This window comes from Sphingomonas sp. GW821-FHT10F09 (assembly GCF_058809195.1).
Map to the genome: position 1 here is coordinate 1 of NZ_JBXASI010000005.1, position 57,671 is coordinate 57,671.

The 57,671-nt window shown below is 69.7% G+C and carries 46 protein-coding genes (1 of these 46 running past the window's edge); 17 read left to right on the forward strand and 29 right to left on the reverse strand.

The genetic code is table 11. From position 1 onward, the window contains the following. The 4 genes from AC1RTO_RS15025 to AC1RTO_RS15040 form a co-directional block, all read right to left on the reverse strand. On the reverse strand, nt 1-811 hold an 811-nt coding region (locus AC1RTO_RS15025; RefSeq protein ID WP_493161617.1), incomplete at its 3' end, for an AAA family ATPase. Between the two features lie 605 nt (nt 812-1,416). Then, on the reverse strand, nt 1,417-2,145 hold the full coding sequence (locus AC1RTO_RS15030; protein WP_493161618.1) for a thioredoxin domain-containing protein: 729 nt from the start codon (nt 2,143-2,145) through the stop codon (nt 1,417-1,419). 21 nt (nt 2,146-2,166) lie between these two features. Further along, on the reverse strand, nt 2,167-2,844 hold the full coding sequence (locus tag AC1RTO_RS15035) for a DsbA family protein (protein ID WP_493161619.1): 678 nt from the start codon (nt 2,842-2,844) through the stop codon (nt 2,167-2,169). A gap of 2 nt (nt 2,845-2,846) precedes the next feature. Further along, a complete protein-coding gene (locus AC1RTO_RS15040; protein WP_493161620.1) occupies nt 2,847-3,359 on the reverse strand; it encodes a DUF721 domain-containing protein in 513 nt (170 codons plus the stop codon). A gap of 26 nt (nt 3,360-3,385) precedes the next feature. On the opposite strand from AC1RTO_RS15040, the gene AC1RTO_RS15045 reads away from it, so the two are divergent. Genes AC1RTO_RS15045 through nudC form a run of 3 tightly spaced genes read left to right on the forward strand, consistent with a single transcriptional unit; the run spans nt 3,386 to nt 6,668 of the window. Continuing rightward, entirely contained in the window at nt 3,386-4,462 is a 1,077-nt protein-coding gene (locus AC1RTO_RS15045) for an A/G-specific adenine glycosylase (RefSeq protein WP_493161621.1), read from the forward strand. Further along, a complete protein-coding gene (locus tag AC1RTO_RS15050; protein ID WP_493161622.1) occupies nt 4,459-5,799 on the forward strand; it encodes a serine hydrolase domain-containing protein in 1,341 nt (446 codons plus the stop codon). Before AC1RTO_RS15045 ends, AC1RTO_RS15050 begins: the two co-directional genes overlap by 4 nt. Further along, the gene (gene nudC, locus AC1RTO_RS15055; RefSeq protein WP_493161623.1) at nt 5,796-6,668 is read left to right on the forward strand and encodes an NAD(+) diphosphatase; all 873 of its coding nucleotides are present in this window, start codon (nt 5,796-5,798) and stop codon (nt 6,666-6,668) included. Before AC1RTO_RS15050 ends, nudC begins: the two co-directional genes overlap by 4 nt. 22 nt (nt 6,669-6,690) lie before the next feature. Here the strand turns inward: nudC and AC1RTO_RS15060 are convergent, their stop codons facing one another. From AC1RTO_RS15060 to AC1RTO_RS15090, 7 genes are all read right to left on the reverse strand, one after another. Then, the gene (locus AC1RTO_RS15060) at nt 6,691-8,001 is read right to left on the reverse strand and encodes a glycoside hydrolase family 130 protein (RefSeq protein WP_493161624.1); all 1,311 of its coding nucleotides are present in this window, start codon (nt 7,999-8,001) and stop codon (nt 6,691-6,693) included. A 92-nt stretch (nt 8,002-8,093) separates the two neighbouring features. Further along, a complete protein-coding gene (locus tag AC1RTO_RS15065; RefSeq protein WP_493161625.1) occupies nt 8,094-9,344 on the reverse strand; it encodes a DUF885 family protein in 1,251 nt (416 codons plus the stop codon). Beyond that, nucleotides 9,341-13,105: a LamG-like jellyroll fold domain-containing protein gene (locus AC1RTO_RS15070; RefSeq protein ID WP_493161626.1), complete on the reverse strand. Its 3,765-nt coding sequence runs from the start codon at nt 13,103-13,105 to the stop codon at nt 9,341-9,343. Before AC1RTO_RS15070 ends, AC1RTO_RS15065 begins: the two co-directional genes overlap by 4 nt. 105 nt (nt 13,106-13,210) lie before the next feature. Next, entirely contained in the window at nt 13,211-14,524 is a 1,314-nt protein-coding gene (locus AC1RTO_RS15075) for an MFS transporter (RefSeq protein WP_414711346.1), read from the reverse strand. A gap of 43 nt (nt 14,525-14,567) precedes the next feature. Beyond that, nucleotides 14,568-15,371, reverse strand: a complete 804-nt coding sequence (locus AC1RTO_RS15080) for a 2-keto-4-pentenoate hydratase (RefSeq protein ID WP_493161627.1) — start codon at nt 15,369-15,371, stop codon at nt 14,568-14,570. Nucleotides 15,372-15,458: 87 nt separating this feature from the next. Next, nucleotides 15,459-16,895 (reverse strand): mannitol dehydrogenase family protein, encoded by a 1,437-nt coding sequence (locus AC1RTO_RS15085; protein ID WP_493161628.1) that lies wholly within the window; start codon nt 16,893-16,895, stop codon nt 15,459-15,461. Next, nucleotides 16,892-18,358, reverse strand: a complete 1,467-nt coding sequence (locus tag AC1RTO_RS15090; RefSeq protein ID WP_493161629.1) for a UxaA family hydrolase — start codon at nt 18,356-18,358, stop codon at nt 16,892-16,894. Before AC1RTO_RS15090 ends, AC1RTO_RS15085 begins: the two co-directional genes overlap by 4 nt. Before the next feature lie 128 nt (nt 18,359-18,486). Between AC1RTO_RS15090 and AC1RTO_RS15095 the strand changes: the two genes are divergently transcribed. From AC1RTO_RS15095 to AC1RTO_RS15120, 6 genes are all read left to right on the forward strand, one after another. Continuing rightward, nucleotides 18,487-19,518 carry a LacI family DNA-binding transcriptional regulator gene (locus AC1RTO_RS15095; RefSeq protein ID WP_493161630.1) on the forward strand — a complete coding sequence of 344 codons (1,032 nt, stop codon included), beginning with the start codon at nt 18,487-18,489 and terminating at the stop codon, nt 19,516-19,518. Nucleotides 19,519-19,615: 97 nt separating this feature from the next. Continuing rightward, nucleotides 19,616-21,085 carry a glucuronate isomerase gene (uxaC, locus tag AC1RTO_RS15100; protein WP_493161631.1) on the forward strand — a complete coding sequence of 490 codons (1,470 nt, stop codon included), beginning with the start codon at nt 19,616-19,618 and terminating at the stop codon, nt 21,083-21,085. Nucleotides 21,086-21,112: 27 nt separating this feature from the next. Continuing rightward, on the forward strand, nt 21,113-21,952 hold the full coding sequence (gene kduI / locus AC1RTO_RS15105; RefSeq protein ID WP_293872620.1) for a 5-dehydro-4-deoxy-D-glucuronate isomerase: 840 nt from the start codon (nt 21,113-21,115) through the stop codon (nt 21,950-21,952). Nucleotides 21,953-22,129: 177 nt separating this feature from the next. Beyond that, entirely contained in the window at nt 22,130-22,885 is a 756-nt protein-coding gene (kduD, locus tag AC1RTO_RS15110) for a 2-dehydro-3-deoxy-D-gluconate 5-dehydrogenase KduD (protein ID WP_493161632.1), read from the forward strand. Between the two features lie 118 nt (nt 22,886-23,003). Beyond that, the gene (locus AC1RTO_RS15115) at nt 23,004-24,014 is read left to right on the forward strand and encodes a PfkB family carbohydrate kinase (RefSeq protein ID WP_493161633.1); all 1,011 of its coding nucleotides are present in this window, start codon (nt 23,004-23,006) and stop codon (nt 24,012-24,014) included. After that, on the forward strand, nt 24,001-25,569 hold the full coding sequence (locus tag AC1RTO_RS15120; RefSeq protein WP_493161634.1) for a carboxylesterase/lipase family protein: 1,569 nt from the start codon (nt 24,001-24,003) through the stop codon (nt 25,567-25,569). The genes AC1RTO_RS15115 and AC1RTO_RS15120 overlap by 14 nt, the downstream gene beginning before the upstream one ends. Nucleotides 25,570-25,644: 75 nt before the next feature. Here AC1RTO_RS15120 and rarD read toward each other — a convergent pair whose 3' ends face one another. Together rarD and AC1RTO_RS15130 are read right to left on the reverse strand one after the other, a co-directional pair. Then, nucleotides 25,645-26,541, reverse strand: coding sequence for an EamA family transporter RarD (gene rarD, locus AC1RTO_RS15125; protein WP_493161635.1), 897 nt, complete (start codon nt 26,539-26,541; stop codon nt 25,645-25,647). A 59-nt stretch (nt 26,542-26,600) separates the two neighbouring features. Beyond that, nucleotides 26,601-27,026, reverse strand: a complete 426-nt coding sequence (locus AC1RTO_RS15130; protein WP_493161868.1) for a cupin domain-containing protein — start codon at nt 27,024-27,026, stop codon at nt 26,601-26,603. A 110-nt stretch (nt 27,027-27,136) separates the two neighbouring features. Here AC1RTO_RS15130 and AC1RTO_RS15135 point away from each other — a divergent pair, with 110 nt between their 5' ends. Continuing rightward, on the forward strand, nt 27,137-28,093 hold the full coding sequence (locus tag AC1RTO_RS15135) for an alpha/beta hydrolase (protein WP_493161636.1): 957 nt from the start codon (nt 27,137-27,139) through the stop codon (nt 28,091-28,093). Nucleotides 28,094-28,133: 40 nt separating this feature from the next. Beyond that, on the forward strand, nt 28,134-28,364 hold the full coding sequence (locus AC1RTO_RS15140) for a hypothetical protein (RefSeq protein WP_293872626.1): 231 nt from the start codon (nt 28,134-28,136) through the stop codon (nt 28,362-28,364). Between the two features lie 11 nt (nt 28,365-28,375). Here AC1RTO_RS15140 and AC1RTO_RS15145 read toward each other — a convergent pair whose 3' ends face one another. From AC1RTO_RS15145 to AC1RTO_RS15155, 3 genes are all read right to left on the reverse strand, one after another. After that, nucleotides 28,376-29,677 (reverse strand): M20/M25/M40 family metallo-hydrolase, encoded by a 1,302-nt coding sequence (locus AC1RTO_RS15145; RefSeq protein WP_493161637.1) that lies wholly within the window; start codon nt 29,675-29,677, stop codon nt 28,376-28,378. Beyond that, entirely contained in the window at nt 29,677-30,171 is a 495-nt protein-coding gene (locus tag AC1RTO_RS15150) for a hypothetical protein (RefSeq protein ID WP_493161638.1), read from the reverse strand. The genes AC1RTO_RS15145 and AC1RTO_RS15150 overlap by 1 nt, the downstream gene beginning before the upstream one ends. 373 nt (nt 30,172-30,544) lie before the next feature. Continuing rightward, complete coding sequence (locus AC1RTO_RS15155; protein WP_493161639.1) at nt 30,545-30,949, reverse strand: hypothetical protein; 405 nt, start codon at nt 30,947-30,949, stop codon at nt 30,545-30,547. Nucleotides 30,950-31,233: 284 nt separating this feature from the next. On the opposite strand from AC1RTO_RS15155, the gene AC1RTO_RS15160 reads away from it, so the two are divergent. Beyond that, the gene (locus AC1RTO_RS15160; protein ID WP_493161640.1) at nt 31,234-31,755 is read left to right on the forward strand and encodes a gamma carbonic anhydrase family protein; all 522 of its coding nucleotides are present in this window, start codon (nt 31,234-31,236) and stop codon (nt 31,753-31,755) included. Between the two features lies 1 nt (nt 31,756). On the opposite strand, the gene AC1RTO_RS15165 is transcribed toward AC1RTO_RS15160, so the two are convergent. The 5 genes from AC1RTO_RS15165 to hppD all read right to left on the reverse strand — a co-directional run bounded on the left by AC1RTO_RS15165 (nt 31,757) and on the right by hppD (nt 36,264). Next, on the reverse strand, nt 31,757-32,722 hold the full coding sequence (locus AC1RTO_RS15165) for an alpha/beta fold hydrolase (protein ID WP_493161641.1): 966 nt from the start codon (nt 32,720-32,722) through the stop codon (nt 31,757-31,759). 37 nt (nt 32,723-32,759) lie between these two features. Continuing rightward, nucleotides 32,760-33,116, reverse strand: a complete 357-nt coding sequence (locus tag AC1RTO_RS15170; RefSeq protein ID WP_493161642.1) for a Rieske (2Fe-2S) protein — start codon at nt 33,114-33,116, stop codon at nt 32,760-32,762. An 11-nt stretch (nt 33,117-33,127) separates the two neighbouring features. Continuing rightward, nucleotides 33,128-33,757 (reverse strand): maleylacetoacetate isomerase, encoded by a 630-nt coding sequence (maiA, locus tag AC1RTO_RS15175; RefSeq protein ID WP_493161643.1) that lies wholly within the window; start codon nt 33,755-33,757, stop codon nt 33,128-33,130. After that, a complete protein-coding gene (gene hmgA / locus AC1RTO_RS15180; protein ID WP_493161644.1) occupies nt 33,754-35,049 on the reverse strand; it encodes a homogentisate 1,2-dioxygenase in 1,296 nt (431 codons plus the stop codon). The genes maiA and hmgA overlap by 4 nt, the downstream gene beginning before the upstream one ends. 150 nt (nt 35,050-35,199) lie before the next feature. Then, nucleotides 35,200-36,264 carry a 4-hydroxyphenylpyruvate dioxygenase gene (hppD, locus tag AC1RTO_RS15185; protein ID WP_493161645.1) on the reverse strand — a complete coding sequence of 355 codons (1,065 nt, stop codon included), beginning with the start codon at nt 36,262-36,264 and terminating at the stop codon, nt 35,200-35,202. A 79-nt stretch (nt 36,265-36,343) separates the two neighbouring features. On the opposite strand from hppD, the gene AC1RTO_RS15190 reads away from it, so the two are divergent. Continuing rightward, nucleotides 36,344-36,793 carry a MarR family winged helix-turn-helix transcriptional regulator gene (locus tag AC1RTO_RS15190; RefSeq protein WP_493161646.1) on the forward strand — a complete coding sequence of 150 codons (450 nt, stop codon included), beginning with the start codon at nt 36,344-36,346 and terminating at the stop codon, nt 36,791-36,793. A gap of 265 nt (nt 36,794-37,058) precedes the next feature. After that, nucleotides 37,059-39,776, forward strand: coding sequence for a TonB-dependent receptor (locus tag AC1RTO_RS15195; protein ID WP_493161647.1), 2,718 nt, complete (start codon nt 37,059-37,061; stop codon nt 39,774-39,776). Between the two features lie 34 nt (nt 39,777-39,810). On the opposite strand, the gene AC1RTO_RS15200 is transcribed toward AC1RTO_RS15195, so the two are convergent. The 4 genes from AC1RTO_RS15200 to pepN form a co-directional block, all read right to left on the reverse strand. Beyond that, complete coding sequence (locus AC1RTO_RS15200; protein ID WP_493161648.1) at nt 39,811-41,325, reverse strand: lipopolysaccharide biosynthesis protein; 1,515 nt, start codon at nt 41,323-41,325, stop codon at nt 39,811-39,813. Nucleotides 41,326-41,449: 124 nt separating this feature from the next. After that, the gene (gene polA, locus AC1RTO_RS15205; RefSeq protein WP_493161649.1) at nt 41,450-44,206 is read right to left on the reverse strand and encodes a DNA polymerase I; all 2,757 of its coding nucleotides are present in this window, start codon (nt 44,204-44,206) and stop codon (nt 41,450-41,452) included. Between the two features lie 114 nt (nt 44,207-44,320). Next, entirely contained in the window at nt 44,321-45,430 is a 1,110-nt protein-coding gene (locus tag AC1RTO_RS15210; protein WP_493161650.1) for a serine hydrolase, read from the reverse strand. Nucleotides 45,431-45,568: 138 nt separating this feature from the next. Then, complete coding sequence (gene pepN, locus AC1RTO_RS15215) at nt 45,569-48,187, reverse strand: aminopeptidase N (RefSeq protein ID WP_493161651.1); 2,619 nt, start codon at nt 48,185-48,187, stop codon at nt 45,569-45,571. A 125-nt stretch (nt 48,188-48,312) separates the two neighbouring features. Here pepN and AC1RTO_RS15220 point away from each other — a divergent pair, with 125 nt between their 5' ends. Both AC1RTO_RS15220 and AC1RTO_RS15225 read left to right on the forward strand, forming a co-directional pair. Next, a complete protein-coding gene (locus tag AC1RTO_RS15220) occupies nt 48,313-50,046 on the forward strand; it encodes a M28 family metallopeptidase (RefSeq protein ID WP_493161652.1) in 1,734 nt (577 codons plus the stop codon). A gap of 117 nt (nt 50,047-50,163) precedes the next feature. Then, complete coding sequence (locus AC1RTO_RS15225) at nt 50,164-50,982, forward strand: Rossmann-fold NAD(P)-binding domain-containing protein (protein WP_493161653.1); 819 nt, start codon at nt 50,164-50,166, stop codon at nt 50,980-50,982. On the opposite strand, the gene AC1RTO_RS15230 is transcribed toward AC1RTO_RS15225, so the two are convergent. After that, complete coding sequence (locus tag AC1RTO_RS15230; protein ID WP_493161654.1) at nt 50,892-51,806, reverse strand: DMT family transporter; 915 nt, start codon at nt 51,804-51,806, stop codon at nt 50,892-50,894. The two genes, AC1RTO_RS15225 and AC1RTO_RS15230, sit on opposite strands and share 91 nt — an antisense overlap. Next, a complete protein-coding gene (locus AC1RTO_RS15235) occupies nt 51,806-52,807 on the reverse strand; it encodes a threonine aldolase family protein (protein WP_493161655.1) in 1,002 nt (333 codons plus the stop codon). The genes AC1RTO_RS15230 and AC1RTO_RS15235 overlap by 1 nt, the downstream gene beginning before the upstream one ends. 92 nt (nt 52,808-52,899) lie before the next feature. Here AC1RTO_RS15235 and AC1RTO_RS15240 point away from each other — a divergent pair, with 92 nt between their 5' ends. Beyond that, nucleotides 52,900-54,702 (forward strand): DUF885 domain-containing protein, encoded by a 1,803-nt coding sequence (locus tag AC1RTO_RS15240; protein WP_493161656.1) that lies wholly within the window; start codon nt 52,900-52,902, stop codon nt 54,700-54,702. Nucleotides 54,703-54,709: 7 nt separating this feature from the next. Here the strand turns inward: AC1RTO_RS15240 and AC1RTO_RS15245 are convergent, their stop codons facing one another. Next, nucleotides 54,710-55,420, reverse strand: a complete 711-nt coding sequence (locus AC1RTO_RS15245; protein ID WP_493161657.1) for a hypothetical protein — start codon at nt 55,418-55,420, stop codon at nt 54,710-54,712. Nucleotides 55,421-55,493: 73 nt separating this feature from the next. Then, on the reverse strand, nt 55,494-57,671 hold the 3' portion of the coding sequence (locus tag AC1RTO_RS15250; RefSeq protein ID WP_493161658.1) for a transglycosylase domain-containing protein. Its footprint extends 15 nt past the window's final position; 2,178 of the gene's 2,193 nt are visible here — the last part of the coding sequence; the start codon falls outside the window, past its right edge; the stop codon is at nt 55,494-55,496.

A 57,671-nucleotide genomic window follows, 5' to 3' on the forward strand; every position in this document is an offset into this window, starting at 1 on the left:
CGGCGGCGGCGTGCTGCGCGCCGGCGGCGTCCTGTTCGGCGGCGGTGGCGGCGGCGACCCGGGCATCGGCGGCCTGCGCCTCGGTGCGGGCGGCGTCGGCGGCAGCGACCGCGTCGCGCCAGCGGGCGAAGATCATCCGCCCCTCGGCGATGCGGATCTGCTCGGACAGCGCGCGATAGCGGTCGGCGGCGCGCGCCTGCCGGCGCAGCGCGGCGGCGCGGACGTCCTGTTCGGCGATCAGCTCGTCGAGGCGGAGAAGGTTGGCCTCGGTGGCGCGGAGCTTCTGTTCGGCGTCCTTGCGGCGGACGTGAAGGCCGGCGATCCCCGCCGCCTCCTCCAGCATCGCGCGGCGCTCGGCGGGCTTGGCGGCGATGACCGCGCCGATGCGGTTCTGGCTGACCAGCGCCGGGCTGTGCGCGCCGGTGGCGGCATCGGCGAACAGCAGCGCGACGTCCTTCGCGCGGACGTCGCGGCCGTCGATGCGATAGGCGCTGCCGGCGCCGCGTTCGATCCGGCGCACGACCTCGCGCTCGTCGGGATTGGCGGCGTCGCCGGTGTCGAGCAGGATCGACACCTCGGCAAAGGCGCGCGGCGGCCGGGTGGCGGTGCCGGCGAAGATCACGTCCTCCATCCCGGCACCGCGCAGCGACCGTGCGCTGTTCTCGCCCATCGTCCAGCGCAGCGCCTCGAGCAGGTTGGACTTGCCGCAGCCGTTGGGGCCGACGACGCCGGTCAGGCCCGGCTCGATGCGCAGATCGGCGGGGTCGACGAAGCTCTTGAAGCCGGCGATGCGGAGCCGCTTGATCTGCACGGGCGTGGGGTGCCGGGTTCCGGGTGGGGTTTCAAGCTCTGCGCGTGGCGGGAGCAAGGAAGAAGAATGGTTCGCGCGGAGGCGCGGAGAAGAAGGGGGCGCCGGAAGCGCTGTCGCCCGTCTTCCTCCGCGATCTCTGCGCCTCTGCGCGCAAACATGTCACGCGAAGGCGCGAAGCCGCTAAGATGAAGCCGCTTCGCGGAAGAGGGGGAGATGCCACGGGTGGAACACCTCCGCGTCTCCGCGTCTCCGCGTGAACCCCCTTCTTCGCGTCTTCGCGTCTCAGCGCGAAAGCCCCCCTTTCGCGCCCGCCGCCTTGAGCAGCGGCTCCCTCTGCGCGTGGCGGTGGGCGTCAGGAAGCAGGTGGGTTCACGCGGAGACGCGGAGACGCGGAGAAGAAGGGGGCGCCGGAGGCGCTGTCGTCCGTCTTCCTCCGCGATCTCCGCGCCTCTGCGCGCAGACATGTCACGCGAAGGCGCGAAGCCGCTAAGATGAAGCCGCTTCGCGGAAGAGGGGGAGATGCCGCGGGTGGAACACCTCCGCGTCTCCGCGTCTCCGCGTGAACCCCTTCTTCGCGTCTTCGCGTCTCAGCGCGAAAGCCCCTCTTACGCGCCCGCCGCCTTGAGCAGCGGCTCCAGCTGGCCCCAGGTCACCGCTTCGGCCTTCTTGCCGTTGATGAGCAGGGTCGGCGTGCCGGCGACGGTGCCGTCGGCGCTCTTGTCCTGCGTCTGCTTGGTCCAGCGGTCGATCTGGGTCATGTCGGCAAGGCAGGCGCGGGCCTTGGCTTCGGGGATGCCGCGCTGCTTGGCGAAGTCGACGAGGCCCATCTGTTCGGCCATGATGCGGATCGCGTCGACCGGCTTGGCCGACTGCAATTGCGCCTGCACCGGCTGCGGCGTCGCCTGTAGCTTGGTGTTGAAGCCGTCCTGCGCCTGATACATCTGGTCGAGGATCGGGAAGAAGGCGGCGGGATCGGTGCAATTGCCGAGCAGCGCGGGCGGCAGGTCGGGCGCGCCGTGGACGAGGAATTCGCGATATTCGAAGCTCACCTTGCCCGACTTCACATAGGTGTTCATCAGCGGCCCGAAGCTTTCGCGGGCGAGCGCGCCACAGGTCGGGCAGAGGCGCGAGCCATATTCGACCAGCTTGATCGGCGCGTTCGGGTTGCCGACGATCGTCCCCTCGGCGGTGCGCGAGACGGTGTCGGTCCAGTTCTGGCCCGCCGGCGCGGTGACGGCGGCGACGGGCGATGCCGGTGCGGACGGCGTGCCGGTTTCCTTGGAACAGCCGGCGAGCGCCAGCGGCAGGACGAGGAGGGACGCGAGCAACTTCATGATTTTACGCTCCATAAACGATCACTTGACCCCCTTGGCACGCAAGACGGGTTCGAGCTTGTCCCAGCCCAGCGGCGGCTGGAGTTCGCCGTTGAGGTAGAAGGTCGGCGTGCTGCGCACCTCGATCGGCGCGTCGCTGGTCATCGCGGTGATGCGGTCGATCGCGGCCTTGTCGGCGAAACAGGCCTTGATCGCGGCCGGCGTCAGCCCGCGGGTGCGCATCGCTGCGGTCAGCCCGGCCGCATCGGCATAGCGGCGCGCCTGCGCGATCAGCGGCTGCTGGTCGATCGTCGGGTTCGCCTGCTGATAGGCGGCGACTTTGGCCAGCCACGTCTCCTGCGTCGCGAAGATCATCGCATGCGCCGCGCCGAAACCGCGCGGGCCGGCGCAGCGCGCCAGGATCGCGGCACCGAGATCGGCGGGATCGCGGATCAGGTGGCGATATTCGAGGCTGAGCTTGCCCGAACGGATCATCTGCCCCTTGAGCACGGGCGCGCTCGCATTGGCGAAATCGGCGCAATGCGAACAGGTGTAGCTGCCATATTCGACCAGCTTCACCGGCGCGGCGGGGTTGCCGAAGACATACGCACCCTTCGCGGTCGGGCGCGCGACCTGGCTCCAGTCGGTGGCCGGCGCCGCGGCGACCAGCGTCAGGGCGAGGGGGGCAAACGCGAACGCGAGCGGGACGAACGGGCGCATCATCAACCTACCTTGGGGATGCCGCGGGTGGCGTGGACCCCCGCGGCGAGCGATTCGAGCACGGCACGCAATTCGGGATCGCCGATGACCTTCAGGCCCTCGCCGATCTCGGGCGGTGCGGGTTTCAGCGATGGCGGCGCGGTGCGCGGCATCGGCTTGGCGACCTCGCCCTGGCGGATCGTCAGCCGCGCGACCGCGGCATAGCCGAAGAAGCGGTTGACCCGCTCGACGATCTCGGGCGCGATATGCTGTATCATCGGCGCATGCGCGCCGCGCACGACGATGGTGAGCACGCCGTCCGCCTTCTTGCCCGGCGGGAAGCGCAGCGATTCGGGGTTGGAGGCGGCGGCCCAGCGCGCGCCGACGATCTCCGGCCAGCGGGTGACCAGCGCGCTCTGCACGAAGCCGAATCGCTTGAACGCGGCGCCATGGATCGCGGGCAGCAGTTCGCTGACCGCGCGGGCGCGATTCTGGCGGGGGGCTTCGACTGGGGGGGCGCCGGCGCGCTTGCTCATCGCGCGACCCATGCCATAGCCGGGGCGTGGACGCTACACGCTCTTGCCCCCGCCCCGATCCGATCCCGAACCCCGCGGCGATCGCGCCGCTGCTGCTCGCCTGGTACGATTCGCACCGCCGTGCGCTGCCGTGGCGCGCGCTGCCGGGCGAGACGGCGGACCCCTATCGCGTCTGGCTGTCGGAGGTGATGCTGCAGCAGACGACGGTCGCGGCGGTGCGGCCGCGGTTCGAGGCATGGACGGCGCGCTGGCCCGATTTCGCCAGCCTCGCGGCGGCGGACGAGGCGGAGGTGATGGCCGCCTGGGCGGGGCTCGGCTATTATGCGCGGGCGCGCAATCTGGTCGCGGCGGCGAAGGTCGTGGTGGCGGAGCATGGCGGCGCGTTTCCGCAGGACGAGGCGGTGTTGCGGACGCTGCCGGGCCTCGGCGCCTATACCGCGGCGGCGGTGGCGGCGATCGCCTTCGGCCGGCGCGCGGTGGTGGTCGACGCCAACGTCGAACGCGTCGTCGCGCGCCTGTTCGCGATTCGGGAGCCGTTGCCGGGTGCGCGGGCGGCGATCCGCGCGGCGGCGGACCGGGTGACGCCCGACGCCCGCGCGGGCGATTTCGCGCAGGCGATGATGGATCTGGGCTCCGGCATCTGCACGCCTAAGACGCCGACGTGCCTGCTTTGTCCCCTTGACGAGGAATGTCGCGGCGTTCGCGAGGGCGCGCCCGAACGCCTGCCGGTCAAGGCCGCGAAGAAGGCGAAGCCGCAGCGTCACGGCACGATCTTCTGGCTGCAGCGCGGGGAGGAGGTGCTGCTCGTGCGCCGGCCGGACAAGGGCCTGCTCGGCGGGATGCGGGCGCTGCCGACCGGGCCGTGGGGGGATGAGCCGCCCGGGCTGGCGGGTGCGCCGGTCGATGCCGCATGGGAAATGCGCAACGCCACCGTGTCGCACGGATTCACGCATTTCGACATCGAACTGACGCTTGCCGTCGCCAGGGGGCCGGCGCATCACGCGGACGATGGCCTGTGGTGGCCGATCGCGGCGCTGGACCGCGCCGGGCTGCCGACGCTGTTCGCCAAGGCCGCGGCGGCGGTGATGAGGAGGGATGGATGAAGCGACTGTACGCAATCGTCGGGCTGGGCCTTACGGGGCTGATCGCCGCGGCCGCGGTGAACGGGCAGGCGATGCGGTCGCCCTATCCGGGGGCGGGCGATCATGTTGCCGTCGCTCCGCTGCCGACGACGCAGGCGCTGTTCGACGGCTATGTCCGCGACGGCAAGATGCCGGGCATCGTCGCCGCCTTCGGCGTCGGCGATCGCCCGACGATGTTCGTGTCCGCCGGCCGGCTCGCCACCGATCCCGCCGCGGCCCCGGCGACGCCCGACAGCCTGTGGCGCGTCTATTCGATGACCAAGCCCGTCACCGCGATGGCGGCGATGATTTTGATCGAGGAGGGCAAGATCGGCCTCGACGATCCGGTGTCGAATTACATTCCCACCTTCGCCACCATGAAAGTCGCCACCAGCCCCGCCACCAGCCTCGCCAGCGTGCCGGCGAAGACGCCGATCACGATCCGCATGCTGCTCACCCACACGTCGGGCATCACCTACAACATCATCGCCAAGGGCGCGCTGCTGAAGGAATATGAGCGGCTCGGCATCCTGCCGGCGGCGGTCAGTGCGTCGATCGAGCCGATGATGCGGCGCACCCGCCCGGCGACGCTGGCGGAATTCGCCGACCGCGTCGCGCAGGCGCCGCTGATCGCGCAGCCCGGTACGGCATGGAATTATTCGGTCGGCCTCGACGTGATGGGCCGGGTGATCGAGGTGGCGTCTGGCCAGCCGTTCGATACGTTCGTCGACACGCGCATCTTCGCACCGCTGAAGATGACGTCGAGCTACTGGACCGTACCCAAGGCGCAGGCGGGGCGGCTGGCGACCAATTACGCCTGGACCGGCGAGGTGCTGACGCCGCTCGATCCCGCCGCGACCTCGGTCTACCTCCAGCCGCCGAGCTTTCCCTATGGCGGCGCGGGACTGGTGATGTCGGCGCGCGATTACGACCGGTTCCTGCACATGCTCGCCGACGGGGGAGCGCTGGACGGGGTGCGGATCATGAAGCCGGAAACGGTGCGCCTCGCCATGTCGAACCTGCTGCCCGCCGGCGTCACCTTCGGCGGGGTCGGCGGCGCGACCGGCGGTGCCGCCGCCGGCGCGACGCCGATGGGCTACGGCGCGGGCGGATCGGTGTACCTCGCCGACGGACCGGGCGGCAGCCCGTCGAAGGGGACCTATGGCTGGGGCGGTGCGGCCGGCACCGTCGCCTTCGTCGACCCGGTGAAGAAGGTGCGCGGCACGATCATGGTCAATTACTTCCCGGCGGACCGCTGGCCCGTGCGGCAGGAAGCGGTCCGCGCGCTCGTCGCCGATCTGTCGCGGTTCGCACGATGAGCCCCGGGTTCACCGGCGGCCTGCTCGACCGCGCCGACGCGCTGCGTCACGATCCCGCCGGCCTGTCGGCCAAGCTCGACTGGCGGGCGCGACTGCTCAGGCTCGACGGGCTGATGCCGCAGATCGAGGACGGACGGCTGGCGTGGACCAGCCTCGCCGACCTGCCGCAGGAGGCGGAGGTGATCCTGCTCGGGCTCGACGCGCAGGATCGCGCGCATGTCGCTGCGCTGCTGCCCGCCAGCGGCGAGGGGACGACGCCCGCGATGCGCTCGCCGGCGCTGATGACGATGCTGGCGGCACTGGAGCCTGGCGAGGCGGCGACCTATGCTGCGGCGCGCAGCCTGCTCGACTGGCATGCACGGCATCGTTTCTGCGCGCGCTGCGGTTCGACCACGCACCTGTTCCGCGCCGGCTGGGGGCGGCAGTGCGACGCCTGCTACACCGAACATTTCCCGCGCGTCGACCCGGTCGTCATCATGATCGCGGAGCATGACGGGCGGGCCTTGCTGGGGCGCGGCAAGGGCTGGCCCGAGGGGCGCTATTCCGCGCTCGCCGGCTTCGTCGAACCGGGCGAATCGGTCGAGGAGGCGGTGGCGCGTGAGATCCACGAGGAGGCAGGCGTACGGGTGCGCGACGTCCGCTACGTGGCGAGCCAGCCGTGGCCGTTCCCGTCGTCGCTGATGATCGCCTGCACCGGCGTGGCGGAGGACGATGCGATCACGCTCGACACCGCCGAGCTGGAGGATGCGATGTGGGTGCCGCGCGAAATGGTGCGCGCGGTGCTGGCGGGCGAGCCGGGGCCTTTCGTCGCGCCGCCCGTCTATGCGATCGCACATACGCTGCTGACGGTCTGGGCGTCGCAGACGTGATGCGCTCCCGCACGAGCCGGACTTAGCGCATCGCGGCGAGCAGTTCGTCGAGCGGCGCCACCGCGAAGGTCGTCATGTCGTCGGCCAGCGCATAGGGCAGCAGCAGGGTGCGGCCACGGACCAGCCCGCCACAGGTATAGGCGACGTTGGGGACATAGCCGTCCCACGTCTCGCCATTGGGCTGGATCAGCGGCTCGGCGAGCCTCTTCAACACCTTGGTCGGATCGTCGCGGTCGAGCAGGACGGCGCCGATGCAATAGCTGCGGACGATGCCGACGCCATGGGTGATGACCAGCCAGCCCTCGTCGATCTCGATCGGGGAGCCGCAATTGCCGATCTGTACGAATTCCCACGGATATTCGGGCGTCATGATCTTGACCGGGTCGTTCCATTCCAGCGGCGTGTCGCTCTTGCCGAACCACAGGTTCTCGTTGTCGTGACGGAACAGCGCGGCGAACTGGCCGTCGATCTTGCGCGGGAACAGCGCCATGCCCTTGCCGATCGACACCGGACCGCCGACCGGATGCATGTGGAACAGGCGGAAATCGTCGGTCTGCAACACCTCCTGTCGCGCGCTCTCGTTGCCGACGGCGGTATAGGTGCCGATATAGGTCTCGCGACCGTCGTCCTCGCGGAATCGGACGAGGCGCAGGTCCTCGATGCCGCGGCTCTGGCTTTCGATGACCGGGAACAGCACGGTTTCCGACGGTTCGCGCGCGTCGCGACAATTGAGCTGGATGAGCGCCTTGGCCCCGATCTGACGGACGAGTTCGGGATCGGGCTGCTCGATCAACGGCGGCACGCCTTGCTGGCTGGGTTCGTCGATGACGAGATCATCATCGTCCGGGCCCCAGGTGCCGGTGCGGAAGGTGACCGAAGACAGATGCCCTTCGCCGATCCCGCGCAGCGACAGGACGAAGCGGATGCTGCCTTCGGGACAATCGCCCTGATCGGGGTGAGGGACGATGCTGGGATTAAACAGCGCCGCCGCCTCGAACGAATATTCGGCGCTGAAATAGCCGCCGATCAACATCTTGCGCTTTTCGGAGACGGTCGTGTCGAGCTTGAGCTCGGCCGCGACCTCGTCGAAGCGGCGCATCAGCAGCGCCGGCACCTCGCGATGGCGGGCGCCGAGCCCTTCCAAAATGATCTCTACCAAAGCCTCGACCTCGTCGTCCGACATCGCCAGCGTGCGGGCGACGATCCGGTCGCCGCGTGGCTTGCCCTCGACGCGAAACGGGTCGGGATCGCCGGGCAGGAACGGACGGATCACCGTGCGTTTGGGATCGGGATAGAGCGTCGGTTCGAGATGGCGGACGAAGGAAGCGGCCACATTACCCTCCGGGGACGCAGGCCGGAATGCGCGTGCGTGCGGGATCAGACGCGCGAGAGCCCAGGTAGGTCCGTGGCGGTGGCTGTTTCGCGTTAGGAAGTGTTGCCGATCGCGTCGCTGCGCATCCGGCCGTGGCGCAGCAGGCGCTGGTGGACCGCGATCCGGGCCGCGCCGCGCCGGTCGCCGACCGCATCGGCGATGGCGAGCCAGGCCATCGCCTCGCCGACGCGGACCGCAGGTTCGGCGGCGATGCGCGGCAGTTCGGTGGCGAAGGGGGCGAAATAGGCGGACTCGCCCTGCCATGCGACCAGCCGGGCGTACGCGTCGTCGCGCGACCAGCCGTCGAGATGGATCCCGAGATCGACCAGCGCGCGCGCGACGCGGAAGATCAGCCAGTGGAGATGGCCGAGCATCGCATGCGGATCGGCGAAGGCGCCGTCGCGCGCGGCGAGCGCCTCGGCATGGATGCCCCAGCCCTCGACGAAGCTCGCCGCATAGGCGATGCGCAGCGGGTGCGGCGGCACGATCCCCTCCAGCCCGAGCTGGATCATATGGCCGGGCAGCAATTCGTGCGCGACGACGCTCGGCAACGTCCAGGTGGGGCGGCGGCGCAGCTGTTTGAGGTCGACGATATAGACGCCCTGCTGCGTCGGGGTCGGGGCGATGCGATAGCCGTTGCGGCCGGCGGCGATCTCCTCCGCCGACAGCGTGCGGACGACGACGTCGGTGCACCAGCCGGGTACGGGGCCGACCTGCGCCGCCACCCGGGTGCGGGCGTCGGCGAGCGACGCGACCATCGCCGCCACCGCGGCGGCGGGGTCGGTGTAGAGGAAGCGATCGTCCTGCCACAGGCGGGTGTAGCGCGCGCCGATGCTGCCGGTGGTGAGGCCGATGCGCGCGAATGCCGCGGCGGCGCGGGCGTGGAGGCTGGCGAGTTCGCGGGTCAGGCGCGCCCGGGCGGCCTGCGGCGTGACCGGGCCGAGCGGGCGAGCGAGCAGCAGCGCATAATGCGCCGGCGCGATCGGCCCGGCGACGGGGCGGTATCCGCCCTTGCGCCCGCGGGTGCCGGGCAGTGCGGCGAGCTGCGCGTCGATCGCGAGTCCGGCGCGGGCGGTGAGGAGGTCGAGCCGCTGCGCCATCGGCAGCACGCGCGGGTCGAAGCCGGCGAGGCGGGCGAGCGCCTCCGCCGGCGGCAGCTGCGCGGCCGCGTCGAGCGCGTCCGGCAGGGCGGGATCGGGCCGGGCCGTCGTGCCAAGGTCGCGCGTGCAGGCGGCGGTGACGGTCGCCCCCAATCCCGCCAGTAGCGCGCGGCGATGCGGACGGGGGAACGGCGGTGGCGTCACTGTGCCGCCACCGGCACCGCATTGTTGAGCAGCGTCACCTCCGGCGTATCGCCGGTCAGCGTCACGCGCGCGGTCAGTCCGGCAACGCCGCCCGGCGCAGACAAGCGCACCTGCGCGGTCCGCGGCCGGAGGTCGTTCGGAGCCTCCAGCGGCGGGATCGCGGCCGAGGCGACGACGCGGCCGTCCGCCGCGACCAGCGTCGCGGTGCCCGCGCCCGACGGCACCGAACCGAGGCCGTGGACGGTCAGCGTCACCGTCCGGCCCTTTACCGCGACGTCGTCGCTGCCGATGCCGATGTCCGGCCGTGTCTCGACCGGTGTGGTCGGCTGAACCAATGTCGCCTCGATCACCGTCGTCGTGTGCGGCGCGAACGTCACCGTGGTTCCGGCGCTGCGTTCCAGCGGGACCGTCACCGGGGCGCCGGCCGGGACCAGCGTCCTGCCGCCGTCGCTGCTGGTGCTGGTCCGCACCTGCCATTGCCCCGCGGTCACGTTCCACGTCGACATCGTCGCCTGCTCCGCCGCGTCGCCGGTGTTGTAGGCGATCACCCTGAAGGCGTCGCGCGTCGCGCCGGGGACGAGGATCGCGACCCGTTCCGCCGCGCCCGGCGTCGCGAAGCGCCAGCTGACGGTATTGCCCGGCCACGTCTGGTTACGGCGCAGCGCGATGCCGCCGAGCCGTTCGCGTTGCAGGATGTCGGTCGGCTGGTCGACCCGGTCGGACCACCAATGGCCCTCCGTATACATATAGTGATGCTGCGCCTTGTCCTGCCACGCGTCGGCATGCAGGCCGGCGAGGATCGCGGTGTCGCCGGTCGTCGTCCAGGCGGCGTAGCGGGCGAACGGGTCGTTGCTCGCCGCCTTCGCGACCTTGGCGCGCAGGTCGGCGCCGCCGGGCATCAGGTCGAAGGCGTTCTCGTTGAATTCGGCAAGGCCGCTGCCCGACTTGCCGACCCGCGCCATGATCGGACGCAGATAGCGCGCGTCGCCGGTGAACCGCCACGCGGCCCAGGCGCCCTGCAACGGCGTCGAGACGCCGCCGCCGTCGCCGACGCGCGTTGCATCGGTCTGCCAGTTGATCTCGTTCGGATAGCTCCAGCTGCCGTCGGCGCCCTGCTTGCCGTGCGCCATCCAGCCGTCGATCACGCCGGTGACGAGCCCGCGCGCGGCCGGGCTGGCGTTGTACAGGCCGAGCAGCATCGGGCCGTGGAGCACGGTGAAGCTGTACGGTTTCTGCCATGCGAACGCGCCTTCGCGGTACATCTTTCGCCCGCCGTACCAGTTGGTGGCGAAATGCATGTGGCCGGCCGGATTTTTCAGGATGACGCCCTGTAGCGCGCGCGTCGTCTCCATGATCCGCTCGACCGCCTTCGGCTCGCCCCAGTTGAGGTAGAGCCGCTGCGCGTCGGAGTTCAGCCCCTCCTCGTAGGCGTGCAGTTCGTCGGTGGTGATATAGCCGAGGCCGCCCACCCGCATGCCGTTGGCGAAAACCGCGTCGGACACGGCGCGGAGGGAGGCGTTCACCTTGTCGGGTTCGACCCCCATCAGCGCGAGGCCTGGCCATTGCTGAGTGAGGTCGGTGTCGTCGGACAGGCCGCCGCCGAAGTCGCCGTACGGCACCTGGCGATGGTCGATCCACCACGTCACGAAATCGCGGGTGATCCTGAGGTCGTCCAGCTGCCGCGCCGCCCAGGCCGGCACGCCGGCAGCGACCGGCGGCAGCGGGACCGTAGGCATGTTCTCGGGCCGGTAGTTGATGTCCGCCCAATAGGCGCGGCCCTGGACGTGATCGGGATCGACGCGAAGCAGGTCGGAGATGTCGGCGAAGACGCGCCGGTACAGCCCCTCGCGTTTCGAGGCGGTGTGCTCCTCGACGAGGAACCCCCAATTGTCGCGAACCTGGTTGAAGCGGTCGGCGACATGCTCCGCCTTCGCCGCGTCGCGCGGCTTGAACACGAGGCGGATCTTCGCGCCATTGAGGCTTTCCGCATCGAAGTCCGCGGCACCCGATGCGATCGTCAGGAACAGGCCGTCGTGCGACAGGATACGATCGCGCAGGTCGAGCCACAGGGTGCGCGCCTCGCCGGCACGGACCGAGACCGACAGGTCGATCATCGCGCGCGCCGGCCAGATCGGGTCGGCGATACGGATGTTGAGCGGGATGACCGCGCCCGCCTTGCCCTTCAGTGCGGGCAGGTCGATCGCGATGCCGTCCAGCCCGTCGTACGTATTCTGCCAGCCGTAATCCCATGCCCGTGCCAGCGGCCGGTCGGGGTAGGCGTCGCCGAAGCTCGCCGGGATCAGCACATGGACGATCGGCTTGCCGGGCGCGCGCCGGATCGCGGCGGTGCCGCCCGCCGCGCCCGCGCCGACCGCGACGCGCATGCCCGACGACGGCATCGCCAGCACGGTCGCGCGCTCGTCGACGGGGTAGCGGCCGGCGATATAGGCGTTGAGCGGGTCGAGGCTGGCGAGGCGGGGCGAGGCGGCGGCGTCGATCGTGTAGCTCAGCTTGTAACTGCCCGCCGGTTCGGGCGAGGCGCCGACGTCATAGGCCCACAGCTCCTGGATCGGCTGTTCCTGCATGACGTTGACGAAGCTCAGCACGCCGCCGATGCGGGGGGCGAGCGCATCGACGCTGCGCACCACGCCCTTCGCACGGGTGGCGACCGCGGCGTCGTTCCACCGCAGCGTGCCATAGGCCGCGCCGCGGATCTCGACGCGGTTGACGCGCTGGCCGGCGGGGATGGTCAGGTCGTAGCGCTTGCCGCCCTCGACATAGACGTTCCAGTCGGGCAGCTGGAAATAATCGTCGCGGCCGGGTAGCTTCGACCGGTTGTAGACACCGGGCCAGGTCGTCTCGGCGATGCCGTCGACGCCCTTGTACATCCATTGCTTGAGGTCTTTCGCATCGGCGAATTCGATGCGGCGGACGCTGGTGACGGGGTCGGTCAGCACCGGCGGCGCGGTCTTGTCCCAGCCGTAGCGGTGCAGCCACGCGCTGCGCTGCGCGGCGGCGGTATCGGCCGGGGCGAGCGTGGGTTCGCGCTTGGCCGCGAGCGTGGCGACATCGGCGGTGGCGAGCATCCGGTCGTAGACGCGGATCTCGTCCAGATCGCTGCCGCGCATGAAATTGTAGCGGCTCTGCACCTGATGCGGGCTGATGACGCGCCCCGCCATGCCGAACTGGTCGAGCCCGGAATCGAGATCGGCGGTCTGCGCCAGCCGCGCGACCTCCCTGCCGTCGACGAACAGCCGGACGCCGACCGTCTCGTCCCAGGCGAATGCGATATGCTCCCATTGCTCCGGACCGGGCGGGGTCGGCATCCGCCACGACACGCGCAGCCGCGACAGGTTGGCGTCGGTGACGAAGGCGTCGAAGCCGTGGCCGTTCCAGTCGATGCGCAGGAACGCCATGTCCCAGCTGCTGTGGTCGGCGAAACCGGCGCGGAAGATCACGAACGGCGCGTCGGTGACGGCGTCGCGCGCGCGCCAGAAGAAGGCGAGCGTGCCGCGCTGCGCCAGCATGTTGCCCGGCGCAGCCCACGCCACATAGCCCTCGTCCGCCCAGCGCGCCGCGCCGCCGATCGCGCCGTCCGGCGTGACGGTGACGGCGCTGCGGAAGTTGGGGACGGGATCGCCGCCCGCTTTGTCCGCGGTCAGGTCCTTGTCGGCGGAAACGCGGAAGAGCAGGCCGTCCTGCGCGGTCGCGGGGGTGGCGAGCAGCGCCGTTGCGATGGCGAGCAGCGAGGTGGGTTTCATGCGGCCTCTCCAGGGCTTGGCTGTTCTCACCCTTCGCCGGCTTTGCCGTCTCTCCCTCTCCCGCCGGGAGAGGGAAGGGTGAGGACGGCGGTCCGTCTTATGCGATCAGGCGGCATCCACCCGTGCCAGCCGCGGGCTGAGCAGGTGGATGACGATCACCGCGATCAGATAGGTCGATCCGGCGACCGCGAAGATCGGCGTGTAGCTGTGCGTGGTTTCGAGGATGTAGCCGGTGAACTTCGACATCAGCATGCCGCCGATCGCGCCGACGGTGCCGCCGATGCCGATCACCGACCCCACCGCCCCGCGCGGGAACATGTCCGACGGCAGCGTGTAGAGATTGGCCGAGAAGGCCTGATGCGCGGCGGTGGCGAGGCCGACGATCGCGACCGCGGTCCACACGCTGCTGGCATATTGCGCGAAGAAGATCGGCATCACGAGGATCGCGCAGACCAGCATCGTGATCTTGCGCGCGGCATTGGCGGTGAACCCGCGCTTCATCAGCCGCGACGACGACCAGCCGCCCGCGACCGAGCCGATGTCGGAGATCAGGTAGATCGCGACCAGCGGCGGGCCGAAGCTCTTGAGATCGAGATTGTAGGTCTTGGCGAGGAAATCGGGCGTCCAGAACAGGAACAGCCACCAGACCGGATCGATCAGGAACTTGCCGAGCGCGAACGCCCAGGTTTCCTTGTAGCGGATCAGCCGGCCCCAGGAGATCGGCTCGACCGGATCGGCGGGGTCGCTCTCGATATAGGCGAGCTCGTCGGCGCTGACCTTGGTGCTCTCGCGCGGGCGGCGATACAGCGCGATCCACGCGACCAGCCAGCCGAGGCTGGCGATGCCGGTGATGATGAACGCCATCCGCCAGCCGAGGCCGAGATCGATGACGATCCACGGCACCACCAGCGGCGTGACGATCGCGCCGATATTGGCGCCGGCGTTGAACACGCCCGTCGCCAGCGCGCGCTCCTTGGCGGGGAACCACTCGGTCACCGCCTTGATCCCGGCGGGGAAGTTGCCGCTCTCGCCGATGCCGAGCACGACGCGGGCGAGGCTGAACTGGAAGGCGGTGTTGACGAAGCCGCACAGGATGTGGCCCGCGGTCCAGATGACGAAGGCGACCGAATAGCCGATGCGCGCGCCGACCACGTCGACGATCTTGCCGAAGCTGAGGTAGCCCACCGCATAGGCGGCCTGGAACCAGAAGATCACGTCGGCATAGGTGGTTTCCGACCAGCCCAGCTCGGCGGAGATCGTCGGCTTGAGCACGCCGATCATCTGCCGGTCGACATAGTTGATCGCGGTCGCGGCGAACAGCAGCGCGCAGATCACCCAGCGATAGCGACCCACCGTCGTCGCAGCGGCAGCGACCTGCGCTTCCCGCTGGTCCCTGAGGGTCCGTTCGTTCGTCCCCATCGTCTCTCTCTGGGCCATCATCTCTCTCCGGGAAGTCAGCCTCTTAGCGGGCGTTGATCGTGCAGCCGACGGTGTAGCGGCCATCGAAGGTGGCGGTGACGCTATCACCGACGGCGACGGGGTGCACCCCGGTTACCGCGCCGCTGGAAATCCACTGTCCTGGTTTCAGCGCGATGGCGCGTGCCGCCATATGTTCGAACAGGAAGCGGGCGGCGCCGATCGGGCCATCCAGCATCGTCGCGGCGGTCGCCGCACCGATCCGGGTGCCGTTGATGTCGAGCGTGATCGGCCATTGATTGAGATCGGTATCGCGCCAGTCGGGGATCGCATCGCCGATCACCAGCCCGTTGTTGTTGCCGAAATCGGAGATGGTCACTGTCGGCCCGTGCGTGTTGATGCCGGGGAAGGGCGAACTCGCGATCTCGATCCCGACATGGACGGCGTCGATCAGTGCGCGCGCCTCGTCCATCGTATAGCTGGTCTTGGCGGGATCGGGCGCGGTGCCGATGCGGATCAGGAATTCCGCCTCCGCCGCGCCGAAGCCGTCGGCGAAGATCGGCATCGGCAGGTCGCCGTCGGTCGCCTCGAACACGGTGTCGGCGAAGATCGGGCCGCTCAGCCGGTCGATGCCGTCGATCGCGGGATTGATGCGGCCGACCTTCCAGCCGACGACCTCGCCCGTCGCCAGCGCGAGCGCGGCATCCTGCACGCGATAGGCGGTGGCGAGATCGGCGGGAATGGCGCCGGGATAGTCGAGCAGGGCATGGCCGTCGCGGCGCGCGGCGACGAAGGCATGAGCGATGGCGTGGACGGATCCGGTATCGATCTGTGTATCGGTCTGTTGCATCGGATCGGGCTGACGCCCCCCTCTCTCTTCTTTGTGATCGTTCCCCGAAGGGGTATGGGAAACCGGTGTCAATGACAAGCGCCGGGATCAGCCGAACCGCGCGTCCCAGCGCTTTTCATGTGCGGCGACGGCCGCCCGTTCGATGGCGGCGAGCAGGGGCGCGTCGCCGGCGACCTGCGGCGGCAGGCCGAGGCCGTCCTTGGCGAGGCGGCGGACCAGCGACACCGGATCGGCGCCATGCGCAGCGGCGGCGAGGCGGTCGCCGGCGGGATCGACGATCGCATGCCCCTGCCGCGTCCGCGCGATCAGGAAGGCGACCCAGCCGCCCAGCGCGGCGACGACATGCGCCGGCATCCGCCCGGCCGCGCGATTGGCGGCGAGCGTGTCGCCGAGCCGGTAGGGCAGCTTCTGCGATCCGTCCTGCGCGATCTGGTCGAGCCGGTGGACGATCGCCGGGTTGCGGAAGCGGGCGAGCACCTGTTCGCGATACGTGTCGAGGTCGAGCCCCGGTACGGCGGGCAGCATCGGCATGATATCCTGCCGGATCATCGCATCGACGAAGCCGGCGAGTTCGGCGTCGCCCATCGCCTCCGCGACGCTGGCATGGCCGCGCAGCAGGCCGAGATAGGCGAGCGTCGAATGCGCACCGTTGAGGATGCGCAGCTTCGCCTTCTCATAGCCGGCGACGTCGCTGGTGACGGTCGCGCCGGCGGCGGCGAGATCGGGGCCGAGCGGGATGCCGACGTCCTGGATCACCCATTGGGTGAAGCGTTCGCGCTGGACGGCGGCGCGATCCTCCAGCCCGAGCGTGTCCGCAACCGCGGCGTAGAGCGCATCGTCGGAGGCCGGCGTGATCGAATCGACCATCGTCGAGGGCACCCGCACCTCGCCCGCGATCCAGTCGGCGAGGCCGGCGTCGCGCGCGCCGGCGAAGTCGATCAGCGCGGCGTGCAGCTTGGCGCCGTTGCTCGCCAAATTGTCGCAAGGCATCGGCACGAACGGCGCGATGCCCGCGTCGCGGCGCGCGGCGAGGCCGGCGACGATCCAGCCGATCACGCTCGCCGGCACCGGCGCGCTGGTAAGGTCGCGGACGATATCGGGGTGGTTGCGGTCGAGCGTGCCGTCGCTGCTCAGGCAATAACCCTTTTCGGTCACCGTCGTCGTCACCAGCCCGACCGCGGGGTCGGCGAGCAGCGCGTGCGTCTCCGCCGCCGCATCGGGCGCGAGGAAGCGCCGGTGTGCGCCGATCACGCGCATCGCCGATTCGGCATCGCGGATCGCCAGCGTGTAGAGGCCGTCCTGCTTCTCCAGCGACTCGACCGTGCCGCGGCTGCGCATCGACACCGCAGCGATTCCCCAGCGCGGATCGTGCTGCAGGACGGTGTCGACATAGGCCGCCTGATGCGCGCGGTGGAAGGCGCCGGGGCCGAAGTGGACGATACCGACCTGCGGTTCGGGCCGCCCGCGCGGACTGGCGATGGACGCGGGCAGGCGATCGAGCGTCGCACGGGTCAGTCGGGTCACAGCGTCACACCTCGTTTCCAGATCGCGATCTCGCGCTCGTCGTTGTTTTCCGCCGCGGTCGGCGCCCCCGATGCGATCGCGCAGATGCGGTCGATCAGCAGCGTCTCGGTAGCGGCGAACCCCCGGTCGAGCACCGCGCCCGCATCGAAATCGATCCAGCCCGGCTTGCGCGCGGCGAGATCGGAGTTGGAGGCGATCTTGACCGTCGGCACCGGAAAGCCGAGCGGGGTGCCGCGCCCGGTGGTGAACAGGATCGCGGTTGCGCCCGCCGCCGCCAGCGCGGTGGAGGATACCGCGTCGTTGCCCGGCGCCTCCAGCAGGGTCAGGCCGTCGGCGCGGATACGTTCGCCATAGCCGATGACGTCGGTGACGATCGCGCGCCCGGCCTTCTGCACCGCGCCGAGCGACTTTTCCTCGAGCGTGGTGATGCCGCCGGCGACGTTGCCGGGGGAGGGATTCTCGCTGATCGGTTCGCCGTGATCGATGAAATACTGGCGGAAGCCGTTGATGACGCCGACCATCCGGTCAAACACCTGCGGGGTGGCGGCGCGGTCCATCAGCATCTGTTCGGCGCCGAACATCTCGGGGATCTCGGTGAAGACGACGCGCCCGCCCGCCTCGGCGACGCGGTCGCTGATCCGGCCGACGAGGGGGTTGGCGGTGAGGCCCGACAGCCCGTCCGACCCGCCGCATTTGACGCCTAGCACCAGCCGGTCGAGCCCGACCGTCTGCCGCGGCGTCGCCGCCTGCGCGGCCAGCTCGGCAACCAGAGCGCAGCCTTCCTCGACCTCGTCGGTGCTGAACTGTGCGGTGAGGTAACGGATCGCGGCGTGCCGTTCGGGCGGGATCGCGGCGAGCAACTCCTTGACCTGATTCTCCTCGCACCCCAGCCCGACGAGCAGCACGCCGCCGGCATTGGGATGGCAGGCGAGACTGGCGAGGATCGCGCGGACGCCGTCGAGATCCTGCCCGAGCTGCGAACAGCCGTGCGGATGGGTGAAGGCGTGGACGCCGTCGATCTGCCCGGCGAGCGCGGCCCCCGCCTGTTTGGCGATCCGTTCGGCGGTGCGCGCGACGCAGCCGACGGTGGGGAGGATCCAGATCTCGTTGCGCGTGCCGACGCGGCCGTCGGCGCGGACATAGCCCTCGAAGGTCGCGGTCGTGCGCGCGTCGGCGACCGGCGGCACCTTGGGATCGTAGGTATAGCTGCCGGTGCCGGACAGGCCGGTCGCAAGATTGTCGCTGTGGACGTGCTCGCCGGGTGCGATCGCGCGGCGGGCGCGGCCGATCGGAAAGCCGAACTTGATGACCGGGCCATCGGGATCGATCGGGGTCAGCGCGACCTTGTGGCCGCGCGGAACGTCCGCGGTCAGGACGACGTCGGCGACGGTGTCGCCGGCATGCCCGTCTTCGAGCAGCGTCGCAACGCTGTCGCCGGAAGCGATCGTGAGCGCCTTGGTCATGTATCCTCTCTCGTCCCGCAATCTGGGAACCGGTGTCAAAGTCATGGCCTACGGACGGCGCAAGCGCAAGGTCGACGCGCCGGGCGGCGCACTGGCGGATCGGGAAACCCGCGTCTATCGTGCGCGCCATGCGCAAGACCGGACAGCCGACGATCAACGATGTGGCCCGGATCGCGGGCGTGTCCAAGAAGACGGTGAGCCGGGTCATCAACCGGTCGCCGCTGCTCAACGACGACACCCGCAAGCGCGTCGAGGATGTGATCGGCGACCTCGGCTATATTCCCAATCCGCAGGCGCGCGCGCTGGCGCTGCGCCGCAACTTCCTGATCGGACTCGTCCACGACAATCCCAATGCGCAGACGGTGATGAACGTCCAGCAGGGCATGCTGGAGGCGCTGCACGACACCGAATTCGAGATGGTGGTGCGGCCGGTCGATCGCGGATCGGCGACGATGCTGGAGGATCTGCGCCACTTCCTCGAACGCCAGCGCCTGTTCGGGGTGCTGCTGATGCCGCCGATCAGCGAGAACGACAGCGTCGCCAAACTCTGCGTCGATATCGGCTGCCGCTACGTCCGCATGGGATCGGCGGCGCTTGACGGGCCGGCGCACATGGTCGCCTCCAACGATCGCGAGGCGGTGCATGCCGCGACCGACTATCTGATCGCGCAGGGGCACAAGCGGATCGGCTTCGTCGGCGGGCCGCACGGCTTTCGTTCGGCACGCGAACGGCGCGCGGGGTTCGAGGAGGCGCTGGCCGCCGCCGGCATCGCCCTACCGCGCAGCATGATCGCCGACGGCAATTACACATTCGAATCCGGGCTGGTCGCCGCCGAGCGGTTGCTCGACGTGATCCCGCGGCCGACCGCGATCTTCTCAAGCAACGACGAGATGGCGGCGGGCGTCATCCATGCCGCCCGCCAGCGCAATCTGGACATCCCGCGCGATCTGTCGATCATCGGCTTCGACGACACGCCGATCGCCGCGCACGTCTGGCCGCCGCTGACGACGGTGCGCTGGCCGATCGCGTCGATGGCGCGCTCCGCCGCGCTCAAGCTGATCGCGGGCGAGCAGGAGGGCGAGGCGGACGTCGAGGAGCCATCGCTGTTCCTGTCGACGCTGATCCGCAGGGGCTCGGTCGCCTCGCCGCCGGGCGGGTGAACCAGTCCCGGCGCGGACGCGGAATGACGGTTGCACGCATACCTGACACCGGTTACCAGATCGGTGATCGCGAGAAACGACGGAGAGGACCAAGGCTGTGACGCGGCGTCTAGAACTGCACCCCGACCGGCTGTTGCCCGCCGACCCGACCACGCGTGCGATCGCGCGGACGCTGTATGCCACGGTCGCCGACGCGGCGATCGTCAGCCCGCACGGCCATACCGATCCGGTCTGGTTCGCGGAGAACGCCAACTGGACCGACGCGACGACGCTGCTGCTCGCGCCCGACCATTATCTCTACCGCATGCTCTACAGCCAGGGCGTCGACCTCGACTCGCTCGCGATTCCGCGGCGCGACGGCGTGCCGGCGACCGATACGCGCGCGGCATGGCGCGTGCTGGCGGAGCATTACCATCTGTTCCGCGGCACCCCGTCGCGGATGTGGCTCGACCATGTGTTCAGCGAGGTGTTCGGCCTCGACGTCGCGTTCGAACCCGCCACCGCCGATCTGTATTTCGATGCGATCGGCGAAAAGCTGGCGACCGAGGCGTTCCGCCCGCGCGCGCTGTTCGACCGGTTCCGCATCGATTTCCTCGCCACCACCGAGGGCGCGCACGACAGCCTCGACGCGCACCGGCGTATCCGAACAAGCGGCTGGAACGGGCGCGTCGTCACCACCTATCGCCCCGACGGCGTCATCGACGTCGAGCATGAGCAGTTCGCCGGGGCGATGCGGCGCTTCGCCGAACTGACCGGCGAGGACGTCTACAGCTGGCAGGGCTATCTCACCGCGCATCGCAAGCGTCGCGCCGATTTCCGCGCCGCGGGCGCGACCGCGACCGATCACGGCCACCCGACCGCGGCGACCGCGAACCTCTCCACGCCCGAATGCGAGGCGCTGTTCGCGCGCATCACCGGTGGCGACTGGACGTCAGCCGATGCCGAGCTGTTCCGTGCGCAGATGCTGACCGAAATGGCGGGGATGAGCGTGGAGGATGGGATGGTAATGCAAATCCACCCCGGCAGCGTGCGCAATCACAATGCCGGCCTGTTCGCCAGCCACGGGCGCGACAAGGGCGCGGACATTCCGGGGCGGACGGATTACGTCCACGGCCTGAAACCCCTGCTCGACCGGTTCGGCACCTCGACCGATCTGTCGATCATCCTCTTCACGCTCGACGAGAGCGTCTACGCCCGCGAACTGGCGCCGCTGGCGGGCCATTATCCGTGCCTGAAGCTGGGGCCGAGCTGGTGGTTCCACGATAGCCCGGAGGGCATGCGGCGGTTCCGCGAGATGACCACCGAGACCGCCGGGTTCTACAATACCGTCGGCTTCAACGACGATACCCGCGCCTTCCTCTCGATCCCGGCGCGGCACGACGTCGCGCGGCGGATCGACTGCGGCTTCCTCGCCCGCCTCGTCGCCGAGCACCGGCTGGAGGATTGGGAAGCGGCGGAACTGGCACAGGAATTGACCAGCGGGCTCGTCCGCCGTGCCTATCGCATCGACGACGGTGCTGATAAAGGCGTGGGAAGCCGTTCCAATATTTGCAACATAGCCGCCTGACGGCAGCATCCAACGTCCGGAGTTCCCATGTTCGACCGCACCTATTACGCCACGCATCCCGACATGATGGAGTGCGTCTCCAACGACGAACTGCGCGATCGCTACCTGATCCAGAACCTGTTCCGCGCCGGTGAATGCGTGCTCAACTACACGCATGCCGACCGCTTCGTGATCGGCGGCGTCCATGTCGAAAGCGGTTCGGTCGCGCTGCCCGCACAGGAAGAGCCGGCGTCGGCCAAGGGCCACCCGTTCCTCGAGCGTCGCGAGCTGGCGATCGTCAACGTCAGCAACGTCGAGGGCACCGTGACCGTCGATGGCGAGACGTTCAGCCTCGGCAACAAGGACTGCCTGTACGTGACGATGGGCGCGACGGACGTCCAGTTTTCGGGCGACGGCGCGCGTTTCTATCTGGCGTCCTGCCCGGCGCACAAGGCGTTCCAGACGCGCAAGCTGTCGATCGCCGACGCCAATGCGCTGGAGCGCGGCAGCCTCGAGGAATCGAACGAGCGCACGATCTTCCAGCTCGTCATCCCCGGCGTCTGCGACAGCGCGCAGCTGGTGATGGGCCTGACCGTGCTCAAGCCCGGTTCGGTGTGGAACACGATGCCGCCGCACATCCACGAGCGGCGCAGCGAAATCTATTTCTACTTCGAGCTGGACGGCCCGAACGACCGCGTCATGCACTTCATGGGTGAGGGCGAGGCGATGCGGCACATCGTCGTCGCCAACGAGGAATCGGTGATCTCGCCGCCCTGGTCGATCCACATGGGTTCGGGCACCAAGGCCTATGCCTTCATCTGGGCGATGGCGGGCGAGAACCAGGATTATACCGACATGAACGTGCTGGATATCTGCCAGCTGGCGTAACGTCGCTTAACTCCCCTCCCCGTCGGGTCCCATCGCAGTCGCAATGGATGGGCGTCCTGATGGGAGGGGCGGGGGTGGGTCGTATCCGGGTGGTACGGCGACCCCAAATGCGCGCTCAACCGTAGCGCGGGCATGCCACCACCCCCAGCCCCTCCCTGGCAGGGAGGGGAGGAGAAGATGATGAATCCCTTCGATCTGTCCGGCAAGGTCGCCATCGTCACCGGTGCCAACACCGGCATCGGGCAGGCGATCGCCGTCGCGCTCGCCGCCGCCGGGGCCGATGTCGCCTGCGTCGGCCGTACCCCGGCCGAGGACACCGTCGCGCGAATCCGCGAACTCGGCCGCAAGGCGGAGATCGTCTCCGCCGATCTGTCGTCGATCGAACCGGTCGGCCGGGTCGTCGACGAGACGGTGGCGAAGCTCGGCGGGCTCGACATCCTCGTCAACAATGCCGGCATCATCCGCCGCGCCGATGCGGTGGACTTCACCGAGGAGGATTGGGACGCGGTCGTCGATACCAACCTGAAGTCGGTGTTCTTCCTCTGCCAGGCGGCCGGGCGGCACATGATCGCCAACGGTGGCGGCAAGATCATCAACATCGCCTCGATGCTGACGTTCCAGGGCGGTATCCGCGTGCCGAGCTATACCGCATCGAAGAGCGGCATCGGCGGCCTGACCAAGCTGCTCGCCAACGAATGGGCGGCCAAGGGCATCAACGTCAACGCGATCGCGCCGGGCTATATCGCGACCAACAACACCGCGGCGCTGCAGGCGGACGAGGCGCGCAACAAGGCGATCCTCGACCGTATCCCCGCAGGCAAATGGGGCGATGCCGACGACCTCGGCGGTGCGGCGGTGTTCCTGGCGAGCCGCGCGGCGGATTACGTGCAGGGGCATATCCTCGCGGTCGATGGCGGCTGGCTGGCGCGGTGACAGAATAAGGGGCTGACCTCACCCTTCGTCGCCTTCGGCGTCTTTTCCCTCTCCCGCCGGGAGAGGAAGGGGGCGCGAGGCGTCGGAAGGGCGAGGGTGGCGCAGACAGGAGAGACACGTGGCCAAGTTGCTGGCGTTCGGCGAGATCATGTTGCGGTTGTCGCCGCCGGGGCGCGAGCTGCTGCTCCAGACGCCCAAATTCGACGTATGGGTCGCGGGTGCCGAGGCGAACGTCGCCACCGCGCTCGCCAAGCTCGGCCATGACGTCGGCTTCGCCAGCATGGTGCCGGACAACGACCTCGGCCGCTCCGCCATCTCGACGTTGCGGGGCCATGGCGTCGATACCGCCGCGATCCAGCTGGGCGGCGACCGGATGGGATTGTATTTCGTCACCTCCGGCGCCGGTATGCGCGCGACCGAGGTGATCTACGACCGCGCCTATTCGTCCTTTGCCGAAGCGCCGGTCGCCGCTTGGGACTGGGACGCGCTGTTCGATGGTGTCGACTGGTTCCATCTGTCGGGAATCACCCCGGCGCTGGGGCCGGTGCCGGCGGAGAGCGCGATCGCCGCGGTCAGGGCCGCCGCGGCGCGCGGCATCCCGATCTCGTTCGACGGCAATTACCGCGCGAAATTGTGGGAACGCTGGGACAGCGATCCGCGCGGGCTGCTGATGCAACTGGTCGAACATGCCGACCTGATGTTCGGCAACCATCGCGATATCGCCTTGCTGCTCGATCGCGATTTCGGCGGTCATGACGGCGAGGATCGCCGCCGCGACGCCGCCGAAGCCGCCTTCGATGCCTTCCCGAAGCTCAAGACGATCGCCTCGACCGCGCGCCATGTCGAGAATGTCGACCTGCACCGCGTCTCCGCGCGGATCGACACGCGCGACGGCCATGCCCAGACCGAGGAGGTGGTGCTCGCCGGTATCGTCGACCGGATCGGCGGCGGCGACGCCTTCGCCAGCGGCGTGCTCCACGCGTTGCGCACCGGCGGCGATATCGGCGCGGCGGCGGCGACGGGCCTGGCGCTGACCGCGCTCAAGCATTCGCTGCCCGGTGATGCCTCGCTGTTCCGGCAGGCGGATATCGACGCCTATCTCGCCGGCGGGCTGGATGTCCGCCGCTAGCGGGGACGGCGGCGGCCTGACCCGCCGCGCCGCGATCGGTGCGGGGGCGGCGACGCTGCTGACGGCCGGCGTGCGGGGGCAGGGACCGGCAGCGGTGCGCGCGCCGGCGGGCGATTTCGTCGGCACCAGCGAGGGCGGCGTCCATGCCTTCCGCGGCATCCGCTACGGCCGCGCCGAGCGGTTCCGCGCGCCGACCCCCGTCGCGCAGCCGGGGCAGAGCGTGCGCGCGCAGGCATTCGGCCCGGTCTGTCCGCAGAAGGGGCCGTACGGACCGCAATCCGAGGATTGCCTGTTCCTCAACGTCTGGACCGCCGCACCGCGCCGGGGCGCGAACAAGCCGGTGATGCTGTACATCCACGGCGGCGCCTATGCGACCGGCAGCGTCACCGATCCGCTGAACGACGGACAGGCGCTGGCGGCGCGCGGCGACGTGGTGGTGGTGACGGTCAACCATCGGCTCAACGCACTCGGCTACCTCTATCTCGCGCGGCTCGACCCGCGCTTTCCCGACAGCGGCAATGCCGGGCAGCTCGACCTGATCCTCGCGCTCGCCTGGGTGCGCGACAATATCGCGGCGTTCGGTGGCGATCCGGACCGGGTCATGGTGTTCGGCCAGTCCGGCGGCGGCGCCAAGATCGCGACGATGATGGGGATGGCGGCGGCGAAGGGCCTGTTCCACCGCGCCGCGACGATGAGCGGGCAACAGGTGACGGCGTCCGGCCCGCTCAACGCGACCGCGCGGGCCAGGGCGTATCTGGCGCCGCTCGGCGCCGGCCCCGGCCTCGATGACGTCGCGACGCTGCCGGTCGCGAAGCTGGTCGAGGCGCTCGATGCGACCGATCCGATCCTGGGCGGCGGCGTCTATTTCGGGCCGGTGCTCGACATGCGCTGGCTGACCCGCCACCCGTTCTGGCCGGATGCCGATCCGCGCGGGCGCGGCATCCCGATGATGCTCGGCAACACGCACGACGAGACGCGGGCGTTCATTCGCCTCGATTCGCCGGCGATGCGCGGGTTGAGCTGGGACAATCTGGCGGCGCGGATGGCGCCCGAGTTGCGGATCGACATTCTGCCCGAATGGGTGGTCGCGCAATATCGCGCGCATTATCCAACGTGGAGCCCCGTCGACGTCTTCTACGGCGCGACCACCGCGGGGCGCAGCTGGCGCGGGCAGGTGATCGAGGCGGAGGCGCGCGCGACGGCGGGCGCGCCGGCCCATGTCTATCAGGTCGATTACGGCTCGCGCACCGACCCGCGGCGCGGGGCGTTCCACACGATGGACATCCCCCTGGTGTTCGGCACGCTGGCCGCGAAGGGATCGGAGACGGGGACCGGCGCGGATGCGCGGACGGCGAGCGCGGCGATGCAGGACCGCTTCGTCGCCTTCGCGCAGACCGGCGATCCCAATCCTGCGGGGGCGGCGCGCTGGCCCGCCTATACGCTGGACCGGCGTGCGACGATGATCTTCGACGTGCGGTCGCGCGTGGAGAACGATCCCCGACGGTGGGAGCGGGAGTTGTTCGCGCGCGTGCCGTATATCCAGCCGGGGACCTAGGGCCGATCGACGTTAGGCCCTGACGGCCTGCAAACGGCGGTTTCGGCACGTCGTCACCTGAATGTCGAATCGGCCCTAGGCCGCGGCGGGCGCCATCCGCCGCGACGCGGCGATGCTGCTCCACGCGTAGAGGCCGCAGCCGAGCCAGATCAGCGCGAAGGTCGCCAGCTGCGCCGCCCGGATCGGTTCGTGGTAGATCAGCACCGCTTCGAGGAATTGCAGCGTCGGCGCGATGAACTGGAGCAGCCCCATCGTCGTGTAGCGCAGCCGCTTCGCCCCCGCCGCGAACAGCAGCAGCGGCGCGGCGGTGACCGGGCCGGCGAGGATCAGCAACAGGTCCATCGTGCCGTCGCGCCCGAAGGCGCCGCTGCCGCTGGTGCTCGCGTAGAGCAGCACGGCGAGCGCGATCGGCGCGAGGATCGCGGTTTCGATCGTCAGTCCGCCGAGCGCGTCGATCGCCGCGACCTTGCGGATCAGGCCATAGAAGCCGAAACTGAGCGCGAGGCTGAGCGAGATCCAGATCGCGCCGCCGCCGGTCGCCGCGAGGATCAGCACGCCGATGGCCGCCAGCGCGATCGCGCCGCCCTGCAATCGGTCGAGCCGTTCGCCGAGCAGCATCACGCCGAGCGCGACGTTGATGAGCGGGTTGATGAAATAGCCGAGGCTCGCCTCGACCAGATGCGCATTGGCGACCGCCCAGATATAGACGAACCAGTTCACCGCGATCAGCGCGGCGCTGCCGGTCAGCATCAGCAGCACCCGGCCGCGCGCGACCGCGATGAGCGGTCGCAGTCGTCGCGTCGCGATCACCACCGCGGCGAGCAGCAGCAGCGACCACAGCACCCGGTGCGACAGCACCTGCGCGGGCGGAATGTCCTTGAGCAGATGCAGATAGAGGGGCAGCACCCCCCACAGGGCGTAGGCGCCGATGCCATAGAACAGCCCGGCGCGGGTATGAGCGATCGTCCCCATGCGCCGCCTGTGCCGCGTCGCCGGCCGCGGTGCAACGAAGTGTTGCTTTGCGCGCGCCTCTATCGCGTTGGCTGCGCCACCGGATAGGCGACGATCAGCGTCAGCGGTGTCCTGCCGACCTGGCGGATGCCGACCGTCGCGCCATCGTAGAGATAGGCGGCCATGCCGGGGCGGAGCGGCCGGGTGTCCGCGCCCGACGAGACGATCCCCTCGCCCGACAGGACGTAATAGACCTCGTCATGCGCCAGCGGGTGCGGGCCGATCGCGGCGCCGACGTGGAGCACGCGCTTGCGGAATTCCATCGTCCGGCCCGGCACCGCATCGCTGATCCGATAGGCGGTGCTCATCCCGATCCGGCCGTGCGGCGTCGGCTCGTCGCGTTTGACCGCGGCCTCGTCGACGACGACCATCGGCCGTTCGGCGGCGGTCGGCGCGGGAGCGGGTGCGGCCTGCAGGGACGCGAGCAGGGCGGCGGCGAGGATCATGGCCATTATCGTCTCCCATCGGTTGCGCTGCCCCGGGTTATTGACAGTCGCAGAGTGGCACCGCATCGTTCTGACACCGGTTACCGCAACGATGCAAGGGTGAGGATGTCATGATCGACCGGCGACAGGCGCTGCTCGCCACGCTCGCGGCGGGGCTGATCCCGGCCGGCGCCGGCGCTGCGACAGCCGATCCGGTCGAGACGATCGACCTGTGGCCGGGCGCTGCGCCGGGCATGCCCGGGGTGCCGCCGGTCGAGGAGACGATCGAGCGCAGCACCGACCCCGCCCGCCCCGACCGTGCGCTGCGCGGCATCCTGCGACCGCGGCTGACGGTGTTCCGCCCGGCGCGCGCCAACGGGTCGGCGCTGCTGGTCGCACCGGGCGGCGGCTATGCACGCGTCGTCATCGACAAGGAGGGGTTCGAGATCGGCCGCTGGCTGGCGGCACGCGGCTGGACGGTGTTCGTGCTCTTCTATCGCCTGCCGGGCGACGGCTGGGCGGCGGGACCCGATGTCGCGCTGTCCGATGCGCAACGCGCGATGCGGCTGATCCGCGCGCGCGCGGGCGATTACGGCATCCGCGCGGACCGCGTCGCGGCGATGGGCTTTTCGGCGGGCGGCCATGTCTGCGGCGATCTCGCGACGCGGTTCGCGACGCCCACCTATGCGCCGGTCGATGCCGCCGATCGGCTGGATGCGCGCCCGGTGCTCGCCGCGCCGATCTATGCGGTCCAGTCGATGACGCGGCCGCTCGCCCATGCCGGATCGCGCGACCTGCTGATCGGCAACCGGGCCTCGCCGGCGCTGGAGGCGGCGCACAGCCCGGCCCGCAACGTCTCGGCGCGCACGCCGCCCTGTTTCCTCGTCCATGCCGAGGACGATCCCGCGGTCGACGTCGGCAACACGCTGGCGTTCCGCGCGGCGCTGAAGGCGGCGGGGGTGCCGGTCGAGACGCATCTGTTCGCCACCGGTGGCCATGGCTTCGGCCTGCGCGGCGTCGCCGGCAAGCCCGCCGCGGCATGGCCCGGCCTGTTCCATGGCTGGGCGCAGGAACACGGGCTGGGCTGATCGGCTTTCCTCCGCCGCCACGCGGCGTTAGGGCGGAGCGATGACCAGCGGCGCGCTCCACGACCTGTTCCTGTCCACGCTCGTGCGCCGCGCTGGCGGCAACCGGCGGCGCTGGCGGCTCGTGATCGGCGAGATCAAGGTCTATGCCACCGCCACCCACCCGCATTGCAACTGGGCGCTGACGCCGACCGGCTCGGCGGGCGAGAACGACATCGTCGAGCGCATCGCCGACGAACTGCGCGTCACGCACCCGATCGTGCGCGCGGACTAGGCCGGATCGCCCTAGCGCGCCTCCGCGCTCAGTCGCGTCATCAGGATCGCGGCGCGCTTGGCCTGGCGGCGGATCGTCGAGAGGTCGACGACCTCGTCGGGGGTGTGATCGCCGCGGCTGGCGGTGCCGAGTCCGACCAGTCCGTCGACGTCCGCCGCCACCCAGGAAATGTCGCCCGCGCCGCGCTTCAACGGGTCGAGCGCGGGCATGGCGGGCAGGCCGAGGTCGCGGTTGACGCCGTTCAGCCGCGCGAGCAGCGCCTGGTTGCCGGCGGTCGGCGCCATCGCCGGATAGCCGCTCTTGAACGCGATCGTCGCGTCGGTGCCGGGTGCGTGTGCGGCGACGATCGCGGTCATCTTCGCCCGCACGCGCTGCGTCTGCTCCTCGCTGAGCGTGCGGAAGTCGCCACTCGCCACCGCCTGCGCCGGGATGATGTTGCTCTTGCCCTGCGCGCTCGCCTTCGATCCCGAGGCGTCGATGGCGGCGGTGACGCCGGCGGCGAGCAGGCCGGTGTTGAAGGTGAGGTTGGGCTCGGGCAGCTGGGAGCGGAAGGCGGCGAGGATGCGCGCGGCCTCGTTCACCGCGCCATCGCCGAAGCTTTCGCTGAAGATGCGCGAGCTGTGGCCGCTCTTGCCGGTCACCGTCAGCGTCCAGTCGTTGACGGATCGGCGCGCGATCGACCCCATGTCGCGCCCGTCCTCGATCGCCAGCCCCTCGAAATCGAGCGCGACGTCGGCGCGCTTGCCCGCCGCGATCAGGTCGGCGCGGGCGATCTCGACCGGGTCGCCCGAATCCTCCTCGTCGCCGGTCAGCACGATCTCGATATTGGCAGCCTTCAGCGTGCCGGCGGCCTGCATCGCGCGCAGGGCGGCGAGCATGACGACCATGCCGCCCTTGTCGTCGCCGGCGCCGGGGCCGCTCGCCTCCTCGCCCTTGCGGAAGAAGCGCTGGAAGGGAGAATCCGCCTCGAACACCGTATCGAGGTGGCCGATCAGCAGCAGCCGCTTCGTGCCGGGCTTGCCGGCGTGGACCGCGATGATGTGGCCGGCGCGCCCGGTCTGCGGCAGCGGCTTCCACGTCACGGCAAAGCCGAGCGCGCGCAACTGTTCGGCCATCATCGTGCCGACCCGGGCGACGCCGGGCAGGTTCATCGTGCCGCTGTTCTGGTTGACCAGCCGTTCGAGCAGCGCGACCGAGCGTTCGTATTCGGCATCGACCGTCGTCGTCATCCGCGCCTCGGTCGCCGACAGGCGGGGCGGTTCCGCGGCGGCGGGTGCGGCGGCGAGCAGCAGCGGCAGGACCAGCGCCAGCATCAGCGGGGCACCGCCGCGACCATCAGCGACAGATCGCGCGTCTTGCTGCCGGCGATCTGGATCAGGTAGCGGCCGGGGGCGAGGTCGAAATCGACCATCTTGCGGATCGGCGAACAGGCCGGACCATGATCGTGCGCGACGGAGGGAAGCAGGCGATCCCCTTGCACCACGTCGATCCAGGCACCCCCGCCGAGCGCGACGCGATAGCGGCCGGCACGGGCGATGGTGACGGCGAACAGGCCGCCGAAACTGTCCGCGGCGCCTGCCTTGGCGGGCGGTCGCGCATAATCCAGCGCGGTGGGCGCGACCAGCGTCGCGGTGGCGCCCCGGCCGATCGTCAGCGGCGCCGCAGCGGCGGCGGTGGTGCCGGCCGCGAATCGGGCGCCCTGCTGCCAGCCGGAGAGCGCGGCCGGCAACGGCGGCGGCGTGCAGGGAGCGGCGGCGCCGGCCTGCGCGGCGGGCGCCGGCACGAGCCCCGATGCGAGTGATGCCATCCATGCGGCAACCGTCAGTCCAGCCGTCAACATCATCGCTTTCCCTACCGTCAACATCGACAGGATAGCGGATCGCGGCGTGCTGTCACGGGGGGACATTGCCGGCCGATCGCCAAGCAGACATCAAGCTCAAGTCCGAAATGGACAAAAGATCAAAGCACTTGTATGGTAGATCGTCTCGACGAACGACGGGGCGGCTGATCGCCGCCGGTGCAAAACAACGATGGCATGGAAGAAAGGGCAAAAATGAAGAGCGGGACACGCGATCACATTTGCGCGCTACTGTTGGAAGCGTTGCTGCTGCTCGACGAAGAGGGTCAGATCGTTGCCGGTATTCACGTCAATCAGGCGCTGGAGGCGCTGGGCTGCCAGGTCAGCGATCCGGTGTCTCGGGCTGGGCGATCGGCAGCGCGGCGATCTGGTCCAGCCACGTGCGGATCGTGTTCCGGCCCTGCGGGCTCAGCGCCAGCATCGTGACGCGGCGGTCGCTGATGTCGTCGCTGCCGTTCACCAGCCCGCGATCCTGCAACAGCTTGATCCACCGCAGCGCCGTCGTGCGCGGGACGCCGGCGGCGGCGCAGCAGGCGTTGGTGGTCACCGTCGCGCCGTCCATCCCCTCGGCGAACAGGAACAGCATGATGTCGAGGCCGGGATTGGCGAACAGCGACGCCTCGAGGTGCGTGCCGAGCTTGCGGCGCGCCGACGTGATGCTGCGGGCGACGTTGGCGAGCGCCGCTTCATGCGGGTCCTGACCGTCGGCGGACGGTGACACCGTCATCGCGACAAAGCTGTTGCCACCGGTGTCCCTGCCATTCTGGCCAGCGACGGGCTGTTGGCGTAATCCGGCATCCATGTGGTCGTCGCTCCCGTAAAACGCGGTTCGGCATAGCCGGAGGGGATCCGGAAGCAAGCCACGTCGTTCGATGTCCGTCCGGCCGGCGACCCCCTTGCGGGGCGATCGCGGTCGATCGTTCCGCTACGCTAGCGTCGACTTGACCCGGTGTCACGGGTAACCTTGGCATCGATGCGACGGTATCTGTCTGAAATTCGGAAAGGATCGCCATGACTTGCTACGCACTCGACGGCGTCGCGCCCGACATCGGCGCGGACGTGTATGTCGCGCCGGGGGCGCAGGTGATCGGCCGTGTCGTGCTCGGAAACCGCGCCTCGATCTGGTTCGGCGCGGTGCTGCGCGGCGACAACGACCCGATCCGGATCGGCGAAGAGAGCAATGTGCAGGACGGCGCGATGATCCATGCCGATCCCGGCGTGCCGACGACGATCGGCGACGGCGTCACCATCGGCCATCACGCCATCGTCCATGGCGCAACGGTCGGCGATCGCAGCCTGATCGGTATGGGTGCGACCCTGCTCAACCGCGCGGTGATCGGCGCGGATTGCATCGTCGGCGCGAACGCGCTGGTGACCGAGGGCAAGGCGTTTCCCGACGGATCGCTGATCGTCGGAGCGCCCGCCCGGCTGGTGCGGCCGCTGACCGACGCGGAGATCGCCGGGCTGCGGTTGTCGGCGGCGACCTATGTCGCCAATGCGCGGCGCTACGCGACCGGGCTGACGCCGCTGTAGCTCAGGCGGAACGGGCCGAGGCGTCGGCGACGAATCCGGCGGTCGCATCGGGCGCGGTAACCGGGATCATGTGGCCGCCGTCGATCACCGTGATCCGCGCGCCCGGGATCGCCGCGGCGGTGACGTCACCGTGCAGCGTCGCGGGCAGGATCGCATCGTCGCGGCCGAACAGGATCGCGGTGGGCACGGCGAGCGACGGATACAGCGCCGCGATCCCCGCCATCTCGTAATGCGCGGCGGCGAGGTCGGCGGCGGCGGCGGCGATGCTGGCGGGCCGCTGCGCCAGCGCACCGCCGCCGCGGGTCGCGAAATCGGCGGGCGGCACCTCCGGCGCGAACACCGCGTTCAGCGTCCGCTCGGCGGTGAGCCGGCTCAGCGGCGTCCCCAGGGTGTGCGCCATCAGTCGGCGCATCGACGCCGGGATCGCGGCGAGCCCCTTGAACGCCTCCGGCACGGCCTCCTGCGGCTGGGTCAGCGGCGCGATCAGCGCGAGGCCGCGGATCAGATCGGGCCGTGCCAGCGCCAGCGACAGCGCCACCGCGCCGCCCAGCGAATGGCCGACGAGCAGCGGCCGCTCGATCCCCAGCGTCTCGATGAAGCGGGCGACGATCGCCGCCTGCTCGGCGATGCCCGGCTCGGCATCGTCGTCCGCGGTCGAATAGCCCGATCCCGGGCGGTCGAGCAGGATGACGCGATGGTCGCGGGCGAGCGGTTCGAGCATCGCATAGCCGAAGTTGCGCAATTGCCCGCCGAGGCCGTGGATCATCACGATCGCCGGGCCGCTGCCCCGTTCGACATAATGCAGCCGTGCGCCTGCGACCTGCAGATGGCGGCCGTCCTGCGGCACCAGCCGCTCCGCCTCGCGCGCGATCCGGTCGGCATAGAAGGACAGGCCGAGCCCGCCCGCGGCGGTCAGCGCGGCACTGCCGAGCAGGGTCCCCAACGTCCAGCGTGCGCCGCTCTGCATGTCCGCCTCCCTCGCCAAAGAGGCCGAGTGTATCACGTCAGGCGGTGGTGACGATCCCGTTCGTGACGGTCACCGGCCAGGCGGTCAGCTGCTGGCCGACGCACGGGCCGCCGACGCACAGCCCGTCGTCGATCCGGAACAGCGCGCCATGCCAGCTGCACGCGATCAGGTCGCCCGCAGGGGTGAGATAATCGTCCAGCCGCTGCGCCAGCGGCACGCCGGCATGCGGGCAGCGGTCGACATAGCCGACCGCTCGATCGCCCTGCCGGACGACGAAGCCGTGGAACCGTCCCGCGCGCATCTGGAGCACGAAATTGCGCGCCTTGCCCTCGGCGATCTCCGCCAGCGGTGCGAGCGCGACGCCCGCCGGGGTGGCGGTCAGGCGTTCACTCATGCCCCCGGCGCTCATGCGTCGGCGTCGGGCTGGCGGCCCGGATGCGCCGCTGTGGCAAGGGCGGCGGTGCGCGCCCCCGCGGCGACCAGCTGCGGATAGGGCGCGGTGTCGACGCCGAACCGCTCTGCCGAATAGAGCGCGGGCACGATCACGCAGTCTGCCAGCGTCGGGCGGCTGCCATAGGCGAAGCCGTCGCCATGCCGCACGATCAGCGTCTCCAGCGCGGCGAATCCGTCGGTCATCCAGCGCGCCATCCACGCCTGCACCTGGTCTTCCGACGCACCGAGATCCTCCCGCAGCGCCTTCAGCGTGCGCAGATTGTGGAGCGGATGCACGTCGGTGACGATCGCCTGCACCATGCTGCGCACGATCGCGCGGCCATCGGCATCGGCGGGCAGCAGAGGCGGGTCGGGGAAGCGCTCGTCGAGCCATTCGAGGATCGCAACGCTCTGCGTCAGCACCAGCCCGTCCGTTTCCAGCGCCGGCACCAGCCGCTGCGGATTGAGCGCGGCATAGGCGGGGTCGGCCTGCCCGCCGGTACGCAGGTCGTGGTTGACCTGTTCACAGGCGAGGCCCTTCAGCGCCAGCGCGATCCGCACGCGATAGGCAGCGCCCGATCGCCAGTAACCGTGCAGGATCACGGCAGGACCGCCTTCGGGAAATCCGCCCAGACCGCGTCGTAATCGAGCTGCGCATGGTCCAGCGCGTAGGTCGTCGGCCGGTACGGCCAGCAGCTTTCGAGCATGAACGCCATCGTGCCGTCGATCCGGTGCGGCTTGAGGTCGGCGGCGGAGGCACCCTGCCAGCTGGCGAGGTCGGGCCCGTGACCCGCCATCAGATTGTGCAGCGAGATGCCGCCGGGCGCGAACCCTTCCGCCTTGGCATCATAAGCGCCGGTGATGAGTCCCATCGCCTCGCTCATGATGTTGCGGTGGAACCACGGCGGGCGGAACGTCCCCTCCGCCACCATCCAGCGCGGCGGGAAGATGACAAAATCCGCATTGGCGCGGCCCGGCACGTCGCTGGGGGACGTCAGCAGCGTGAAGATCGACGGATCGGGATGGTCGAAGCTGACCGTGTTGATCGTGTTGAACCGCGACAGGTCGTAGCGCCACGGCGCGAGATTGCCGTGCCAGGCGACGACGTCGAGCGGGCTGTGGTCGAGCGTCGTCGTCCACAGGCTGCCCATGAACTTCTGGATCACCGCGGTCGGCGCGTCGCGATCCTCGAACCAGGCCACCGGCGTTTCGAAATCGCGCGGGTTGGCGAGGCCGTTTGCGCCGATCGGGCCGAGGTCGGGCAGGCGGAACAGGCTACCGTGATTCTCGCAGACATAGCCCTTCGCGGTGCCGTCCGGCAGCAGCGCGCGGAACCGCACGCCGCGCGGCACCAGCGCGATCTGCCCCGGCGCGACCATGATCCGGCCGAGCTCGGTCAGCAATTCCAGCCGCCCCGCCTGCGGCACGAACAGCAATTCGCCGTCCGCATCGGTGAAGACGCGGTCGGTCATGTCGGTGTCGGCGGCATAGACGTGGAGCGCGACGCCCTCCAGATCGGCGGGATCGCGGTTGGCGAGCATCGTCGTCATGCCGTCGATCAGGTCGGTGCCCGGTGCGGGATCGCCGCACGGGTCCCAGCGCAGCCGGTTGGGTGCGAGCGGCGCGTCGCCGGTGCCGGGTGCGAAGCGGGCGGCGCCGGTGTAGCGGACATAGGGCGGATGCTCGGCGGTCGGCCGCATCCGATACAGCCACGATCGCCGGTTCTCGTGCCGCGGCGCGGTGAAGGCGGTGCCGCTCAACTGCTCGGCATAGAGGCCGAACGCCGGCCGTTGCGGCGAATTGCGTCCGATCGGCAGGGCGCCCGCGACCGCCTCGGTCACGACATGGTTGCCGAAGCCGGGGATATAGTCGTTCCGGGGGTGGTGGGTTGTCATTGTTATGGCGTCCTCTCCTGCTCCACCACCCCGTTGTCGTACCTCATCGGCGCTTGTCCCGTCATTCCCGTCTGCGCGGGGATCACGACGGGACGGGCACGTCCTTCCCATCCGCCTGCCGGTCAGACCCGGCTAGCCGTTACGGCCGGCCTATGCGTCGACCGTGATGACGCCGCGCCGGATCTGGTCCAGTTCGATGCTTTCGTACAACGCCTGGAAATTGCCGTTGCCGAACCCCTCGTTGCCCTTGCGCTGGATGATCTCGAAGAAGATCGGCCCGACCATCGTCTCGGTGAAGATCTGCAGCAGCAACCCTTCCTCGCCGACGTTGCCGTCGATCAGGATGCGGTTGGCGCGCAGCCGTTCGAGGTCCTCGCCATGGTTCGGCACGCGCGTGTCGACCAGTTCGTAATAGGTCTCGATCGTGTCCTGCAGGCGGACGCCGCGGGCGCGCAGCTTCTCGACCGTGGTGTAGATGTCGTCGGTGGTCAGCGCGAGGTGCTGGATGCCCTCGCCGTTGTAATCGCGGATGAATTCCTCGATCTGGCTCTTGTCGTCCTGGCTCTCGTTCAGCGGGATGCGGATCGCGCGATCGGGCGCGATCATCGCCTGGCTGAACAGGCCGGTCGCCTTGCCCTTGATGTCGAAATACTTCTGCTCCTCGAAGCCGAAGATCTGGCCGTAGAAGGCCGACCACGTCCGCATCTGCCCGCGGCGGACATTGTGGGTGAGGTGGTCGAGCAGGTCGAGCCCGACGGAGTTCGCCGCCTCTGCCTCGGCGGCACCCGGGGTCTGCGTCCAGTCGTCGTACAGGCTGCCCGCGGCCCCGTGGCGGTCGACGAGATACAGCAGCGACCCGCCGATCCCCTCCAGCGCCGGAATCCCCTCCAGCGCCGCCCCGGCGGGGGCGGGCTTCGCGCCCCTCGCGATCGCGGCGTCATAGGCCGCCTGCGCATCCTGCACGCGGAACGCCATGGCGCTCGCCGAGGGGCCGTGCGCCGCGCGGAATTCGGCGGCATGGCCGGTCGCCTCGCGGTTCAGCAGCAGGTTGATCCGACCCTGCTTGTAGCGGGTCAGCTCCTTGGTCGGATGGGTCGCGGCGGCGACGAAGCCCAGCGCCTCGAACTGCGCGGCGAGCGCATCGGGGTCGGGCGAGGTGAATTCGCAGAATTCGAACCCGTCGAGGCCCATCGGGTTGACGTCCATATGTTCCATCGTCGCGCTCCGATTGGTATCATTCGTTACCAATCATGTGCGTCATTGCCAAACTGGTGTCAACTGATACGAAGTCGTCATGGCTGCCAAGCGCCTCGCCCTCGACGATTTCATTCCGTACCGCCTGTCGGTGACGTCGAACCTCGTCAGCGATTCGATCGCGCGGACGTATGAATCGCTGTTCGGTCTCACCATCCCCGAATGGCGGCTGGTCGCGGTGATCGCGGAAACGGGCGGCGTCACCCAGCAGGCGATCGGCGCCAAGACGCTGATGGACAAGGTGACGGTGTCGCGCGCCGCCATCGCGCTGGTCGATCGCGGACTGCTCGCGCGGCAGGCGAATCCGGAGGATCGGCGTTCGCACCTGCTCGAACTGACCGATGCCGGCCGCGATCTCTATGCTGCGGTCGCACCCAAGGCGCTCGACCTCGAAAGCCGCATCTTCGCCGCCTTCGAGCCCGCCGAGGTCGCGCAGTTCATCGACATGCTGCGCCGGATCGAGGCAGTGACGATCGCGATCGGGCGTTAGCGCCGATCGGCACTCGGCAAGGATAGCGAATCCAAGCGCGCTACCGATTCGGTCCTGTCCGTGAGGTTGGCGTGTCTGGACTCCCGCCTTCGCGGGAGTGACGACGGTCCATTCTAACCGGCGACAGCCATCGTCGCTGAATGTCGATCGAGCGTTGGCGCTACACCGTTACCGTTCGGCCGCACCGCCGGCACATTTGTGCGACATTTGCCGCCTAGAGCGCCGTTGACGATACGAATGATACGGTACGGACAAGGGGCAAGACATGCGTTGGGTGGCAGTGATGATGATGGCGGCGAGCTGGCCAGCGATGGCCGCCGCGCAGCAAACGCCGCAGCCGCAGCCGCAGCCGCAGCCGGCGCCCGTGCCCACCCCCGCGCCCGCGCCCGCTAGTAGCGACACCGCCACCGCGCCGCAGGACCAGCCCGCCGCCGTCGCCGCCGATCCGGCGGTGCCCGCCGCGGCCGCTGCGCAGGCGCCCTCGGTCCCGCAGCCGAGCGCGGCGCAGTCCGATGCCGAAGAGGGCGAGGAGAATGAGATCGTCGTCACCGGCCGCCGTCCGCCCGGATCGGTGGTCGGCGACATCCCCGCCGAACAGATTCTCAGCCCCGCCGACGTGCGCAGCTATGGCGTCAGCAGCATCTCCGACCTGCTGACCGAGCTCGCACCGCAGACCCGCAGCGGCGCGGGCGGCCCGCCGGTCGTGCTGCTCGACGGCAAGCGCATTTCCGGCTTCCAGGAAATCCGCGACATCCCGACCGAGGCGATCCTGCGCGTCGACATCCTGCCCGAAGAGGTCGCGCTGAAATACGGCTATACCGCCGACCAGAAGGTGGTGAACTTCGTCCTGCGTCGCCGTTTCCGTTCGACCACCGTCGAACTCGCCGACCGTCAGGCGACCGACGGCGGCCGCAACACGCCGCAGGCCGAACTCGACCTGCTGACGATCCGCAGCGGCGCCCGCTTCAACCTGCACAGCACCTATCAGCAAAGCTCGGCGCTGACCGAATCGGAACGCGATATCCAGCTGGCGGCGACCGAGGGCGCGACCACCAATTTCGACCAGCGGCCGTTCCGCACCTTGCTGCCGTTCGGGCGCAGCTTCGGCACCAACGCGACCTATGCCCGCCCGATCGGCGACGTATCCGCCTCGATCAACGGTGAACTGACCGCGACGCAGTCGGTCGGCCGCTTCGGCCTGCCGCTCGATGCGGCGGGCGTGCCGATCAGCCGCGACCCCCTCGAACAGCGCAACAACGGCGTCACCGGCCATGTCGGCACCAGCTTCAACGGGCGGCTCAACCCACGCTGGCTGTGGACCGTCACCGGCGGCTTCGACCGGGCGGAAAGCAACACCTACACCGAACGCAGCGGCGACGGCGTGCCCAACCGCGCACGGTCGATCTCGAACAGCGGCGAGGTCGAGGCGCTGGTCAACGGCCCGCTGTTCAGCCTGCCCGCCGGCGACGTGTCGACCGCGATCCGCGTCGGTGCCGACACCAGCGATTTCACCAGCCGCTCGGTCCGCGGCGCGCTCGTCACCACCGGCGACGTCTCGCGCGACAGCGTCGACGGCCGCGTCAACGTCGACGTGCCGATCGCCAGCCGCAGCCGCGCCGTGCTCGGCTGGCTCGGCAACCTGTCGCTGAACGGCAATGTCGCGGTCAACCGGCTGTCCGACTTCGGCACGCTGACCGCCTATGGCTATGGCCTCAACTGGGGGCCGATCGAGGGCGTGCGGGTCATCGGGTCGTTCAACCAGCAGGATATCGCACCCAGCGCAGCGCAGCTCGGCAACCCGGTCGTCGTCACCCCCAACGTCCGCGTGTTCGACTTCGTCCAAGGCCAGACGGTGACGGTGACGGCGGTGACCGGCGGCAATCCCGCGCTCCGGTCGAGCGACCGCCGCGTCACCCGGCTCGCGCTCAACCTGAAGCCGTGGAGCAACAAGGACCTGACGCTTACCGCCAATTACACGAAACAGGACGTGCGCAACCCGATCCAGGGCCTCAGCTCGCCGACCGCGGCGTTCGAGGCGGCCTTCCCCGATCGTTTCGTGCGCGACGAGGACGGCAACCTGATCCGCGTCGATCGCCGCTCGATCAATTTCGCGCGCTCGGAAAGCGAGAACATCCGCTGGGGGATCAATTTCTCCAAGCCGATCAAGTCGAAGATCCAGAAGCAGATCGAGGCGTTCCGCGCCGGCACCGGGCCGAACCCGTTCGCCGGCCTGCGCTTCCCCGGCGCCAACGGCCGTCCCGGCGAGGGCGGGCGCCCGGATGGTGCGCGCGAGGGGGGTGGGCGCGAGGGCGGCGCACCGCCGGCCGACGCGACTGCCGCCGGCGGTACGCAGCCGCCGGGCGATGGCCAGTCCGGGACTGCGACGCCCGGCGAGGGCGGCCGCCGCGGTGCGGGCGGCGGCGGTCGCGGCTTCGGTGGCGGCGGCTTCGGCGGCGGTGGCGGCGGTGGTCGCGGCGGGCAGGGCGGTGGCGGCCGTATCCAGTTCGCGCTCTATCACACCTGGAACCTCACCAACCGGGTGACGGTGGCGAACGGCGGGCCGGTGCTCGACGCGCTCAACGGCGACATCATCGGCTCCGCGAACGACGACGGCCAGTCGCGCCACGAATTCGAGGGGCAGGCGGGCTATTCGAACAACGGCCTCGGGGTGCGCCTGTCGGCCAATTACGCCACCGGCACCCGCGTCAACGGCGGCACCGCCGCCAATCCGCAGCCGTTGCGCTTCGACGGGCTCGCCACCGCCAATTTGCGCCTGTTCGCCGACCTCGGCCAGCAACTCGCGCTGGTGAAGGCACACCCCTGGGTCCGCGGCGCCCGCGTCACGCTGTCGGTCGACAACATCTTCAACAGCCGCCAGCAGGTCCGCGACGCCACCGGCGTGACGCCGATCACCTATCAGCCCGACTATCGCGATCCGCTCGGACGGACGGTGCGACTGAGCCTGCGCAAGCTGTTCTTCTGATCGCGGTCGAACGGCTCACCCGCCCGAACCCGGATCACCGTACCGGCGATCCGACGTTCGGGAGGGTCGCTTCCTCCGCCTTGGGCATCTTGCCGAACAGCGCGCGGTCGGCGGGGCCGAACGCCCATTTCCACAGCACGAACAGATAGGTCGCGGCGATCGCGGGTTCGCCGACGAGCAGTTCGACCCATTCGAGGCGGTGCGGCAGCGCGGTGAACAGGCTGCCGACGACGACCGCGGCGATCACCGCCCACAGCAGCGGCCAGCGCCACGGCGACACCGGCGCGGCGAGGATGCGGCCGAGCAGGGTCGCCTTGATGATCGAGGTCAGCCCGACGCTGAGCATCAGCGCCACCGCCGGCCCCGCCGCCTGCCATGTCGTCGGCCAGCCCGCCTGGCGCATCGCGCCGATCAGCAGGAAGCTCAAGGCGATCTGCACCGCCAGCATGACGATCGAGATCACCAGATTGCGGTGCCGCGCGGTATAGACCAGCGCCGATTCGCACACCGCCCCGGTCGAGGCGAACACCTCCGCGGTCAGCAGGAACCCCAGCGCGGCGCTGCCCGCGACGAACTGCGGCCCGACCACGCCCATCACCGCCTCCGCGGGGATCGAGCCCATCAATGCGAGGCCGGCCTGCGCCGCCATGATCCAGAAGGCGACCTGCCGCACCTGGTTGGCGATCGCGGCACGGTCGTTCACCGCGAGGCTTTGCGTGATGACGGGGCCGAGGATCGGATCGAAGCTGGTCTTCAGCTTCTGCGGCAGCGAGGCGACCTGCTGCGCCATATAATAGATGCCGACAACCTTGGGTTCGAACATCACGCCGAGGATGAAGCGATCGACGTTGCGGCTGCCCCATTCGAGCGCGTCCGCGCCGGCGAGCGGCGCATTGGCGCGGGCGAGCGCGAACAGCGGCGCGATCCGCGGCGACCAGCCGTGCGGCAGGCCATAGCTGCGCAGGAATGGCACCATGCTGGCGATCAGCGCCGCGATCATCGACGCGACATAGGAGAGCACCAGCCCGTCCTTGATCGTGAAGAACGAGAAGACCCAGGCCGCGATCGAGATCGTCCACGGCTCCACCACCGCGCGCGCGGTCACCGCGGCCTTGACGTTGTGGCGATAGGCGAGCGCGGCGAGACTGACGTCGGACCACGCCACCGCGACGATGATGCACGGCAGGAACCGGTCGAGCCCGGTCACCTGCGTGTTGGCGTACATCACCTCAGGAAAGGCGATCAGCACCCCGCTCGCCGCGATCGACAGGACGAAGGCGAGCGCCAGGGCGTCCCACACCACGCTGGCGTGCGGCTGATCGGAGGAGGACAGCGCCTGCGCGAGGCCGCGCTTGAGGCCGAGGGTGGCGACCAGCGCGGCGAGTTCGACGACGACCACCGCCAACGCGAACCGGCCGACGAGGTCCGGCCCGTACAGGCGCCCCGCGATGAACAGGAACGGGATGCGCGCGGCGAGGCGCAGCACGAAGCCGGCGATATTGGTCCGACCGCCCTTGGCGAGCGCGTCGATGTCCCTGGTGTCGGTCACGGGCGGATGGGCATGCTGCCCTCACCCTTCCGCGGCTGCGCCGTTCCCTCCTTCTCCCCATGATGGGAGAGGGGGAAGACGCCGAAGGCGGCGCGCGGGAAGGTCAAGGACGAACCGCCAGCGGTCAATGCGCCGCTCCCCAGCTCGTGCCCGTGCCGATCTCGATCCCCAGCGGCACGGTCAGCGTCACCGCCGGTGCGGCCGCCTCCGCCATCACGCGTTCGATCACCGGCCTTGCCGCGTCCACGTCGCCCTCGGGCAGTTCGAACACCAGTTCGTCGTGCACCTGCAACAGCATCTGCACGTGCGGCAGCCCGGCAGCGGCCAGCGCCGGTTCCATCCGCACCATCGCGCGCTTGATGATGTCCGCGCACGTGCCCTGGATCGGCGCGTTGATCGCGGCGCGCTCGGCGCCCTGGCGTTCGTGCTGCACCTTCGATCTGATCCGCGGGAAATGCGTCTTGCGGCCGAACAGCGTCGTGGTGAAGCCGCGCTCGCGCACCGTCTGGGTGGTTTCGGCGATGTAGGTGTTGATGCCGGGGAAGCGTTCGAAATAGCGGTCGATCATCGCCTGCGCCTCGTCGGCACCGACGTCGAGCCGTCCGGCCAGCCCCCAGCGGCTGATCCCGTAGAGGATCGCGAAGTTGATCGTCTTGGCACGGCCGCGGGTGTCGCGATTGACCTCGCCGAACAATTCCATCGCGGTCAGGCTGTGGATGTCGTCGCCATTGGCGAACGCCTCGCGCAGCGCCGGCACGTCCGCCATATGCGCCGCCAGCCGCAGCTCGATCTGCGAATAATCGGCGGCGAGGATGACGTTGCCCGGCTCCGCGACGAAGGCGTCGCGGATCTGCCGCCCGACCTCGGTACGGATCGGGATGTTCTGCAGATTGGGCTCGGTCGACGACAGCCGCCCGGTCTGCGCGCCGGTCAGCGAATAGCTGGTGTGGACGCGGCCGGTCTTCGGGTTGATCTGCGCCTGCAGGGCATCGGTGTAGGTGTTCTTGAGCTTCGACAATTGCCGCCAGTCGAGCACCCGCGCCGCAATCTCCGCGCCGGGCGAATCCTTGTCGGCGGCGATCCGTTCGAGTTCGGTGACGTCGGTCGAATAGACGCCGGACTTGCCCTTGCGCCCGCCCTTGATCCCCATCTTCTCGAACAGCACGTCGCCCAGCTGCTTGGGGCTGCCGATCGTGAACGGCGCGCCGGCGAGGCCGTGGATCACCGTCTCGAGCCCGGCGATCTGCCCGCTGAATTCGGCGGAGAGCGCGGACAGCCGCTCGCGATCGACCTTGATCCCGCGCATCTCCATCCGCGCGATCACCGGGATCAGCGGCCGGTCGACCATCTCGTAGACACGCGTCGAACCCTCGGCGGGCAGGCGTGCCTTGAACCGTTTCCACAGCCTGTACGTGACGTCGGCGTCCTCGGCGGCGTAGCGGGTCGCCGCCTTCAGATCGATCTCGTGGAAACCGCGCTGCGACTTGCCGGTGCCGACCACGTCCTTGAACGCGACGCAGCTGTGCGAGAGATGCGTCGCGGCGAGTTCGTCCATGCCGTGGCCGTGCAAGCCGGCGTCGAGGTCGAAGCTCATCACGATCGTGTCGTCGTGCGGCGCGATCGCGATGCCGCGCTGGCCGAGCACGATCATGTCGAATTTCAGATTGTGGCCAATCTTGAGGACCGACGGGTCCTCCATCAGATCCTTCAGCCGGGCGAGCGCTGCGGCGACGTCGATCTGCACCGGCACCTCGGCGAGCAGGTCGTTGCCGCCGTGCCCGAGCGGGATGTAGCAGGCGAGATTGGGATGCAGCGCCAGGCTGACGCCGACCAGCTCGGCCTGCGTCGCATCGGTCGAGCTGGTTTCGGTATCGACCGCGATCCAGCCCTGATGCCGGGCGAGCGTGATCCAGCGGTCGAGCGCGTCGAGATCCTGCACCGTCTCGTACCCGTCCAGATTGCAGGGCGGGTCCTCCTCCATCGGCACGTCGGCGGGCGCGGCGACGGGGGCGTCGGCGACCTGCCCGAGCTTGGCCAGCAGCGAGCGGAAACCGTGATGTTCGAGGAAGGCACGCAGCGGCGCGTCGGGAATGCCCTTCAGCGCCAGATCCTCGAGCGGTTCGGGCAAAGCGACGTCGCAGCGCAGCGACACCAGCTCGCGGCTGAGCCGCGCCATCGCCGCATGCTCGATCAGATTGTCGCGCAGCTTGCCCTTCTTCATCCCCTCCGCGGCGGCGAGCACGGATTCGAGGTCACCGTGTTCGAGGATCAGCTTGGCGGCGGTCTTGGGACCGACACCGGGCACGCCCGGCACGTTGTCGACGCTGTCGCCCATGAGCGCGAGCACGTCGCCCAATTGCGTCGGGGCGATGCCGAAGAACTTCTCCGCGACATGCTCCGCGCCGAGCCGGCGGTTGTTCATCGTGTCGTACAGGTCGAGCCCCGGCTCGATCAGCTGCATCAGGTCCTTGTCGGAACTGACGATCGTCACCTGCCACCCCTGGGCCAGCGCCGCCTTGGCATAGCAGGCGATGATATCGTCCGCTTCCAGTCCCTCCGTCTCGATGCACGGCAGCGAGAAGGCGCGGGTCGCATCGCGGATCATCGGGAATTGCGGGACGAGATCCTCGGGCGGCGGTGGCCTGTGCGCCTTATACTGGTCGTACAGGTCGTTGCGGAACGTCTTCGACGATTTGTCGAGGATCACCGCCATGTGGGTCGGGCCTTCGGCGGCATGGACCTCGTCCGCCAGCTTCCACAGCATCGTCGTATAGCCATAGACGGCGCCGACCGGCTCGCCATGCTTGTTGGTGAGCGGCGGCAGCCGGTGATAGGCGCGGAAGATATAGCCCGAGCCGTCGACGAGGTAGAGATGGGGCATCGCGCATGCGTTTAGCGGATTGCCGGGGCGGCACCAACCGATCGTTGCGGGCGCCGCCGCGGTCGGGTCGGGTGTGGCTTCGGGGCAACAATCCGCCCGGTGCAACGCAGAGGATCAGGCGATGCGGTTCCCCGCATAATCCGCCACCGCCGCGGCAACCGCCTGGATCAGCTGCTGGCGTTCGCGGATCGGCCGGCGCGAATCGCCGATCATCACCGCGATCGCATAGCGGCGGCCGTCCGGCGCGGTGAGCAAGCCGACGTCGTTGAAGCCGGCGTTGCGCGTGCCGAGATCCTGCCCGGTGCCGGTCTTGTGCGCGATCTTCCACCCGCCCGGCAAGGCGGCGCGCAGGCGGGCGCGGCCGGTCACCGACGCGCCCATCGTGTCGAGCAGGATACGCGTCGAGGTTTCGGTGAACAGCTCGCCGCGCGCCAGCCGCGCGATCGCATCGGCGATGGCGAGCGGGGCGGCGCCGTCGGGCGGATCGTTGACATAGGCGTCGAGCGCGGCGGCGCGCACCTCCGGCGCCAGCCGCGAGCGGGCGAGTTCGAAGCTGTTGCCGGTCGACAGCGACTGGGTCCAGGTCAGGCCCGCGGTCCGCGACTGGAGCAGCCGTTCGCCCGGGCCGAAGCGGATATCGCCCAGCTGCTTGCGCTCGATCATGCCGCGCACCGCCATCGGTCCGCCGACATAGGTCAGCAGCCGGTCGTTGGCGGTATTGTCGCTATGCGTCAGCGCGCGGGTGAGCAGTTCGCCGACCGTCGTCTGATAGCCCGCGCCCTTGACCAGCATCGCGATCGGCTGGTGGAACAGGGTCAGGTCCTCGGGCCGCACCACCACCGGATCGTCGAGCCGCGCCTTGCCCTGGTCGCGCAGATCCATCAGCGTCATCGCGACCCACAATTTGCTGACCGACTGCTGCGGCATACGGATGCGCGCGCCGGGGGAGGCGATCGTCCAGCCCTCGTCCACCGCACGGATCGCGATGCCGAACTTACCGTCGAAGCCGCGCGCCAGCGTGTCGACCGCCGCCGTCAGCTGCGCCGGCGCGACGCGGTGCGCGGGCGGTGCGGCGGCGGGAATCGGGATCGATACCTCGACCGGCGCCGCGACGCTCGGCGCCGGGCCGCTGGCGTTCGGCCGCGAGGTCGAGCCGCAGCCCGCCGCTGCCGCGCACAGGCCGGCGATCAGGATCAATCGGGCCGAACGGCCGTACGCTGTCATACTGTGGACGAGGCCCCGCTACACACCGGCGGCGATCCTTATCCACGGATTGTCGCGCGGGAACCAAAGGTTGCAACCGCTGCGACGAAGTGCATCGCCGGCACGCCGAGTTGCGCCACGCAACATCGGCATGAGGGATCAGCGATCCTGCGCGAGGCTCTTCGACGCCTGTTCGAACAGGTCCCGCGACAGGCCCGGGGTCGCGACGATCCGCTCCAGCTCTGCCCGCATCAGCGCCGACCGCGCCGTATCGAAGCGCCGCCAGCGCCCGAGCGGCGGCAGCAGCTTCGCCGCGGTCTGCGGATTGAGCTTGTCGAGCGCGATCAGCTGGTCGGCGAGGAAGCGATAGCCCGAGCCGTCGGCGACGTTGAAGGCACGCTGGTTGGCACCATAAGCTCCGACCAGCGAACGCGCGCGATTGGGGTTGGCGAGCGTGAAATCGGGATGGCGCGCCAGCTCCGCCACCAACTGTCCGGTGTCGTCGCGCGACGACAGCGCCTGCGTCTGGAACCATTTGTCGATGACGAGGGTGTTGGTGGCGTAGCGGTTGTAGAAGATGTCCAGGGCGGCCTCGCGTTCGTCGGCGTGGCTGCTGGCGAGCGTGGTCAGGGCGCCCTGGCGATCGGTCATGTTGTCCGCCGTCTCGAACTGGCGGAAGGCGATGGTCGCCGCGTCGGCCGCGCCGCTCGCCGCGATATAGCCGAGCGCGACGCTGCGCAGGCGGCGATGCCCCTTGGCCGCGGGGGTATAGACATAGGGCGCGCGCGGCGCCTGCTCATAGGCCTCGCGCCACTGGTCGGCGAGCCGCACCCCCAGGTCGCGGCGCAACGCCTCGCGCGCGCGATGGATCGCGTCGGGATCGACCATCGCCAGCTGGTCGCCGACGAAGCTTTCCGACGGCAGCAACACCGCCTCGGCGACGAAGGCGGGATCGAGCGCACGGTCGGCGAGCGTGTTCGACACCGCCGCGACGACCGCGTCATGGTCGCCGTCGCCCTCGATCACCGCAGCGACCAGCGTATCGAGCATCAGCTGCTGCATCGCCTCGTAGCGCGCAAACGGATCGTCGTCATGCGCGCTGAGGAAGCCGAGCTCGGCGGCGCTGCGGTCGCTCTCGATGATGACCGGGGCGGAGAAACCGCGGTTGATCGACAGCACCGGCCGTTCGGTGATGCCCTCGAACACCATTGTGCTGGCGGGCTGGTCGAGCAGGAGCAACTGCTCCTCGCCGAGCGCGCGGCCGGTCTCGCTGCCGAACAGCTTGATGCGGAGCGGCAGCACCATCGGGCGCTTGTCGGGCTGGCCCGGCGTCCCCGGCACGTGCTGCGCCAGCCGCAGCGTGGCGCGGCCCTCGCCCGCCTCATGCGCGAGGCTGGCGGCGACGCGCGGCGTGCCGGCCTGGCTGTACCAGAGGCGGAATTGCGACAGGTCCCTGCCGCTCGCCTCTTCCATGCTGGCGACGAAATCCTCGCAGGTCGCGGCGGTGCCATCGAAGCGGCTGAAATAGAGGTCGGTCGCCGCCCGAAACGCCTGCGGCCCGAGGATCGTCGCCATCATGCGGATCAGCTCCGCACCCTTGTTGTAGATGGTCGCGGTGTAGAAGTTGCTGATCTCAAGATAGCTTTCCGGGCGCACCGGATGCGCGAGCGGGCCGGCATCTTCCGGGAACTGCGATGCGCGCAACCCGCGCACGTCCTCGATCCGCTTGACCGCGGCCGAGCCCTGATCGGCAGAGAAGCCCTGGTCGCGATAGACGGTGAAGCCTTCCTTGAGGCTGAGCTGGAACCAGTCGCGGCAGGTGATGCGGTTGCCCGACCAATTGTGGAAATATTCGTGCGCGACGACCGCGGCGATCGCGTCGTAATCGTAATCCGTCGCGGTGTCCGGATCTGCCAGAATATACCGGCTGTTGAAGATGTTGAGGCCCTTGTTCTCCATCGCACCGAAGTTGAAATCGTCGACCGCGACGATGTTGAACACGTCGAGATCATATTCGCGGCCGTAGACGCGCTCGTCCCACGCCATCGACAGCTTGAGCGCGTGAAGCGCGTGATGCGTCTTGTCGATGTCGGCGGCGCGCACCCAGATGCCGAGCGCGACCTCGCGGCCCGAACCGGTGACGAAGGTGCCGCGGTTGACCGTGAGATCGCCCGCGACCAGCGCGAAGAGATAGGAGGGCTTGGGGAAGGGATCGTTCCATTCCGCCCAGTGGCGGCCGTCCGCCGCGGGGCCGGCATCGACCGGATCGCCATTGGCGAGCAGCACAGGATAGCGCCGCGCATTCGCCTCGAGCCGCACGCTGTAGCGGCTCAGCACGTCGGGACGGTCGGGGAAGAAGGTGATCCGGCGGAACCCCTCCGCCTCGCATTGCGTGCAGAGATTGCCGCCGCTGGCATAGAGGCCCATCAGCTGCGTGTTGCGCTCGGGCGCGATCTCCACCTCGGTCTCGACGGCGTGCGCACCGCCGCGCAGCGGGACGACGAGCTGTTCGCCCTCGATCCGCCAGTCGTCGACCGCGACGCCGTCGACGCGGACCGCCAGCGGCTGCTGCCCGGCGCCGTCGAGCCGCAGCGGTTCGTCATGGTCGCCGTTGCGCGTCACCGACAGCGTCGCGGTGACGCGGGTGGCGGCGGCGTCGAGATCGAAGACGAGGCGCGTGTCCGGTACCAGCCATGCGGGTGGCCGGTAATCGTGGCGGCTGATCGCACCGGCGGCGTCATGGGCGGGATGGGCGATGGCTTGCGAAACGTCGAGCATGATACCTTTATAGGAGCGTGCGCCTGCGCTGCCAGTCATTTGGTCCGGCCGAGGGCGATCGGCGGCTTGCGCGGGACGGCGTCGCTGGTACGCTGGCGCATCTCCACATCGGGACCCTCTGTCGCATGATCCGTATTTCGCGCGTGCTCGCCGCGCTGGCGTTCACTTCGTCCGCATTCGCCCACACCGTTCCGCAGACCGCGGCGCCGCAAACCGCCACGCCGGCCGCCGCTCCAGCCGCTGCGCCGCGCGATCCGGCGGCCACCAACGTGCTGCTGACGGCACCCCTGCCCGCGGATCAGGCGGCGATGAAGGCGCACGTCCTGTTCCTCGCCTCCGACGCGATGAAGGGGCGCGAGGCGGGCAGCCCCGAATTCGACATCGCCGCGCAATATGTCGCCGCGCAATTCTATGCCGCGGGCCTGCGCCCCGCCGGCGACGACGGCGGCTATCTGCAACGCGTGCCGCTGGTCACCTACAAGGCGGCGGATCAGGGCGCGATGATCTGGTCCGGGGCGAGGGGCGCGCCGCAGCCGCTGGTGTTCGGCGAGGATTACGTTCCCGCCGCCAATCCGGTGCGCACGGACACCGTCGTCTCCGCCCCGGTGGTGTTCGCCGGGCGCGGCATCGTCGCGCCGCAGCTGGGCGTCGACGATTATGCGGGCGTCGACGTGCGCGGCAAGATCGTCGCGCTCTTCGGCGGATCGCCGACGACCTTCCCCGGCGAGGAGCGGTCCTATTTCGGATCGCCGGCGACCAAGGCGCAGATCGCCGCGGCGCGCGGTGCGGTCGGCATCGTCATGCTCGACGCGCCCCGCCCCGGTGGCCGCGAACGGCCGTTTTCGGCGCTGGCGTCGGGCTATGCCAATCCCCGCATGACCTGGGCGACGCCGGCCGGCACCGGCAGCAGCCCCGCGGCGTCGACGCCGGTGCTCGGCACGCTCAGCCAGGCGGGCGCCGCGAAGCTGTTCGCGGGCAGCGCCACGCCCTGGCAGGCGATCGTCGCCCAGGCGAAGACCGACAATCCCCGCTATACCGCCACGCCGCTCGCCGGATCGCTGACCGCGACGACGCGCACCGCCTTCGTAGCCGCGGCGAGCAGCAACGTCGTCGGCATCGTGCCGGGCAGCGACCCGGTGGTCGGCAAGGAGGTCGTCATCCTGTCGGCGCACCTCGACCATATCGGCGTCTCGCCCGCAGGCGCCGGCGATGCGCCGGACCGCGACCGGATCAACAACGGCGCGCTCGACAATGCGATCGGCATCGCCAGCCTGATCGAGGAGGCGAAGCGCTTCACCGCCAGCGGTACGCCGCCGAAGCGGACGGTCATGTTCCTGGCAGTGACAGGCGAGGAAAAGGGGCTGGTGGGATCGAGCTGGTTCGTCGATCACCCGACCGTGCCGATCGCCAGCATCGTCGCGGACGTCAACCTCGACATGCCGGTGCTGCTCTACCGGTTCGAGGACATGATCGCATTCGGTGCGCAGCGCTCGACGCTGGGGCCGATCGTCACCAAGGCGGTGAACGGCGTCGGCGTCGGCCTGTCGCCCGATCCGATGCCCGAACAGGGGTTCTTCACCCGGTCCGACCATTTCAATTTCGTGCGCAAGGGCATTCCGTCGGTGTTCCTGTGGCCCGGCATCAAGGGCGCCGGGCGCGCGCCGTTCGAGGATTTCCTCGCCAACCGCTATCACCGGCCGGGCGACGACCTGACGCAGCCGATCCTGTGGGACCAGGGCGTGCGCTTCGTCGCGACCAATTACGCCATCGCGCGCGAGATCGCCGACGGCGCGGCACGCCCGGTGTGGAACAAGGGCGATTATTTCGGGACGACCTACAAGGGGCCGATGGCGAAATAGGCGCAAGCACGCGGTCATGAACGCGAACGGTGCCGGTGCGGAAGGGTGGATCCCGGAACGGGTCCGGGGTGACGAAGGGGAGCGAACCATGGGTCATCGGTACGGGCGGAGGGCTGGATGCTCCTGATCTTCGGGCTCGGCTATACCGCCGGCCGTATCGCCGCGGCGTGGCCGGGGGTGACGATGGGGACGACGCGCGACGGGCGGGACGGCACGTTGCGCTTCGACGACGCGGCCGCGGTGCGGCCCGCGATCGCGGCGGCGACGCATATCCTGTCGTCGGTGCCGCCGGAGGGGGATGCCGATCCCGTGCTCGCCCGCTACGGCGATGCGCTGGACGGGCGATGGCTCGGCTATCTGTCGTCGACCGGCGTCTATGGCGATGCCGGCGGGGCGTGGGTGGATGAGGCGGCGCCGACCGGCACCGGCCGCCGGTCGGCGCGGACCGCCGCCGATGCGGCATGGCTGGCGCGTGGCGCCCGTGTCTTTCGCCTGCCCGGCATCTATGGCCCCGGCCGCTCGCCGCTGAACCGCGTGCGCGAGGGGAGGGCGCATCGCGTCGGCCTGCCCGATCAGGTGTTCAGCCGCGTCCATGTCGACGATATCGTCGCGGGCGTGTTCGCCGCGCTGCACGCGCCCGCGGGGGCCTATAATCTCGCCGACGATCTGCCGTGCGCGCAGGACGATGTCGTCGCCTATGCCGCGCAGCTGCTGCGCCTGCCGCCGCCGCCGCTGGTCGATATCGCGACGCTGTCGCCGATGGCGCGCGGTTTCTATGCGGAGAACCGCCGCGTCGCGAACGGCAAGGCGAAGCGGGTGCTCGGCTGGCGGCCGGCGTGGCCGACCTATCGGTTGGGCCTGCGTGCCCTCAACGCGATGACCAGCCCGATGCCCGCCAGCGCCCCGCCCGCGGCGGCGAGCGGCGACCAGCGATAGCCCTCGAACAGGGTCGACAGCAGCATCGCGATCACCGGCACGATGACGCTGGAATAGGCCGCCTTGGCGGGGCCGATCGCGCGCAGGACCCGATAATAGAGGGGGAAGGCGATCGCCGATCCCGCCAGCCCGAGGTAGAGGATGCCCGCCCAATAGGCGGCGCGCGTCTCGATCACCGGCGGGCCGGTCAGCCACCAAGCGACGGCTCCGTCGAGGGCCGCGCCGATCAGCATCGCCACCGCCAGCGTCGCCATCATCGGATAGCGTTTGGCGGTCGGCGTCGCCTGCAGCACATTGGCCATCGACGCTGCGAGGATCGCCACGCCGGTGAACCCGATGCCGGCAAGCGTCGCGGCGGTGCCCGCCGGGCCGGTCCGCGCCTCGTGCACGAACAGCAGCGCGATCCCCGCCATCGCCACCGCCGACCCGGCGATCAGCTGGCCGCCCATCCGTTGCCCGAGCAGCACGCGGGCGAACAGCGCGTTCGGGACCAGCAGGATCGCGAACACCACCGCGACCAGCCCCGACGTGATGTAATGCTCGGCGCGATAGACGAAATTGAAGTTGAGGCAGAATTGCAGCAGGCCGATCGCCGCGGCGAAGGCCCAGCCGCGCGCGTCGAGCGCGACGCGTTCGCGCTTCACCATCGCCACCACCGCCATCGCGAGGCCGGCGACGATGAAGCGATAGGTCACCGACCAGCTCGGCGGCACGACGCCCAGCTGGTCGCGGATCACCAGCCAGGTCGATCCCCAGATCAGCGTGACCAGGGCGAAGGGGACGAGGATCGCCGCGCGCGTCGATCGGGGCGGCGGCGCCTGCATCACAGGTGCGCGATCGCCTGTGCGAGCAGCGCGACCTGCTCCGGCGGACTGTCCCAGGCGGTCACCAGCCGGATCTCGCCCGCCGCCCAGTCGTAGAAGTCGAACCCCCTGGCGCGTAGCGCGGCGGCCTCGTCGGGGGTGGCGCGCAGGAAGACCTCGTTCGCCTCGACGGGATGGACCAGCCGCGCGCCCGCGGCGGCGGCGATGGTGGCGGCGCGGGCGTTGGCGGCGCGGGCATTGGCGAGCCACAGGTCGTCGTCGAGCATCGCCAGTACCTGCGCCGCCAGATAGCGGCCCTTGGAGACCAGCAGCCCGGCACGCTTGCGCCGGTGCAGCGTCGCGCCGGCCAGTCCGGGCTTGAAGAACACCAGCGCCTCCGCGCTCATCGCGCCGTTCTTGACGAAGCCGAAGCTGAGCGCGTCGACGCCCGCCTGCCACGTCACCTCGGCCGGCGAGCAGCCCAATGTGGCGACGGCATTGGCGAAGCGCGCGCCGTCCATGTGCAGGCCGAGGCCGCGCGCCTGCGCCAGTGCACCGATCGCGGCGACCTCGTCGGGGGCGTAGACCCGGCCGTATTCGGTGGCGTTGGTGATCGAGATGGCGTGCGGCTGGACGCGGTGGACGTCATTGGCGATGGCGTCGATCACCGTGCGGATCGTGTCGGGCGTCAGCTTCGCGCCCTCGCCGTCGGCGAGGTACAATTTGGCGCCGTGGGTGTAGAATTCGGGGGCGCCGCCCTCGTCGTTCTGGATATGCGCGTCGCGATGGCAGACGATGCCGCCATGCGGCGGGCAGAGCGCGGCGAGCGCGAGGCAGTTGGCCGCCGTGCCGGTCGGCACCCAGATCGCGGTCACCGGCGTGTCGAACAGCTCCGACAGGCGGCCGTCGAGCGCCTGCGAGCGCGCGTCGCCGTCATAGGCGGTGTCGAGCCCGTTGGCCTCGGCCAGCGCCGCCATGACCTTGGGATGGACCGGGGCGGCATTGTCGGAGAAGAAACGCATGGATGTCGCTCTGCTGCCGCCTGCGAGCAGCGTCAACCGGCCTATCGCCATCGCCGTGCAGCTTGCTAAGCGGGGGGCAAAGGGGATTATCCATGCGCCATCTGATCGCGGGCCTGTTGCTCGCCGCCGTTTCGACACCCGCCCTCGGCCAGGCGCTGCCGCCGCCGGTGCCGCTGCCCGGCGACGGGGCGGAGGATGCGCGGCTGAAGCGGTTGTTCTACGACAGCGACGAACGCGATCTGGCGCTCGACCCGATCAGCGCGATCCTGCGCGGCGACATGCGCTATGCGGATCGGTTCGGCGAATATCTGACCGATGCGGCGACGGCGCGCGAGAAGCGCAATCTCCAGGCCGATCTCGCCGCGCTCTCGGCGATCGACCGGGCGAAGCTGACCCGGGTCGACCAGCTCGCCTATGACGTGTTCCGCCATACGGCATCGGTGGACCTGCGCGGCTACGACCCCGCGATCCAGTCGGTGACGCGGCTGCTGCCGATCAACCATTTCGGCGGGTTCCAGACCTTCTATCCCGACTTCGCCAGCGGCAAGGGCGGCGCGCCGTTCAAGACGGTCGCCGATTACGACAACAATCTGAAGCGCAACGCCGGCTATGCCGCGCTGTACGATCGCGCGATCGCGCGCTTCCGCGAAGGCATGGCGAAGGGGATCGTCCACCCGCGGCTGGTGGTCGAGAACATGATCGCGCAGTTCGACAATCTGATCGCGCAGGGCGTGGAAGGATCGGTGTTCTACGCGCCGGTGACGATGTTCCCGGCGAACGTGCCCGCCGCCGATCGCCAGCGGCTTACCGCCGCCTATGCCACGCAGATCCGCGACGTCATCACCCCCGCGCACCGGCGGATGCGCGATTTCCTGAAGGCCGAGTATCTGCCCAAGGCACGGGCGACGGTGGGCCTGTCGGCGATGCCGGGCGGTGCGGCGCTCTACGCCTATCAGATCGTGCAGAGCACGACGCTGCCGTTGCAGGCGGAGGCGGTGCACCGGCTCGGCCTGTCCGAGGTGGCGCGGATCACCGCGGAGATGGAGGCGCAGAAGACGGCCGCCGGCTTCACCGGCACGCTACCGCAGTTCTTCGACTATCTGCGCACCGAGAAGCGCTTCCAGCCGACTTCGGCCGATGTGGTCCGGCGCGATTACGAGGCGATCGGCAAGCGGATCGATGCGCGCGTCCGCGAACAGTTCGCGCTGATTCCCAAGACCCCGCTCGAGATCCGCCCGGTCCCCGATTATCGCGCCAAGAGCGATGCGGCAGGCAGCTATCAGGACGGCACGCCCGACGGCAAGCGGCCGGGCGTCTTCTATTACAACACCTACGACCTGCCGAGCCGCTACACCTGGGGCATGGAGACATTGTACCTGCACGAGGCGGTGCCGGGGCATCATTTCCAGATCGCGCTGGCGCAGGAGAATGTCGCGCTGCCCGCGTTCATGCGCTTCGGCGGCAACACCGCCTATGTCGAGGGCTGGGCGCTCTATGCCGAGACGCTGTGGAAGCCGCTCGGCATGGAGACGGATCCGTACCAGCGGATGGGCGGACTCAACGACGAGATGCTGCGCGCGATGCGGCTGGTCGTCGATACCGGCATCCATGCCAAGGGCTGGAGCCGGGATCAGGCGATCGCCTATATGCTCGCCAACTCGCCGATGCCGAAGACCGACGCGACCGCCGAGGTGGAGCGCTATATCGCGATTCCGGGACAGGCGCTGGCGTACAAGATCGGCCAGCTAACCATCCTGCGGCTGAAGGCGGAGGCGCAGGCCGGGCAGGGCGCGGCGTTCGACCCGCGCGCCTTCCACGCCGCGGTGCTCGACAGCGGCGCGCTGCCGATGCCGGTGCTGGAGGCGAAGGTGCGGGGCTGGATGGCGGCGCGGTAACGGCCGGTCAGGCGCCGATCGTCCGCGTCACCGCGCCGGCGGCGTCGAGGAACTCGATCCGCGCCGCCCCCGCCCCCGTTCCCGCCTTGCCGACGCGCAGGCGCAGTCGGGTGCGGCCGAGGCCGTCGTGGAGGTCGAGCAGGGCGTCGCCATCGCGGTCCTTGCCGAAGAAGGCGCGCGGATGGCCGAACGCGCCACTTGCGGTCATCCGCCCGATCGCCGCCTCGCGTTCGGCGGGCGGCAGCGTGTCGAGCCGACGGATCGCCGCGACGTCGAGCGCCGCATCGGGCCGGTCCGATATGCGCAGGCCGGCGCTGCGACGGCCGTCCGCCTCGCTCTGGTCGAGCGCGACGACCTGATCCTGTTCATACTGGTCGAAGCTCAGATGCCCGAAGGCGGCCGGCCGACCCGCGACCGCGCGCCCACCGAAGATCAGCCCGCCATTCTCGGTGCCCTCGTCGTTGTAGAACAGCATGCCGGCGGCATCGGTGCGGCCCGGATGCGGCTGTTCGCGTCGGCGGACGATGAAGCCGGGGAAGCGGTCGCGCGCGGCGATCACCATGCGGATCGTGCCGTCCGACTCGCGCAGGTTGATCCTTCGAACGTCGAGCGTGTCGACCCGCGTCGGCGCCGCCGCGCCCGTCACCAGCATCCATCCCGCCGCGAGCGTCAGCCCGCCCGCGTAGACGATCAGAGCCCGCGTCGCATCGAACCGCATCTGCCTCTCCCCCTGCCTTTTTCCACGATCGTGTCATGCGGAGGGCAGTCTAGGCCGAGGTGGCGACGCTTGCCTAGAACGCGCCCTCGTCGCCGTCGTCGCCACCCTCGCGGCGATCGCGGGCGGCGGGTTCGGGGGGCGGCGGGCGGCGGTCGCGGCCGCCGCCGGGAGCGATGCTGATGCTGCCGTCGCGGCCCATCTTCATCTGCAGCCCGAAGCCGTCGAGCGCGCCCTCGACCTCGGGGATCACCTCGCCGACCGGGTCCTCGATCATCTCGCCATTGTCGAACGCCTCGGGGTCCATCGCATTCTCCTCGACCACCACCGGCGCGGCGACGGGGGCGATGTTGAGTGCGGACACCATGAAATTGCGCCAGATCTGCGCGGGGATGCCGCCGCCGTGGAGCCCGGGGTTGGGCGAGCTGTCGTCGTTGCCGACCCAGACGCCGACGACGAGGTCGCCCGCGAAGCCGATGAACCAGGCGTCGCGGTTCGCCTGCGACGTGCCGGTCTTGCCATAGGCGTCGGTGGTCAGCACCGCCTCGCGCCCGGTGCCGCGCAACGACGACGACAGCAGGTCGAGCATCTTTTCGCGGATGTCGTCGGGCATCTTGCGGCTGCCGCCGGTCAGCGACTGATACCAGCTCTTGTTTGCCTGCGTTTCCTCGAGGCCGCGCGGCTGGACCGGATAGGTGCCGTTGGCGACGCCGGCATAAGCGGCGGTCAGTTCGAGCAACGACACCTCCGCAGTGCCGAGGCCGATCGTGGCCTCGTTCGGGATCGGGGTGGAGATGCCGAGGTCGCGGGCCGCCTTGATGACGTTGCGTACGCCGACCTCCTGCGTCAGCCGCGCGGCGACGACGTTGGACGACCGGGCGAAGGCACGGCGCAGCGGAATCTGGCCGAGGTAGCGGCCGTCGTCGTTCTTGGGCTTCCACCCGGCGATCTCGACCGGATTGTCGTCGGCCATCGTGTCGGGGGTCATGCCGGCGCGCATCGCGGCGAGATAGACGAACAGCTTGAACGTCGATCCGGGCTGGCGACGCGCCTGTGTGGCGCGGTTGAACGGGCTCTTGCCGTAATCCTTGCCGCCGACCATCGCGACGACGCGGCCGTCGCGGTGCATCGCGACGATCGCCGCCTGCGCCTGACGCAGCCCCGCCTGGCGGATGACGCGTTCGGCGGTCCGTTGCAGGCGCCGGTCGAGCGTGGTCCTGACGCTCGCCTCGGTCTTGATCTCGCCGGCCTGATCGCGCGCCGAGGGCAGCACCCAGTCGGCGAAATAGGTGCCGCTGGGCAAAGCGGTCGGGCGGCTCGGCAGCACGCGCTGCGGCTGGACCGCGGCGCCCTCCGCCCGCGTCAGGAAGCCCGCGTCGACCATCGCGGCGACGACCAGCATCTCGCGCTTTCGCGCACCCTCCAGGTTGCCGGTCGGCGCGAGGCGCGAGGGCGCCTTGACGAGGCCCGCCAGCATCGCCGCCTGTCCGACGTTCATCCGTTCCGGTTCGCGGCCGAAATAATGTTTCGACGCGGCGCGCAGTCCGTAGACGTTGTCGCCGAAATAGACGTTCGACAGATAGCGCGACAGGATCTCGTCCTTCGACAGCCATGCCTCGAGCCAGAAGGCGATCATGACCTCGCGGATCTTGCGCGCGGCGGTGCGATCCGAATCGAGGAAGGCGTTCTTCGCGAGCTGTTGCGTGATCGTGCTGCCGCCCTCGCGCACCCCGCCCGAGCCGACATTGTGGACGAAGGCGCGCAGGATGCCGCGCGGATCGATGCCCCAGTGCGAGCGGAAGCGGCGGTCCTCGATCGCCATGAACGCCTCGGTAACGTGCGGCGGCAGCTTCGCGGCGTCGACCGGCGCGCCGATGATCGCGCCGCGCCGGGCGATCGGCGTGCCGTCGTCCGCGGTCAGCGTGATCGAGGGCGGGGTCGGCGGCTGGAGCGACTTGCTCAAGGGCGCGGTGACCGCGAGCCAGCCGATCGCGAGCACCAGCAGGACGATGCCCGCGGCGATCCCGCGCAGCACCCAGCGGCCGATGTTGCGGGGACGGCGCGGCGGTTCGCCCCCCACGGCGCCGCCGGGACCATCGTCGTCGTCGACGAAGGCGTCGAAGCGCCCGCTCAGCCGGTCGTCGCGATCGTAGGGCCGGTCGCGGCGCGCGGACGCATCGTCGTCCAGCTGGTAGCGCTGGCCGATCGGGGTGCGGCGGTTGGTATCGACGGGTTCGTGACGCATCGGCTCGTC

Bases quoted from the DNA above. Each gene is read 5' to 3' on its own strand.
- AC1RTO_RS15030 (WP_493161618.1), bottom strand. From the start codon at position 2,145: ATGAAGTTGCTCGCGTCCCTCCTCGTCCTGCCGCTGGCGCTCGCCGGC.
- AC1RTO_RS15035 (WP_493161619.1), bottom strand. From the start codon at position 2,844: ATGCGCCCGTTCGTCCCGCTCGCGTTCGCGTTTGCCCCCCTCGCCCTG.
- AC1RTO_RS15040 (WP_493161620.1), bottom strand. From the start codon at position 3,359: ATGAGCAAGCGCGCCGGCGCCCCCCCAGTCGAAGCCCCCCGCCAGAAT.
- AC1RTO_RS15050 (WP_493161622.1), top strand. From the start codon at position 4,459: ATGAAGCGACTGTACGCAATCGTCGGGCTGGGCCTTACGGGGCTGATC.
- nudC (WP_493161623.1), top strand. From the start codon at position 5,796: ATGAGCCCCGGGTTCACCGGCGGCCTGCTCGACCGCGCCGACGCGCTG.
- AC1RTO_RS15070 (WP_493161626.1), bottom strand. From the start codon at position 13,105: ATGAAACCCACCTCGCTGCTCGCCATCGCAACGGCGCTGCTCGCCACC.
- AC1RTO_RS15075 (WP_414711346.1), bottom strand. From the start codon at position 14,524: ATGGGGACGAACGAACGGACCCTCAGGGACCAGCGGGAAGCGCAGGTC.
- AC1RTO_RS15080 (WP_493161627.1), bottom strand. From the start codon at position 15,371: ATGCAACAGACCGATACACAGATCGATACCGGATCCGTCCACGCCATC.
- AC1RTO_RS15090 (WP_493161629.1), bottom strand. From the start codon at position 18,358: ATGACCAAGGCGCTCACGATCGCTTCCGGCGACAGCGTTGCGACGCTG.
- AC1RTO_RS15095 (WP_493161630.1), top strand. From the start codon at position 18,487: ATGCGCAAGACCGGACAGCCGACGATCAACGATGTGGCCCGGATCGCG.
- kduI (WP_293872620.1), top strand. From the start codon at position 21,113: ATGTTCGACCGCACCTATTACGCCACGCATCCCGACATGATGGAGTGC.
- kduD (WP_493161632.1), top strand. From the start codon at position 22,130: ATGATGAATCCCTTCGATCTGTCCGGCAAGGTCGCCATCGTCACCGGT.
- AC1RTO_RS15120 (WP_493161634.1), top strand. From the start codon at position 24,001: ATGTCCGCCGCTAGCGGGGACGGCGGCGGCCTGACCCGCCGCGCCGCG.
- rarD (WP_493161635.1), bottom strand. From the start codon at position 26,541: ATGGGGACGATCGCTCATACCCGCGCCGGGCTGTTCTATGGCATCGGC.
- AC1RTO_RS15130 (WP_493161868.1), bottom strand. From the start codon at position 27,026: ATGATCCTCGCCGCCGCCCTGCTCGCGTCCCTGCAGGCCGCACCCGCT.
- AC1RTO_RS15135 (WP_493161636.1), top strand. From the start codon at position 27,137: ATGATCGACCGGCGACAGGCGCTGCTCGCCACGCTCGCGGCGGGGCTG.
- AC1RTO_RS15140 (WP_293872626.1), top strand. From the start codon at position 28,134: ATGACCAGCGGCGCGCTCCACGACCTGTTCCTGTCCACGCTCGTGCGC.
- AC1RTO_RS15145 (WP_493161637.1), bottom strand. From the start codon at position 29,677: ATGCTGGCGCTGGTCCTGCCGCTGCTGCTCGCCGCCGCACCCGCCGCC.
- AC1RTO_RS15150 (WP_493161638.1), bottom strand. From the start codon at position 30,171: ATGGCATCACTCGCATCGGGGCTCGTGCCGGCGCCCGCCGCGCAGGCC.
- AC1RTO_RS15155 (WP_493161639.1), bottom strand. From the start codon at position 30,949: ATGACGGTGTCACCGTCCGCCGACGGTCAGGACCCGCATGAAGCGGCG.
- AC1RTO_RS15160 (WP_493161640.1), top strand. From the start codon at position 31,234: ATGACTTGCTACGCACTCGACGGCGTCGCGCCCGACATCGGCGCGGAC.
- AC1RTO_RS15165 (WP_493161641.1), bottom strand. From the start codon at position 32,722: ATGCAGAGCGGCGCACGCTGGACGTTGGGGACCCTGCTCGGCAGTGCC.
- AC1RTO_RS15170 (WP_493161642.1), bottom strand. From the start codon at position 33,116: ATGAGTGAACGCCTGACCGCCACCCCGGCGGGCGTCGCGCTCGCACCG.
- hmgA (WP_493161644.1), bottom strand. From the start codon at position 35,049: ATGACAACCCACCACCCCCGGAACGACTATATCCCCGGCTTCGGCAAC.
- hppD (WP_493161645.1), bottom strand. From the start codon at position 36,264: ATGGAACATATGGACGTCAACCCGATGGGCCTCGACGGGTTCGAATTC.
- AC1RTO_RS15190 (WP_493161646.1), top strand. From the start codon at position 36,344: ATGGCTGCCAAGCGCCTCGCCCTCGACGATTTCATTCCGTACCGCCTG.
- AC1RTO_RS15195 (WP_493161647.1), top strand. From the start codon at position 37,059: ATGCGTTGGGTGGCAGTGATGATGATGGCGGCGAGCTGGCCAGCGATG.
- polA (WP_493161649.1), bottom strand. From the start codon at position 44,206: ATGCCCCATCTCTACCTCGTCGACGGCTCGGGCTATATCTTCCGCGCC.
- AC1RTO_RS15210 (WP_493161650.1), bottom strand. From the start codon at position 45,430: ATGACAGCGTACGGCCGTTCGGCCCGATTGATCCTGATCGCCGGCCTG.
- pepN (WP_493161651.1), bottom strand. From the start codon at position 48,187: ATGCTCGACGTTTCGCAAGCCATCGCCCATCCCGCCCATGACGCCGCC.
- AC1RTO_RS15220 (WP_493161652.1), top strand. From the start codon at position 48,313: ATGATCCGTATTTCGCGCGTGCTCGCCGCGCTGGCGTTCACTTCGTCC.
- AC1RTO_RS15225 (WP_493161653.1), top strand. From the start codon at position 50,164: ATGCTCCTGATCTTCGGGCTCGGCTATACCGCCGGCCGTATCGCCGCG.
- AC1RTO_RS15230 (WP_493161654.1), bottom strand. From the start codon at position 51,806: ATGCAGGCGCCGCCGCCCCGATCGACGCGCGCGGCGATCCTCGTCCCC.
- AC1RTO_RS15235 (WP_493161655.1), bottom strand. From the start codon at position 52,807: ATGCGTTTCTTCTCCGACAATGCCGCCCCGGTCCATCCCAAGGTCATG.
- AC1RTO_RS15240 (WP_493161656.1), top strand. From the start codon at position 52,900: ATGCGCCATCTGATCGCGGGCCTGTTGCTCGCCGCCGTTTCGACACCC.
- AC1RTO_RS15245 (WP_493161657.1), bottom strand. From the start codon at position 55,420: ATGCGGTTCGATGCGACGCGGGCTCTGATCGTCTACGCGGGCGGGCTG.